This window comes from Aeromonas sp. s3 (assembly GCF_040907805.1).
GTDB lineage: Bacteria > Pseudomonadota > Gammaproteobacteria > Enterobacterales > Aeromonadaceae > Aeromonas > Aeromonas dhakensis.
Map to the genome: position 1 here is coordinate 363632 of NZ_JBFOCQ010000028.1, position 55874 is coordinate 419505.

Below are 55874 nucleotides of genomic sequence, written 5' to 3' on the forward strand. Positions count from 1 at the left end.
AGGGCAAGCCTTTCTATGATGGTCTGGTCAGCTTCATGACCTCCGGCCCCGTCATGATCCAGGTGCTGGAAGGCGAAGAAGCCATCCGTCGTCACCGTGAAATCATGGGCGCCACCAACCCGAAAGAGGCCCTGGCCGGCACCCTGCGCGCCTGCTACGCCGAGAGCATCGATCGCAACGCCGTGCACGGCTCCGATGCGCCGGCCTCTGCCGCTCGTGAAATCGCCTACTTCTTCTCTGACGCCGAGATCTGCCCGCGCGGTTGATTTTCGTCAGCAGAATCTCAAGGGAGCCTCGGCTCCCTTTTGTTTTTTGGTCATTCGGTCAATATCCCCTTATTCTCCAGGTGGAAAGCCGGACCCATAATTTGTACAATGCCGCCCCCTGACGTAGGTCAGCCGATAATTTATGAAGTGTGTGAGCTGAGGCCCTTGATGAGCGAAACAAAAACCAACCTGCTGGATCTCGATCGGGATGCCATGCGTGCCTTCTTCGTCGAACTGGGCGAGAAGCCGTTCCGGGCAGATCAGGTAATGAAGTGGATTTATCACTTTGGTTGTGATGATTTCGATCAGATGAACAACGTCAACAAGGTGCTGCGCGAGCGTCTCAAGGAGATCGCCGAGATCCGGGCGCCGGAAGTGAGCCGCGAACAGCGCTCCTCCGACGGTACCATCAAGTGGGCGCTGCAGGTTGGCGGCCAGGAGGTGGAGACCGTCTACATCCCCGAGGACGATCGGGCGACCCTGTGTGTCTCTTCCCAGGTGGGCTGCGCCCTGGAGTGCAAGTTCTGCTCCACCGCCCAGCAGGGCTTCAACCGCAACCTGAAAGTCTCCGAGATCATCGGTCAGGTGTGGCGCGCCGCCAAGATCGTCGGCGGCAAGCGTCCCATCACCAACGTGGTGATGATGGGCATGGGCGAGCCGCTGCTCAACCTCGCCAACGTGGTGCCGGCCATGCGCCTGATGATGGATGACTACGGCTACGGCATCTCCAAGCGCCGGGTCACCATCTCCACCTCCGGCGTGGTGCCAGCACTGGACATGCTGGGCGACCAGATCGACGTGGCGCTGGCCATCTCCCTGCACGCTCCCAACGACAAACTGCGCTCCGAGATCATGCCGATCAACGACAAGTACAACATCGAAGCCTTCCTGGCCGGTGTGCGTCGCTACCTCGGCAAGTCCAACGCCAACGGCGGCCGGGTCACGGTGGAGTATGTGCTGCTCGATCACATCAATGACGACATGCAGCATGCCCACGAACTGGCCAAGGTGCTCAAGGACACCCCGAGCAAGATCAACCTGATCCCGTTCAACCCCTTCCCGGGCAACCCTTACGGCAAGCCGAGCAACAGTCGCATCGACCGTTTCTCCAAGGTACTGATGGAGTACGGCTTCACCGTCATCGTCCGCAAGACCCGTGGTGACGACATCGATGCCGCCTGCGGTCAGCTGGTGGGGGAGGTGATCGATCGCACCAAGCGCACCATGAAAAATCGGATGCAACAGGATGGGATTTCCGTCAAAATGGTTTAACTTGCTAAGCCATTGTATAGTCAGGGAATGGATACACGTACATTGATCGTAGTGGCAGCGCTCTGTGCGCTGCCAGGCTGTGTTACCGAGACCACTTACGCTGGCCAGAATTCCACCCAGCGTGAGGTCGGTCCCGACCTCAAGGCGGCAGCCCAGACCCGTCTGGATTTGGGCATCCAGTATCTGCAGCAGGGCAACGCCGAGCAGGCCAAGTTCAACCTTGATCGCGCCCTCCAGTACGATGCCGCCAATCCTCAGGTTTACATCGGTTTTGCCTACTTCTACCAGCAGGTGCAAGATTACAAGGCAGCCGAAGCCAGTTACCAGAAAGCCCTTGCCGTGGATCCGTCCAATGCTGACGCGATGAACAACTATGGCGCCTTCCTTTGCAATCGCGGTCGTTTCGACGAGGCGGAGAAAGCCTTCCTGCAGGCCGTCAGCCAGCCGAACTACATCAAGATCGCCGATACCTATGAAAACGCGGCACTTTGCGCCGCGCAAAATCGCAGAAATGATAAAGCAAGCGAGTACTATCGCTTGGCCTTGGGGTATAATCCCCGCAATCCAAGGTTATTGCTGGACATGGCGGAGCTTTCCATGAAAGATGGCAAGCTGCCTGATGTGCAGGCCTATCTCGCCCGTTTTGCCGATGTATCGGACGAGAACGAGAACAGTCTCTGGTTGAGATTGCGGCTGGCGCAGGCCATGGACAAACCGGCACTACTTCACCAATTCGGGACTGAGCTGGTAAGGCAATATCCCACTTCGCAACAAGCCAAGCGTTACTTAGCCAATGACTACTGAACAGCCACACGATTTCCAAGACGACTCCCAGGCAGTTGGCCCAGGCCAGCTGCTGCGCAACGCCCGTGAACAGCTCGGCTGGACGCGAGAACAGGTTGCGTCCCGCATTCACCTTCGTCTGACCCTGATTGCCGCGATCGAATCGGATACGTATGACAAACATACCTCCCATACCTTCATCCGCGGCTATCTGCGTACCTATGCCAAGCTGGTCGGTATTCCGGAAGAGACCATCCTCGCCGCTTATGACAAGCTGGGCCTGACGCCGCCCGACAACATCGACATGCAGAGCTTCTCCCGCCGCTCCCGTCAGCAGGCCAACGACAGCCGCCTCAAGGTTGTCACCTGGCTGGTGATCCTGGTGCTGATCGCCCTCTCCGTCGTCTGGTGGTGGCAGAGCACGGCGCGTCGCTCCGCCGGTGACGAGGCCCTGGCCGCGACCGAAATGGGCGCAGCCCGCAACACCAATACTCCGAGCGCCACTCCGGCCGTCGATGTTGCCGAGCCGGTACTGGCTCCTGCCGCTTCCGCCGCCGCAGACGCTGCCGTAGCCCCCGTGGTGAGCGATGCCGCTGCAACCACTCTGCCGGCGGATGCCAGCAGCGCCGTGGCGACCACCACTGCCGAGACATCTGCCGCTGCCGCCACGCAACCGGCTGACGACACTGCCGCGAGCGAGCCTGCCAAGGTGCCCCAGCTCAAGATGAGCTTCACCGCCGACTGCTGGCTGGACGTCAAGGATGCCAATGGCAAGACCCTGTTCAGCGGCCTCAAGAAGGCCAATGACGAACTGGTACTGGAAGGACCCGAGCCGCTCAAATTCATCATTGGTGCGCCCATGGCCATCAATATCGAATACAAGGGCAAGTCCATCGACATGAGCCGTTACAACAACGGCCGGACTGCTCGCCTCTCACTGCCGCAGGAGTAATCTGTCCGCCATGTCCGCTCACGAATCTCCCATCATTCGTCGTAAATCCAGGCAGATCATGGTCGGCAACGTACCGGTCGGGGGCGATGCCCCCATCACGGTACAGACCATGACCAACACCAAGACCACGGACGTGGCCGCCACCGTCGAGCAGATCCAGCGGATCGAGCGGGTCGGTGCCGACATAGTCCGGGTCTCAGTCCCCACCATGGAGGCGGCGGAAGCGTTCAAGCTCATCAAGCAGCAGACCCGCATCCCCATCGTGGCCGACATCCACTTCGACTACCGCATCGCCCTGAAAGTGGCCGAATACGGCGCCGATTGCCTGCGCATCAACCCGGGCAACATCGGCAACGAGGAGCGGGTGCGCGCCGTGGTGGACTGTGCCCGCCACTACAACATCCCGATCCGCATCGGCGTCAACGGCGGCTCGCTGGAGCGGGACATCCAGGAAAAATATGGCGAACCCACCCCCGAGGCGCTGCTCGAGTCGGCCATGCGCCACGTGGATTATCTGGATCGCCTGAACTTCGACAATTTCAAGGTGAGCGTCAAGGCTTCCGACGTCTTCCTGGCGGTCGGCGCCTATCGCCTGCTGGCCAAGCAGATCGAGCAGCCGCTGCATCTGGGCATCACAGAAGCGGGTGGTTTTCGCGCCGGCGCGGTGAAGTCTGCCATCGGTCTGGGCATGCTGCTGAGCGAAGGCATCGGCGACACCCTGCGCATCTCGCTGGCGGCCGATCCGGTGGAAGAGATCAAGGTGGGCTTTGACATCCTCAAGTCCCTGCGCATCCGTTCCCGCGGCATCAACTTCATCGCCTGTCCCTCCTGCTCCCGCCAGGAGTTCGACGTCATCGGCACCGTCAATGCGCTGGAAGAGCGGCTCGAAGACATCATCACTCCGATGGATGTCTCCATCATCGGCTGCGTGGTGAACGGTCCGGGGGAGGCGCTGGTCTCCGATCTGGGCCTCGCCGGTGCGGCCAACAAGAGCGCCTTCTACGAAGGGGGCCAGCGGGTCGACCGGCTCGACAACAAGGACCTCATTCCGACCCTGGAGCGCCGCATTCGCGCCCGGGCCGCCATGCTGGATCCGGCCAACCAGATCCAGGTGGACGAGGGTTGAGCAACCAAGGGCCACTCAGGGTGGCCCTGTCTTTAGGTTGCTGATTTTACATCCCGCATTGGAATACCCTGATTTTACCTCGGGGTCGAAAATCCCTATAATGCGGCCAAATTTTACCTCTTTTTCTCGAGTATCAACGTGGCAAAACAGATCCAAGCTATTCGCGGTATGAATGATTGCCTGCCGGAGCAGAGCCCGGTATGGCAGAAAGTAGAACAGATCCTGCGCCAGGTCGTGGCCAGCTATGGCTACAGCGAAGTGCGCATGCCGATTGTCGAGCAGACCCATCTGTTCAAGCGCGCCATCGGTGAAGTGACCGACGTGGTCGAAAAAGAGATGTACACCTTTGAAGACCGCAACGGCGACAGCCTGAGCCTGCGTCCGGAAGGGACCGCCAGCTGCGTGCGTGCCGGTATCGAGCACGGTCTGCTTTACAACCAGGAACGCCGGATGTGGTACATGGGCCCCATGTTCCGTCACGAGCGCCCCCAGAAGGGCCGTTATCGCCAGTTCCACCAGTTCGGGGTCGAGTTGTTTGGCATCAACGGGCCGGACATCGATGCCGAGCTCATCATGCTGACTCACCGCCTGTGGCGTCTGTTCGGCATCAGCGAACACGTGACCCTGCAGCTCAACACCCTCGGTCAGAGTGCCGAGCGTGCCGCCTACCGCGATGCGCTGGTGGCCTACCTGGAGCAGTACAAGGATCAGCTGGACGAAGAGAGCCAGCGTCGCATGTACAGCAACCCGCTGCGGGTGCTCGACTCCAAGGACGAGAAGGTACAAGCCATTCTGGTGGGCGCACCGCGTCTGTTCGATCACCTGGGCGAAGAGAGCCTGGCCCACTTCGAGGGGCTCAAGCGCCTGCTCGAGTCTGCCGGCATCAAGTACGAGGTGAACGAGCGTCTGGTGCGCGGCCTCGACTACTACAACCTCACCGTGTTCGAGTGGGTCACCAACAGCCTGGGTGCCCAGGGCACCGTCTGTGCCGGTGGCCGCTACGACGGCCTGGTGGAGCAGCTGGGCGGTCAGCCGACCCCGGCGGTGGGCTTTGCCATGGGCATGGAGCGTCTGGTGCTGATGCTGGAAACCCTCGAACTCAATGCCGACATCCGCCCGGCGGTGGATGTCTATCTCTGCATGGTGGGTGAGGGCACTGAACAGGCCGGTTTCCAGCTGGCCGAGCGGCTGCGCGATGCCCTGCCTGACTTGCGCCTGATGAGCCACTGCGGCGGCGGCAACTTCAAGAAACAACTCAAGCGTGCCGACAAGAGCGGCGCGGCCATTGCCCTGATCCTTGGCGAGACCGAGGTGCAAAACGGGGAGATCACCATCAAATATCTGCGTGGCCAGGCCGAGCAACAGACCGTCACGGTCGACGCCGCCATTGCCCTGCTGGCAGCGAAAGGAGAGTAAGCTGTGGAAGTTTATACCACCGAAGAACAACAGGTTGAGGTCATCAAGAACTGGTGGAAAGAGAACGGAACCTCGGTGATCGCAGGAACTGTTATCGGTCTGGTTGGACTCTTTGGCTGGCGCTACTACAACGAGCATCAGCAGACCACCCAGGAAGCCGCCTCCCAGGCTTACAACGAGATGAGCGCCCAGCTGGCCAAGGGTGACGCGGCCGGCTTCGAGCAGGCACAAAGCTTCATCAGCGCCCACAAGGGCGACTCCTACGCCGAGCTGGCGGCGCTGCAACTGGCGGCGGCCGCGGTCAAGGCGGACAAGCTGGATCTGGCTGCCGAGCAGCTGACCCAGGTGGCTACCAGCGGTGACGAGAGCATTCGTCCCATCGCTGCTCTGCGTCTGGCCCGGGTGCTGAACGATCAGGGCAAGGCCGATGAAGCGCTGGCCCAGCTTGGCAAGATCAACAACGACGCCTTCAAGGCCCAGGTGGCCGAAGTGCGCGGCGACATCCTGCAAAAGCAGGGCAAGAGCGAAGAGGCTCGCGATGCCTATCAGGCGGCGGCCGATGCCGGCGGTCTGCAGAGCAGCGCCGAGCTCAAGCTGAAGATGGACGATCTGGCGTTGCCAGCGGTGACCACGGGTGAGGCTCCGGATGCGTAATCTGTTCAAGATGGTGGCGTTGGGGGCTGCGGTCTCCTTCGCCCTGCAGGGTTGCTCCCTGTTCAGTTCGGAAGAGGATCTCAACCCCATGGCTCCGCTGCCCAAGGTCGAGTCCGCGTTCACCGCCGATACCGCCTGGTCCTCCTCGGTGGGTGACGGCATCGGTGACTTCTACTCCCAGCTCAAGCCGGTGGTGGAAGAGGAGCGCATCTATGCGGCGGCCCGCGACGGTGACGTCACCGCCTTTGACCGCGAAAGCGGCAAGGAGCTGTGGAGCGTCGATCTGGCGGATCTGCCGATCAACGCCGACAAGCGCAGCGCCCGCCTCTCCGGTGGCCTGGTTTCCCGCTACGGCAAGCTGTTCCTGGGCTCCGAGAACGGGGTGGTCTACGCCCTGAACGAAGAGAACGGGGAAGTGCTGTGGCAGACCACGGTACCGGGTGAAGTGGTGGCGAGCCCCGCCGTCGAGGATGGCCGGGTGGTGGTACTGACCACCTCGGGTCGCCTGGTGGCGCTTGATACCGACGAGGGCAAGCTGCAGTGGACCCTGGCGGAAGAGCAGCCGCCGCTGACCCTGCGCAGCGCCGGTGCCCCCATCATCACCAACGGCGCCGTGCTGTACGGCCGCGCCGATGGCAAGGTGGGCATCGCCCTGCTGAGCAACGGCCAGCCGGTGCGCCAGTCCAAGGTGGCCGACCCGCGCGGCGCCACCGAGCTCGACCGCATGGTGGACGTGGATGCCACGCCGCTCATCGCCGGCGATGAGCTCTATGCCATCGCGTATAATGGCCAGTTGATGGCGCGCAAGCTGATGAGCGGAGACGAAGTGTGGAAGCGCAAGTATTCCGGCTACCGCGACATGGCGGTGACCGGCAATGCCATCGTGCTGACCGACAGCCGCAGCCATCTGTTTGCGGTCGACCGTCGCAACGGTCTCGAGCTGTGGTCCAACACCCAGCTGGAAAACCGCACCGTGACCGCCCCCGTCATCATGGGTGACTATGTGGTGGTCGGCGATGTGGAAGGTTACCTGTATTGGCTGGATCGGACCGACGGGTCCATCAAGGCCATGCAGCAGCTCGACAGCAGTGGTCTGTACGCCGCCCCCCTGGTGGACGGTGACACCCTGTATGTGCAGAGCCGTGGCGGCAAGCTGTACGCTGTCAAGCGTCCCTGATCGCCCGATAATGTGAATATCCGGCTCCTGGTCTTCGGACCCGGAGCCTTTGTCGTCTTGAGAATGAGGCTTTTATGACTCCTGTAGTAGCCCTGGTGGGCCGCCCCAACGTGGGGAAATCCACCCTGTTTAACCGCCTGACCCGTACCCGGGACGCCCTGGTGGCCGACTTCCCCGGTCTGACCCGGGATCGCAAATATGGCCAGGCGAAGCTGGGCGAGCTGGAATTTATCGTGGTGGATACCGGTGGTATCGACGGCACCGAAGAGGGGATCGAGCTGAAGATGGCCGAGCAGTCCCTGCTGGCCATCGAAGAGGCCGATGTGGTGCTGTTCATGGTGGATGCCCGCGCCGGTCTGACCGCGGCGGATCAGGCCATCGCCGAGCACCTGCGCAAGACCCACAAGAAGGTGTTTCTGGTGGCCAACAAGACCGACGGCATCGACGGCGACTCCGCCGTCTCCGAGTTCTACGGTCTGGCCCTGGGCGAGGTCTACCAGATGGCGGCCGCCCACGGTCGCGGCGTATTGAGCCTGCTCGAGCTGGCACTGGCCCCCCATCTGGAGACCCTGGTCGAAGCCGCCGGCGAAGAAGCCGAGCTGGATGAAGAAGAGGAAGACTTCGACGAAGAGGCCCTGCTGCGCATGGTGGCTGCCGGTGAACTCGACACCAAGGAGGACACAAAGGAGACCCCGTTCGCCGACCTGCCAATCAAGTTCGCCATCGTCGGTCGTCCCAACGTCGGCAAGTCGACCCTGACCAACCGCATGCTGGGTGAAGATCGGGTCATCGTCTATGACATGCCGGGCACCACCCGCGACTCCGTCTACATCCCGATGGAACGCGACGAGCAGAAGTACGTCATCATCGACACCGCCGGCGTGCGTCGTCGCGGCAAGGTGCACGAGACGGTGGAGAAGTTCTCCGTCATCAAGACCCTCAAGGCGATTGAAGATGCCAACGTCTGCCTGCTGGTGATCGACGCCCAGGAGACCATCACCGATCAGGATCTCAGCATCCTCGGTTTCGTGCTCAACACCGGCCGCTCCGTGGTGCTGGTAGTGAACAAGTGGGACGGTCTGGATCAGAAGGTGAAAGAGGACGTCAAGAACGAGCTCGATCGTCGTCTGGGCTTCATCGACTTCGCCCGCGTGCACTTCATCTCCGCCCTGCACGGCAGCGGCGTCGGCCACCTGTTCGAATCCATCCAGGAGGCCTACCAGTCCGCCACCCGCCGTACCAGCACCGCCATGCTGACCCGCATCATGCAGATGGCGCAGGAAGACCACCAGCCGCCCATGGTGAACGGTCGCCGGGTCAAGCTGAAGTACGCCCACGCCGGTGGCTACAACCCGCCGCGCATCGTGATCCACGGCAACCAGCTCAACGACCTGCCGGACTCCTACAAGCGCTACCTCATCAACTACTTCCGCAAGTCGTTGAAGATCATGGGGACGCCGGTTCGAGTCGAGTTCCAGGAGTCGGTCAACCCGTTCGAGGGCAAGAAGAACACCCTGACCCTGAGCCAGGAGCGCCAGCGCAAGCGCCTGCTCAAGGCCAAAGCCAAGAAATAAGGCCCAGCGGCTGCCCTCACCGGCAGCCGCTTTTCTAGTGGTCTATTGAAGGGGAGGGGAATGTGCAGTGGGGTCGCCCAGTACACATTCACTTTGCAAGGAGTCAACCATGAGTCAACTTGTCTGCCCTGCCTGCCAGGGCGAGCTGGACAGCCGCAGCCGCGAGACTACCTGTGGTCAGTGCCAGGCCCGTTACCAGATCCGGGCGCTCTGCCCGACCTGCCGGCAGGAGCTGGAGCGGCTCAAGGCCTGCGGCGCGGTGGATTACTTCTGCAACCACTGCAACAGCCTGGTGTCGAAGCGGGCAGTGCTCTTCGAGGTGAGCCCGCTGACGGAAAATTGAGGCAATAAAAAACCCGGCTAATGCCGGGTTTATGCTGTGTGCTCTGCTATCAGCAAGGTGAAGGAGCGGTTTCGGCGCCATATCTTGCGTTTGATCTCGTTGAGCTTGAGCTTGCGTCTGGGGCTCCAGCCGCACCTTGTCTTCTTGACCAGTGTCGTTCTTCTGCGAGCTCGCATCTTGGTCTCCTCCCATGGGGTGGCCATCCCGGCCTTGGGTGATGATGGGAGCCTATCTGAAAGTGCTGTCATCCGAGTGCAAGTGGATGAAATGGCGCGATAAAAACAGATTCGGATAGGCTCCGGTGTGGTCGGATGGTAACAGAGAAACCACCCGAAAAACAAACCTGTCAACAGGGATCAGCGCAGGGTGATCTGCTTGACCACTTCGGCAATGACGGTGGGACGTTCGGCGCTGGTCGGCTCGCTGCTGTCATCCTCATCCAGCTCTTCGCGGCGATGGGCCTTCTGCTGCTCGTTGTCGAGCCAGAGCAGGCTCTGGTAGTACTGGCGCACGTTGTTGACGTAGTTGCGCGCCTCGCCGCCGCGGGCATAGCCGTAGCGCACCTTGCGGTGCCAGCGCGACTGCTGCAGCAGCGGCAGCACTTCTTTTACGTCGCTCCAGGCGTCCGGATTCTTGCCGAGCTCCTTGGTCAGGCGGCGGGCATCCATCATGTGGCCGTAGCCGATGTTGTAGGCGGTGAGGGCAAACCACACCTTCTCGTCATCGGGCACCGAGGCGGGCACCTTCGCCATCATCTGCTCGAGATAACGGGCGCCCCCCTTGATGCTCTCCTCCGGGTGCAGCCGGTTGTTGACCCCCATCGCCTTGGCGGTGGGCTCGGTCAGCATCATCATGCCACGCACCCCTGTGTAGGAGCGGGCCTCCGGATCCCAGTGGGACTCCTGATAGCTGATGGCGGCCAGCAGGCGCCAGTCCACCAGGTTGGCGTGGGTCTTGAACAGATCCTGGTACTTGGGCAGCAGACTCTTGGCCCGCTGCAGGAAGGTGCGGGTGTCGACGAAGTCGAAATTCTGCACGTGGCCAAAGTACTTCTCGTCGAGCTTGGCGATGGCGCCATCCATGAAGCGCTGGCCGAAGAAGTCGATGATGCTGGCGTAGAGGCTGTCGTCCGGCAGCTTGGTCATGGCCCAGGCCACGGTCTGGTTCTTGGCCAGCGTCATCCCCTCGGTGAGTTCGGGGTAGTAGCGCTGGGTACGGGCCAGCACGGTATCCTGCACTACCGTGTAGTCAATCTTGCCGTCGGCCACCTGCTTGAGCAGCTCCTCCACGTCGGCGTCCCGGTTGGTGCTCCACTTGAGGTTGGGGTGCTGCTTGGCCAGCTCCTTGAGCAGATCCTCCCCGGTGGAGCCGGCAGGCACCACTATGTTGCCCTTGAGATCGCCGATGTCCCTGGGCTTGGGGGAGCCGTTGCGATAGACCAGCTTGGGCGAGACCTGGTAGAAGCCGGGGCCGAAGCGAAACAGCTGGCGCCGCTCCGGGGTGATGACGATGGCGGCCGCGGCCAGATCGAGCTTGCCCTTCTTGAGCAGGTCCACCAGCTCGGCGGTGGAGTAGACAGGCACTATGGTCAGCTTGACCCCCAGCCAGTCGGCATAGCTTTTCGCCAGCTCGTAATCGAACCCCTGGGCGGTGTCGTCACGCTGGTAATAAGAGGTGGGGCCGTAGATGGTGCCAACCCGGATCTCGCCCCGCTGGCGGATCTGCTCCAGCTGGCTGGAGGGGGTGTAGAAGTCGCAACCGACCAGGGTCAGCAGCAACATCAGCCCGATAAACAGTCGAAAAATGCAGCGCAAGTAGGTGAGTACCCTTGTTGAAAAAATCGGCATTTGTCAAAAAAGAGGCACCTTTATACCAGAGAGTGTGGACCGAGTCACACTTGGCAAAACAAGAAAAACGTTTGTCCGCCGTCGGCCTGATCCCTATAATACGCGCGTCTCAATTCCCCCCCACTTCAACACTTGGTGAGAAAGGTCATATGGATATCTTGCGTGGTGCCCCCGCACTGTCTGAGTTTCGTGTCCAAAAACTGCTGCAACGCTTCGCGCAGATGAAACAGGAGAGAGGAGTAGAGATAGAGGATGTCTATGCCGAATATGTGCACTTCGCCGAGCTCTCGAGCCCGCTGTCGCCCCCGGAGCGAGCGACCTTGGGCCAGCTCCTGCGCTACGGCCCGACCATCCCCGAACACACCCCCAGCGGTCAGCTGTTTCTCGTTACCCCCCGCCCCGGCACTATCTCCCCCTGGTCTTCCAAAGCAACCGACATCGCCCACAACTGCGGCCTGAATCAGGTCAAGCGGCTCGAGCGCGGCATCGCCTATTACGTGCAGGCCAAGGGTGAGCTGAGCGCTGCCCAGCGCGCCGACGTGGCCGCCGTGCTGCACGACCGCATGATGGAGACGGTGTTTGGCGAGATGAACGAGGCCGCCGCCCTGTTTGCCCATCTGGAGCCGCGCCCCTTCACCCAGGTGGACGTGCTGGCCGGTGGCCGCGCCGCCCTGGCCGAGGCCAACGTGGCACTGGGTCTGGCGCTGGCCGACGACGAAATCGACTACCTGGTGGAGAACTTCAGCCGGCTGGGTCGCAATCCCAACGACATCGAGCTCTACATGTTTGCCCAGGCAAACTCCGAGCACTGCCGCCACAAGATCTTCAACGCCGACTGGACCATCGACGGTGAGCAACAGCCCAAGTCGCTGTTCAAGATGATCAAGAACACCTTCGAGCAGACGCCGGATCATGTCCTGTCTGCCTATAAAGACAACGCTGCGGTGATGGAAGGGAGCCAGGGTGGCCGCTTCTTCCCGAGCCCCGCCAACGGCGAATACCAGTACCACCAGGAGCAGGTCGACATCCTGATGAAGGTGGAGACCCACAACCACCCAACCGCCATCTCCCCCTTCCCGGGCGCCGCCACCGGCTCCGGCGGCGAAATCCGCGACGAGGGTGCGACAGGCCGTGGCGCCAAGCCCAAGGCGGGCCTGGTTGGTTTCTCCGTCTCCAACCTGCGCATCCCCGGTTTCGAGCAGCCCTGGGAGCAGGATTTCGGCAAGCCGAGCCGCATCGTCAGCGCCTTTGACATCATGCAGGAGGGGCCGCTTGGCGGCGCCGCCTTCAACAACGAGTTCGGCCGTCCGGCCATTCTCGGTTACTTCCGTACCTTCGAAGAGGAGGTACCGAGCCACAATGGCGTCGAGGTGCGTGGCTACCACAAACCCATCATGCTGGCGGGCGGCATCGGCAACATCCGCAGCGAGCACGTCCAGAAAGGGGAGATCCCGGTCGGGGCTGCCCTCATCGTGCTGGGCGGCCCGGCCATGAACATCGGTCTGGGCGGCGGCGCCGCATCCTCCATGGCCTCCGGTCAGTCGGCAGAAGATCTCGACTTTGCCTCGGTGCAGCGTGACAACCCCGAGATGGAGCGCCGCTGCCAGGAGGTGATCGATCGCTGCTGGCAGTTGGGGGACGACAACCCCATCGTCTTCATTCACGACGTGGGCGCCGGTGGCCTCTCCAACGCCATGCCTGAGCTGGTGAGCGACGGCGATCGCGGCGGTCGCTTCGATTTGCGTGCCATCCCGAACGACGAGCCGGGCATGAGCCCGCTGGAGATCTGGTGCAACGAATCCCAGGAGCGCTACGTACTGGCGGTGGCCAAAGAGAAGCTGCCGCTGTTCAAGGCGCTGTGCGAGCGTGAGCGTGCACCCTATGCCGTCATCGGCAGCGCCACCGAAGAGAAACACCTGACCCTCTCCGACCAGCACTTTGACAACCATCCCATCGATCTGCCGCTGGACGTGCTGCTGGGCAAGACCCCCAAGATGCACCGCGACGTAGCGAGTCTGCCGGCCCAGGGCAAGGCACTGCAACTGGATGGCATCACCCTCGGCGACGCCGCCGAGCGGGTATTGCGTCTGCCGACCGTGGCGGAGAAATCCTTCCTCATCACCATCGGCGATCGCAGCGTGACCGGTCTGGTCAACCGCGACCAGATGGTCGGCCCCTGGCAGATCCCGGTGGCCGATTGCGCCGTCACCGCCGCCACCTACGACAGCTACCACGGTGAAGCCATGTCCATGGGCGAGCGCACCCCGGTGGCGCTGCTCTCTCATGCGGCTTCCGCTCGTATGGCGGTAGCCGAGGCCCTGACCAACCTGGCGCCGGCCCACATCGGATCGCTCAAGCGGGTCAAGCTCTCCGCCAACTGGATGGCCGCAGCCGGTCACCCGGGCGAAGATGCCGGTCTCTACGAGGCGGTCAAGGCGGTGGGCGAGGAGCTCTGCCCGGCCCTTGGCATCACCATCCCGGTGGGCAAGGACTCCATGTCCATGAAGACCCGCTGGCAGCAGGATGGCAAGGAGCAGAGCGTCACCTCGCCGCTCTCCCTCTTGATCTCTGCCTTTGCCCGGGTCGAAGACGTGCGCAACACCGTCACCCCGCAACTGCGCAGCGATCTCGGTGAAACCGACCTTATCCTCATCGACCTTGGCAACGGCAAGCAGCGCCTCGGCGCCTCCGCCCTGGCCCAGGTCTATCGCCAGCTGGGCGACAAGGCGCCGGATCTGGACAACCCGATCCAGCTCAAGGGCTTCTTCAACGCCATCCAGGTGCTGGTGGCCGATCGCAAGCTGATTGCCTACCACGATCGCTCCGATGGTGGCCTCTTCGTCACCCTGGTGGAGATGGCCTTCGCCGGTCACTGCGGCCTCGACCTGCAACTGGATCGCATCGGCGGCGAGCTGTTGCCGGCCCTGTTCAACGAGGAGCTGGGGGCCGTCATCCAGGTGCGTCGTGAAGACAAGGAAGCGGTGATGACCCTGCTGGCCGGTCACGGTCTGGCGGCCTGCTCCCACGTGCTCGGCACGGTGCGCGAGGGGGATCTCATCACCCTGCAGCGGGCTGGTCAGGAGGTCTATCGCGCCAGCCGCACTGCCCTGCGTACCATCTGGGGCGAGACCAGCTGGCAGATGCAGCGTCTGCGCGACAACCCAGAGTGCGCGGATCAGGAGCATGCCGCCCGTCAGGACGCAGCCGATCCAGGCCTGCAGGCCAGGCTCAGCTACAACCCGGCCGAGGACGTGGCGGCACCCTATATTGCCCGCGGGGTCTCCCCCCGTCTGGCGGTGCTGCGCGAGCAGGGGGTCAACTCCCACGTGGAGATGGCGGCGGCGTTTGACCGCGCCGGCTTCACCGCCGTCGACGTGCATATGAGCGATATCCTCGAAGGCCGTATCAAGCTGGAGCAGTTCCAGACCCTGGTGGCCTGCGGTGGCTTCTCCTACGGCGACGTGCTGGGGGCGGGCGAAGGCTGGGCCAAGTCCATCCTGTTCAACGAGGGGGCCCGCGAGCAGTTCCAGCGCTTCTTCGAGCGCGGCGATACGCTCTCCTTGGGTGTCTGCAACGGCTGTCAGATGATGTCCAACCTGCGCGAGCTGATCCCGGGCGCCGATCTCTGGCCGCGCTTCGTGCGCAACCGCTCCGAGCGCTTCGAGGCCCGCTTCAGCCTGGTGGAAGTACAGGACTCCCCGTCCGCCTTCTTCGCCGGCATGGCGGGTTCCATGATGCCCATCGCCGTCTCCCACGGGGAGGGGCGAGTGGAGGTGCGTGATGCCGCTCACCTGGCGTCGTTGCAAGCCAGTGGCCTGGTGGGGCTGCGTTTTGTGGATAACCGCGGTCAGGTGACCGAGCAGTACCCGGCCAACCCGAACGGCTCGCCGGACGGCATCACCGCCGTGACCACCACGGATGGTCGCGCCACCATCATGATGCCGCACCCGGAGCGGGTGTTCCGCACCGTGGCCAACTCCTGGCACCCGGACAACTGGGGTGAGGATGGCGCCTGGATGCGGATGTTCCGCAATGCCCGGGTTCGTCTGGGCTAAGCCTGCGATGCAAACAAAAACCGGCCCTTGTGGCCGGTTTTTTTATGGCGGCGTTCCCGCTAGGGGCGGCCATGACCCAGTTCGTGGGGGATGAAGTCACCGCGATCGAGAATGCGCAGGCAGGCATCCACGACGGCCTCATCCAGTCGGGTGCCGCGCAGCTGGATGATATGGGCCCTGGCCTGGGGAATGCCGAGGGCGGCGCGGTAGGGGCGATCGGAGGACATGGACTCCACTATGTCGGCCACCGTGAGGATGCGGGCCTCCAGCAGGATCTGCTCGCCCTTGAGCCCGGCCGGGTAGCCGGAGCCGTCGATGTACTCGTGGTGCTGGTGGATCATCTGGGCGATGGGCCAGGGCAGGGCGATGTCCTTGAGCACCTGATAACCGGCGCCCGGGTGCTCCTTGACCAGGTTGAACTCCTGGGGCGTGAGCCGCCCCGGCTTGGTGAGGATGTCGACCGGCACCTGGATCTTGCCGATGTCGTGCACCATGGCCCCCAGATAGAGTCCCCGCAACCGCTTCTCATCGAGCTGCAGCTCGCGACCGATGGCCAGCGCCAGGGTGGCGACGTGCTTCTGGTGGCCGGCGGTGTAGGGATCGCGCTGCTCCAGCACGGCGGCTATGGCACCGAGGGCATCTTCCAGCGCCAGCTCCAGCTGACGGGCATGCAGCATCTTGTCGCGCTGGGCGGTGAGGTAGGCTTGCTGGGTGCTGCGGGCTTGCAGGCCATAGGCAAGGTAGTCCGCCAGCTGGCTGAAGAGGTGCACCTCCTCGTCGGTGAAGGGGCGGGCCTGCTCGCTGTGAATGAGCAGGCCGCCGTGCCCGCCGGTGTGCCACTGCAGCGGCAACAGCAGGCGGGCGCGCAGGGTGGCCGAATGATGTACCAGCTCGCAGGGGAGCGCCTCGTTGCACGGCATCTCTGTGCTGATGGCCTGGTGCAGGGCGGGATCCCGGGTCAGCCACTCGTCGCTGGCAAACCAGGTTGCGTTGCCCGCCTGCGCCAGCACCTGCAGGGTGTGCTGGTCACTCTTTTCCTGCAGCACGGTGACGAGGGGGAAACGGCCGTCGAAGGTGATGGCGTCGCAGATCTCCTGCAGCAGCGTCTGCTCGTCGTCCGGCCTGAGCATGGCGTGATGGGCACGGCCGATGGCCTCCAGGGTCCAGGTGTACTGTTGCAGCCGCTCCTGCTGCTGCTTCTTCTCGGTGATGTCATCGAAGAAGACCCCGACGCCGACCACCTGACCCAGCTCGTCGAACAGGGGAAACTTGGTGGTGCTGAGCCAGCGGGCCTCACCTCCCTTGAGATAAGGCTCCTCGTGGCGCTGGGTGGTGCCGCTGGTCATGACCTTCAGATCGTCATCCCGATAGCGCTGGGCCAGCTCGGCCGGGAAGAAGTCTGCATCGCACTTGCCGACCAGTTCGGCCGGGGTGAGGGTGAGATCGTCTGCCAGCAGCCGGTTGCAGGCGATGAAGAGGGAGCGGGTATCCTTGAGCAGCACCCGGTAGGGCAGCTGATCCATCACCTGGCCAAGCAGGGCGGCCGTGGGCTGCGGGGTAAAGGGCGGTGCGGGTCTTGAACTCATCGTCATCCAGCCTCGGTCAAAGGGGGGAGAAGCGGTAGCCCGCCTGCCAGACGGCGAAGCAGGCGCTGACCACCTGTTCGTCGTAGTGGACACCGGCATAGCGGGTCAGCTCGGCGAAGGCATCGGTGAAGGAGAGGGCCCGCCGAAACGGACGGTGGGCGGTCATGGCCGCCAGGGAGTCGGCCACCCGGATGATGCGCGCCTCCAGGCAGATGGCATCCCCCTGCAATCCCTGCGGATAGCCGCTGCCGTCCATGTTCTCATGGTGCTGCTGCACTATGGTGGCGATGGGCCAGGGGAAGTCTATCTGCTGCAAAATTTCACAGCCCGCCTGCGGGTGCAGCTTGATGAGCTCGAACTCCACCTCCCGCAATTCGCGGGGGCGGGTGAGGATCTCCGCCGGGATCTGCAGCAGACCGATGTTGTGCACCATGGCGGCGAGGCCCAGTCCATCCAGCCGATCCTGCGCGAGTTGCAGATGCTGGCCGATGGCCAGCGCCAGATCGTGCACGCGCCGCTCGTGGCCCGCGGTGCTGGGATCCTTGTGGGCGATGGCGGAGGAGAGCGCCGCTATGGTCTGGAACAGCAGGGTACGTTGCTGCTGCTCGCTCTCCTTGATGTGGGTGATGTCGACCAGCGCGCCTATGATGCCGGCCACCTCGCCCTGATGGTCGTAGAAGAGATCCTTGAAGTTGAGCACCTGATAGCGGCGGCCCTCCCGGTCAAACAGGGTGTGCTCGAAATATTGCGGCTGCCTGCTGCGCAGCACTTCCAGGTCGCGCTGGGTGTATTCGTCGGCCATCTCGGGGGGGAGGAGCTCGTCCACCCGCTTGCCCTGCAGCTCGGCCTTGCTGATGCCGGTGATCTGGGTGAAGGTCGGGTTGCAGCTGATGAAACGCCCCTCGACATCCTTGTAAAACACCGGGATGGGGATTGCCCTTAACAGGGATTCGTTGAAGCGCTGCATGTCGACCAGCTCCGCCTGCTGGCGCAGGGCCAGCTGCTCGCTGTCCCGGCACAGCTGGATGGCGCGGGCCAGGTTGCCGAGGATGGGGCTGAACAGGTGACAGAGCCGCTCCCCCTGCTGCTCCGGGTTGGGGGAGAGCAGCAGCATCAGATAGCCCCCCTCGATCCGCAGCCGGTAGGCAAAGGGGTAGGGGCGTGCAGCGGGCAGCGGCAGCGGGGCGCGCAGGATGCACTGCTCGCCGTCGCCGACCCAGTGGGGCAGCGCGAGCGGCTCTCCCTGATGGCTGACCAGTTGCTCATCCCCGATCGCCTTGATGATCTTGTACTCACCCTGTGGCAACTGCTGCAGCGCCAGCCCGACCGGGCAGGCACAGTGAAACAGAAAACGCTGCAGCACCTTGGTCAGCAGGGCGTCCAGAGTGACCTCGCGGCCGATGCAGAGGGCAAGATCGCAGACGATGGCCATGGCGTGGTCGTTGTTCATCGCCGTCCCTCCCCGTTGCAGAGAATGGCGCCGTTGTGAAACAGCGGATACTCCCCCGGTCGCAGGCTGCCAATCTCGCCAAGGGAGAGGGCGCCCACCAGCTCGTGGGCACCGCTGTGGCTGAAGAGGGTCTTCAGCTCCAGCGTGCTCTGCTCGCCGAAGTGCTGCTGACGGCCGGCGCAGTAGTAGATCTCGAGGCGCTCGGGGGCGCCGTGCCGGCTCAGCTTTTCGGCCAGCTCGATGGCGTGGGCGGTCGGGCTCTGCGGCGCCTTGAGCAGGGTGAGGATGCTGTGATCCGGCACCTCCCCGACGCAGAGCAGGGCCCCCTCGTCGGTGACGGCGACCGGGATGCGCACGATGACGTCGCCGTTGGCCCGCAGCAGCCCGAGCGGCAGGTGGACGCCGTACTGGTAGAACTGATCCGGCGTGAGGCGCTGTTGGAACTGTTGCTGGACCAGAGACTGGTAGCGACTGAAGGCCGGCTCCCAGTCGATGAAGGCAATCTTGTTGCCCTCGCTGCTGGTGGCCAGCATGGGCTGGGCGGTGAGCTGATAGCCGTGCTTGAGCAGCGGGTAGCTGTGGTGGGGCAGCAGGGTGCAGCAGACCGCCTGCGCCAGCAATCTGTGATTGTCGAACAGGCAGGGCATGGGGCGGAATTGGCCGCTGCCGGCATTGACGCCGGCATAATTGACCCTGTCAGCGAGATGCAGATAGATCCCCTCGAGGAGGGAGGCGATGTTGGGGATCATGGCATCAAAGGTCAGAAAGAGGGTCGGTACGCCCGCGGCCTCTGGCCACTGCGCAAGCTGGGGGAGTAGCGCATCGCAAAGGGTGCTGACTTGCAGGTCTGTGCTGGCGGCGGGATCGAGCGGGATGAGCAGAGGAGCGTGGGAGGCCGGGCGCGGCAGCAGCCAGGCACCGCGCTCATGAAAGCCGTGGCGGCTGATGAGGCGGGGAAAGAGGGCGCCGCTGAGTTGAATTTCGAGCCGCCTGCACTGCTGCTGCAGCTCGGCCACGTGCCCGGCATCCTGCTCGGCCAGCAAGAGATCGAGCCGCTCCCCGCGATAGGGTTGCAGTGCATCGGCCAGTGGTTGCGCATCGAATGAAAGAAAAGCGGGCTGCATCATCCCTCGGAACTCCTTTCCTGCCAATGGCCAATATATCAGCAAGGCGGGCGAGGTGGATACCCGGTCGTGTCCGGCAAGCAGCCATAAGCCGTTATAAAGGCAGATAAATTTGAGACAGCTGGTCAGGCATCCTGCGCTTTGGGCAGATAAAAAAACCGGCCACTTGGGCCGGTTTTTGGGGTGGAGTGAAATCAGTGCAGCACCACGTTCTGGAAGCCCTGCACCAGGCTGATGACCGGCTGGGGATAGAGACCCAGTGCCACCACCAGCGCGGCGGAGAGCAGCACCACCAGACCACCGGAGGTGATGGCCCAGTCCCCCTTGGCGTCGCGCAGCTGCATGCCGGGCTCGCGCAGGTAGAGGGTGACCATGACCCGCAGATAGTAGTAGAGACCCAGGGCACTGCCGAGCACGATGGCGCCGGAGAGCCACCACAGCTTCGCATCGACGGTCACCCCGATCAGGTAGAACTTGCCGATGAAGCCGAGCGTCATGGGGATACCGGCCAGCGAGAGCATCATCACGGTCAGCACGGCGGTCAGGTAGGGACGACGCCAGAACAGGCCGCGGTAGCTGTGCAGGGAGTCCGCATCCTTGCCGCGATAGGGGCTGGACATCATGCTGATGACGCCGAAGGCCCCCAGGCTGGTGAACAGATACATCAGCAGATAGACGCCGGCCGCTTCCACCGGCATCTGGCCGAGACGGCTCGCCACGATCACCGCCAGCAGGTAACCGAAGTGGGAGATGGAGGAGTAACCCATCATCCGCTTGATGTTGGTCTGCAGCAGAGCCAGCAGGTTGCCGATGACGATGGAAACCACCGCCATGGCGGCCAGCAGCCAGTGGATCATGGGATCCGCGGCAGCGGGCACCGCCAGGTAGAAGCGCAGCAGCACGCAGAACACCGCGATCTTGCTGACGGTGGCGAGGAAGGTGGCCACCGGGGCCGGCGCCCCTTCGTACACGTCCGGAGTCCAGAGGTGGAACGGCGCCAGGGATAGCTTGAAGGCAAAGCCGACCAGCATCAGACCCAGACCGCCCATCAGCAGCGGGTGGTGGGCCGGGGTGGTGGCCAGGGTCAGCCCCAGATCGCTGAAGCTCAGGCTGCCGGCCTGGGCATAGAGCAGTGCCATGCCGAACAGCAGGAAGGCGGTGGCGGCGGCGGAGAGCACCATGTACTTGATACTGGCCTCCAGCGAGTGGCGCTCGCGATAGGCGTAGCCCACCAGACCGAACATCGGCAGGGTCAGCATCTCGATCCCGATGAACAGGGAGGCGAGGTGACGGGAGCCCGCCAGCACCAGGCCACCGGCGGTGGCGATCAGCAGCAGCAGGTAGAACTCTTCCCGGTTGTCCGGATAGCCTTTGAGCCAGGAGCGGCCGAAGGTACAGGTGGCCAGGGCGCCGATGAGCACCAGGCCCATGTAGAAGACGGCGTAGCCATCGATCTGCAGCAGCGGGGTGACCCCCTGATCGCCTTGTGCCATCACGATGGGCAGGGAGAAGAGCGCCAGGTTGAGGCCGGCGATGGTGACCACGAAGGCGGTGTCATCGCACCGTTTCCAGGCGATGGCCAGCATCAGGGCCACCATGGCCCCGGTTGTCAGCAACAGGGGCAGCAGGGCCAGCAGTTGCGAAGCGGTGAAGGTCATTGCAGTGCTCCTGTAAGGGACAAGGAAGGCAACAGGGCCAGCGGTTTAACAGCGGTCACTCTCATTGCAATGCTCCTGCGAAGGGCAGGGCGTACCAGTGCAGCACGCTCAGCAGGCTGTTGCCTGCGGTGTCGAGCACAGGTTGGGGATAGACACCGAGCAGCACCAAAAGACCGGCGATGGTCATCATCATCACCAGCTCGCGGCTGTCGAGCCCCTTGAGGACGCTCTCGTCCTTGGGAGTACCGAAGCAGGCGCGCTGCAGCATGATGAGGGAGTAGACCGAGGCCAGCACCAGCCCGAAGGTGGCGATGATGGTGAGTACGGGGGCAACCTGGAAGCTGCCGATGAGGATCAGGAACTCGCCGACGAAGTTGCCGGTGCCCGGCATCCCCAGAGAGGCGACCGAGAAGAACAACATCACGCCGGGCAGGTAGCGCAGGCGACCCCACAGCCCGCCCATCAGGCGCAGGTCCCGGGTGTGCAGACGCTCGTAGAGCTGACCGCACAGGATGAAGAGGCCGGCGGCGGAGAGACCGTGGGCGATCATCTGTACCACGGCCCCTTGCAGGGCCAGTTCGCTGCCCGAATAGATGGCGATCATCACGAAGCCCATGTGGGAGATGCTGGTGTAGGCCACCAGCCGTTTGATGTCGGTCTGGGCGAACGCCACGATGGCGCCGTAGACGATGCCGATGAGGCCCAGCACCATGGCGTAGGGGGCAAATTCGGCGGACGCCTCGGGGAAGAGCGGCAAGGCGAAGCGCAGCAGACCGTAGGCGGCGGTTTTGAGCAGGATCCCTGCCAAGTCAACGGAACCCGCGGTCGGCGCCTGGCTGTGGGCATCCGGCAGCCAGCCGTGCAGCGGCACCAGCGGCATCTTGACCGCGAAGGCGATGAAGAAGCCCAGCATCAGCAGCCACTGCACCCCCTCGCTCATGGGGGTGTTCAACAAGTCCTGATAGTTGAAGGTGAACACGCCGGTGGCGGCGTGGTGAGTCAGCACCAGGCCCAGGATGGCGACCAGCATGATGAGGCCGCTGACCTGGGTGTAGATGAAGAACTTGGTGGCGGCGTTGATCCTGGATTTGCCGTCGGTGACCGAGTGGCCCCACAGCGCAATCAGGAAGTACATCGGTACCAGCATCATCTCCCAGAAGAAGAAGAAGAGGAACAGGTCCAGCGCCATGAAGACGCCGAGCACGCCACCCAAAATCCACAGCAGATTGAGGTGGAAGAAGCCGATGCGCTGCACTATCTCCTTCCAGGAACAGAGGATGGCCAGCACGCCGATGAAGCAGGTGAGGATCACCATCAGCAGCGACAAGCCATCCACCGCCAGGTGCAGTGAGATTCCGAAGCGGGGGATCCAGGGCAGTTGCAGTTCGGCGGCCCAGACGGGTACGCCGCCCTGGGCTGACAGGGTGAAATCGCCGCTCCACCAGATGGCGCAGGAGAGCAGCAGGCAGGCGCTCATCGACAGCAGGGCGACCCAGCGTACGAAGTACTCGCCGAATCGCTCGGTCTGCCAACAGAGCAGACCGCCGATGAAGGGTATTAACAAGATCCAGAGTAAGGTCACGATATCAGCTCTCGTCTATGTTCTAGTCACTGTGCAGGCCCGTGGGCTTGCTGCGAGTTCAGGGGCTGCATCACGGGATCAGCCGAGCAGCAGCAGGGCCAGGATCAGGGCGGCGCCCATCCCCATGGAGGCTGCATACCAGCGCAACTTGCCGGAAACGGTCCAGGCCAGCAGCTGGTGGCCGCTCTGGGCCAGCCAGGCCGGCAGGTTCATCATCCAGTCCAGCGGATCCTTGCCGAGCAACCGGGTCGCCAGCAGATACGGCTTGACCCACAGCTGATCGTAAAGCCAGTCAAAGCCCCAGGCGTTGAACCAGAGGGAGCTGAGCAACTTGCCCGGCGCGCTGTTGGCTATGCTGCTGGCCAGGCGGCGCTCACCCAGGAACAGGAAGGCTGCCAGGGCGATGCCGGCGATGGCGATGACGGCGGAGGTGATCTCCAACGCGTGGCGCCCCTCTTCGATGTGATCCCCTGGACCTGCTGGCAGTACCCCCGCCAGCGGCGGCACGATGAGGGCGCCGATGCCGGTGGAGAGCACCAGCAGCACCAGCAGTGGCAGCTGGTGGGCCAGACCGTGACCGGCGTGAGCCTCGGTCTTCGCCTTGCCGTGGAAGGCGATGAAGATGAGGCGGAAGGTGTAGAGGGAGGTGAGGAAGGCACCGCCAAGGCCAGCCCACAGCAGGGCGCTCTGGCCGCTGGCCTGCACCTGCCACAGGATGGCGTCTTTACTGTAGAAACCTGCGGTCACCAGCGGCAGCGCGGCCAGGGCCGAGCCCCCTACCAGGAAGCAGGCATAGACCAGCGGCAGGCTCTTGCGCAAGCCCCCCATCTTGAAGATGTTCTGCTCGTGGTGGGTGGCGACGATCACGGCACCGGCGGAGAGGAACAACAGCGCCTTGAAGAAGGCGTGGGTCATCAGGTGGAAGATGGCCCCTTCCCAGGCACCAACGCCGAGGGCCAGGAACATGTAGCCGATCTGGCTCATGGTGGAGTAGGCCAGGATCCGCTTGATGTCGGTTTGCACCAGGGCCGCAAAGCCCGCCAGCACCAGGGTAATGGCCCCGACCAGCGCCACCAGATGCAGGATCTCGGGGGCTAGCAGGAACAGACCGTGGGTGCGGGCGATGAGATAGACACCGGCGGTCACCATGGTGGCCGCGTGGATCAGTGCCGAGACCGGGGTCGGGCCCGCCATGGCATCCGCCAGCCAGGTCTGCAGCGGCAGCTGGGCCGATTTGCCGACGGCGCCGCCGAGCAGCATCAGGCAGGCCAGCGACAGGGCGGGGGAGCCTTCGGCAAACAGGGTGGGGGCGCGCACCAGCAGCTCATGGATGTTGAGGGTGCCGAGCTCGCGATAGAGGATGAACAGGCCGATGGCGAGGAAGACGTCGCCGACCCGGGTCACCACGAACGCCTTGAGGGCGGCGGCGCCGTTGTTGCGATCCTTGTAATAGAAGCCGATCAGCAGGTAGCTGCACAGCCCCACCCCTTCCCAGCCCAGATACACGAACAGCAGGTCATCGGCCAGCACCAGGAACAGCATACTGGCGATGAAGAGGTTGGTGTAGGTGAAGAAGCGGGAATAACCCTCTTCCCCGCGCATGTACCAGGAGGCGAACAGGTGGATGAAGAAGCCCACCCCGGTCACCACGCCCAGCATGGTCAGCGACAGGCCGTCCAGTGCCAGGCGGAAGCTGGGGCTGAAGCTGCCCACCGAGATCCACTGCCACAGGGTCTGGGTATAGACGCCGCCCGCCGGCATGGTGTTGAGAAAATCGATGCCGACCCACAGGGTAGTGAGGGCCGACAACCCTATGCTGCCGACGCCGATGAGCGCCGAGGTGCGCTCGCCGAAACGACCGAGGGAGAAGGCCAGCACCAGCCATCCCAGCAGCGGAAACAGAAAAGTCAGGTATAGGAGGCTCATCCGCGCATCTCGCTCACAGTGTCCACGTTGAGGGTGTGGTAACGACGATAGAGCAGCAGTAACAGGGCGAGGCCGATACTGGCCTCCGCTGCCGCCAGAGAAATCACCAGTATGTACATGATCTGGCCATCGGCCTGGGCCCAGCGGCTGCCAGCCACCACGAATGCCAGTGCCGAGGCGTTCATCATGATCTCGATACTCATGAGGATAAACAGCAAGTTGCGGCGGATCAGCAGGCCGCACAGGCCGATGCAGAACAGCACGGCGGCGAGCAGCAGTCCGTGCTCCATGGGGATGTCATTCATTGCTGACCTCCTTCTTGTGATGGACGGGCCGGGGTGCGGGGCACCGAGAGTACCTCGCCGCTCTTGTCTTCGCGGCCAAGGTGATAGGCGGTGACCAGACCCGCCAGCAGCAGGATGGAGGCGAGCTCCACCGCCAGCACGTAAGGACCGAACAGGGCGATGCCGACCGCTTTGGCACTGACGTCGGTCAGACCGAGTTCACCGCCGGTGACCCCGAGAATGCCGTAGGCCAGAAAGCCGAGCAGAATGAGCGAAAGCAGGCCCGGGCCCACCCAGGTGGTGGGAGTGAGCCAGTGCTTCTCCTGATCCTGGGCCGAGCCCAGGTTCAGCATCATCACCACGAACACGAACAGCACCATGATGGCGCCCGCATAGACGATCACTTGCAGGGCGCCCGCGAAGGCGGCGCCCAGGCAGAAGAAGATCATGGCCACGGCGATGAGGGAGATGATGAGATTGAGCAGCGCGTGCATCGGATTGCTGGTGCTGATCACCCGCAGCGTGCTGTAAATGGCGACCAGGGCCGCGGCATAGAATGCCAGTTCCATGATTGACTCCTCAGGGCAGCAGGCTCTTGACATCGATGGGCTTGGCTTCGTTCTCGGCATCCCCTTTCGGCTTGCCGTCGATGGCCATCCCGCTCATGCGATAGAAGTTGTAGTCCGGGTACTTGCCGGGGCCGCTGATCAGCAGATCCTCCTTCTCGTACACCAGGTCCTGGCGGCGGTACTCGCCCATCTCGAAATCCGGCGTCAGCTGGATGGCGGTGGTGGGGCAGGCCTCTTCGCACAGGCCGCAGAAGATGCAGCGGGAGAAGTTGATGCGAAAGAACTCCGGATACCAGCGACCATCTTCCCGTTCGGATTTTTGCAGCGAGATGCAGCCGACCGGGCAGGCCACCGCACACAGGTTGCAGGCCACGCAGCGCTCGTCGCCGTCCGGGTCGCGAGTCAGCACGATGCGGCCGCGATAGCGAGGCGCCGCATAGACGGCCTGCTCCGGGTAGTTGAGGGTCTCGCGGGGGCGCCAGGCATGGGAGAACACCATGCCCAGGCTGCGTAACTGGGTGCCGACACCCTTGATGATGTTAATAATTTTCATAGTCGTGCCTCACTGCACATTCATCAGCACCACAGCCCGTAGCGGCTGCATCCCGAGCGGGATGCAGGGCGGCGGGCAAGCAGACGTTCCAGCCAAACGGCATCACAATTTTTCTGTCCATTGCGGCCTCACTGCGCATTCATCAGCACCACGGCGCCGGTGACCAACATGTTGAGCAGGGTCAGCGGCAGGCAGACTTTCCAGCCAAACGACATCACCTGGTCAAAGCGCGGGCGGGGCAGAGAGGCTCGCAGCAGGATGAAGAACACCATGAAGCAGGCGGTCTTCAGGGCAAACCAGATGAAGGGCGGCAGCCAGGGGCCGTGCCAGCCACCGAAGAACAGGGTCACGATGAGCGAAGAGATCAGCACGATGCCGATGTACTCACCCACGAAGAAGAGACCCCACTTCATGCCCGCATACTCGATGTGATAACCGTCAGCGAGCTCCTGCTCGGCTTCCGGCTGGTCAAACGGATGGCGGTGGGTGACGGCGACGCCAGCAAACAGGAAGGTGATGAAGCCCAGGAACTGGGGGATGATGTTCCACAGTCCTGCCTGGGCTTCCACGATATCCCGCAGGTTGAAGCTGCCGGTCTGGATGACGATGCCCATCAAGGAGAGGCCGAGGAACACCTCGTAGGAGAGGGTCTGGGCCGAGGCGCGCAGGCTGCCGAGCAAGGAGTACTTGTTGTTGCTCGACCAGCCGGCGAACAGCACGGCATAGACTGCCAGCCCCGCGATGGCCAGGATGTAGAGCAGTCCCACGTTGAGATCGGCCACGCCCCAGGTGGGGGTGATCGGCACCACCGCAAACGCCAGAATGAAGGCGGTAAAGGCGATGATGGGGGCCAGCACGAAGATCCGGCGATCGGCGAAGGGCGGGATCCAGTCCTCTTTGAAGAACATCTTGATCATGTCGGCCGCCAGCTGCAGCAGGCCGAAGGGGCCTACCCGGTTGGGGCCGTAACGATCCTGCCACAGCGCCAGCAAACGGCGCTCGATGAAGCTCATGAAGGCGCCGGCCCCCACGATCCCCACCAGCACGATCAATGCCTTGCCGATCTCCAGCAACAGATCGATCAGAGAGTCGCTCATGCGATGGCCTCCTGCAGGTTGGCGAGATATTGCTGGTGCAGGGCGGTCGGCAGACCGTTGACACCAAGCGGCAGACCCACCAGACCGGCAGCCAGATGCTCGCTCAGACGCAGGGTCAACCTCCAGTGGTGGCCACCCCAGGAGAAGGCGACCTGGCTGCCGGCATTAAGGGAGAGACGGTTGGCGTCGGCCGGGTTCAGCACCAGTACGGGCTCGCTCATGCGGGCCTGGATGACCGGGCTTCTGGCAGAGAGCTCTTCGCCGCCAAACAGCTGGTCATAGCTCACCACCTGCAGCGCCTCTTTGGCGCTGAACGGGGCGGGAATGGTGTCGAACCAGCCGAGGCTCTCCTCGCCCGCTTCCAGCAGACGGCGACCGGGATCCCCGGCGCGCAGGTTGCCACCCACCTCGTCCTGGAACTTGTTCCAGGCGGAGGGGGAGTTCCAGCCCGGCGCCCAGGCGAATGGCACCTGTTGCAGCGGCTGGCGGGCACCGGCGTAGCCTTCCATGGAGAAGTTGAAGGGCGAGTCGGGATCCTGGGCGACTCTCGGCTCGCTCACGTTCTGATCCGCCAGCATGGAGGTGCGGCCACTGTAGCGGTGCGGCTCGCGGGCGAGCTTCATGCCGCGGATGCGCAGACCGGCGTTGGGCGCGGCCTCGCGCATGCTGGTCAGCAGCGGGGCGCTGGCGGCGCAGGCACTGCTCACCTCGTCGAAGGTGTTCCAGCGCAGCGGTTTGCGATCCAGTGCCCCTTGCAGGGCGGCCAGCCAGCGCCAGCTCTCGCGCACCTGGATGTCGGCGTCGTAGAAGGCGGGGGCATAAACCTGGAAGAAGCGCTGGGCGCGGCCTTCCATGTTGATGAGGGTACCGTCTGCCTCGGCGAAACTGGCGGCAGGCAGCACCAGGTCCGCCTTCTGGGCGGTGCCGGTGTCCTGATGGTCGACCACCAGCAGGTGCTGCAGACGGTCGATGGCGGCATCGACGCGGCTGCGCGGTGCGCGGCGGTAGAGATCGTTCTCGAGCATCACCAGCGCGAGCTTCTCTTCTCTTTCGATACGCTCGAGGGCGCCTTCCAGCGGGGCGGCATTGCCGGCCAGCATGGCCAGCCCCAGGCTGTTGGTCTCCTGGGCGACCAGGGCGAGCTCCACGGCCTGGCCACGGCCCTTGAGGGCGCGGGCGATGTTACTGGCCGCCTCAAGCAGCGCCTGGCTGCGGGCACCGGTGCCGGCGATGATGAGCGGCTTCCTGGCGTTGCCGAGCAGCGCGGCCCAGCTGGCGGCCAGGGCCTGCTGTTCGGGGGCGAGATCGGTCAGGGCAGGGGCGCTGCCATCAAGAAGATGGGCGATGGCGAAGCCGAGGCGCGCCTGATCCGCGTGGGGGGCGTGCAGGGTGCCGCTCGCCACGTCGTCCAGTCGGGTGGTGTCGAGACTGGTGATCAGCAGCGGGTAGCGCTCGTTCTGGGCCAGGGTCTGCACCGCGGCGACCTGCCACAGATCCACCTTCAACTTGCGGGCGATTTCACGGCCCTTGCCCTTGACTGCCTGACGCAGGGCCAGAGCGATGCGGGCGGCGGTCTGGGTGACATCTTCGCCGAGCACCAACACGGCATCGGCCTCTTCCATGTCACGCAGGCTGGGGGTGCGTACGCCGCCGTGCTGCAGGATCTGCAGCATCTTCTGCAGGCACTCCCATTCGCTTTGCTCGACGCCGCTGTAGAAGTTGGCGGCGCCCACCAGTTCGCGCAGGGCGAAGTTGCTCTCAAGCGATGCCCGGGGGGAGCCGATGCCGATGACGCCGGCGGCGGTGCGCAGGGCATCGGCGGCCCGGTTCAGGGCACCGTCCACCGTGATGGCCAGCCTGTCACTGCCATCCTGCAGCAGGGGCTGGCGCGGGCGGTCGGTCAGATTGACGTGGCCGTAGCCGAAGCGGCCGCGGTCGCACAGGAAGTAGTGGTTCAGGGCGCCGTGATAGCGGTTCTCGATGCGGCGCAGCTCGCCATAACGCTCACCCGGGCTGATGTTGCAGCCGACCGAGCACCCCTGGCAGATGCTGGGGGCGAACTGCATGTCCCACTTGCGGTTGTAGCGCTCGGAGTGGGTCTTGTCGGTGAAGACGCCGGTGGGGCAGACCTCCACCAGGTTGCCGGAGAACTCGCTCTCCAGGGTGCCATCCTCGACCCGGCCAAAGTAGACGTTGTCGTGGGCGCCGTAGACCCCGAGATCCTCGCCGCCGGCGTAATCCTTGTAGTAACGGACGCAGCGATAGCAGGCGATGCAGCGGTTCATCTCGTGGTTGATGAAGGGGCCCAGATCCTGATTCTGGTGGGTGCGTTTGGTGAAGCGGTAGCGCCGGCTGTTGTGGCCGGTCATCACCGTCATGTCCTGCAGGTGGCAGGCGCCACCCTCTTCGCACACCGGGCAGTCGTGGGGATGGTTGGTCATCTGCCACTCCACTACCGTCTTGCGAAACTCCTTCGCCTCCTCATCCTCGATGGAGATATAGGTGCCATCGGTGGAGGGGGTCATGCAGGACATGACCAGGCGGCCGCGCTTGTCGTCGGCATTCTGATACTGCTTCACCGCACACTGGCGGCAGGCGCCGACGCTACCGAGCGCCGGGTGCCAGCAAAAATAGGGGACGTCCAGCCCAAGGGAGAGACAGGCTTGCAGCAGGTTATCTGCCCCGTCTACCTCGAACTCTTTACCGTCTACATGAATGGTGGCCATACAACTTCCCTGACTTCAATGAGATAAATTCTGTGGCTCGCGCCGGTTCAGCGGGCGCACTGTGCGCCTTACCAGCGCTCGCCCAGCAGGTTGGGCTGGATACCCTTGAGCTGCTTGTGGCTATCCTGCGGCGCCCTGACGCCGGCCTCGAATTCGGAGCGGAAATACTTCATCGCACTGCCCAGCGGCTCGATGGCGCCAGGGGCATGGGCGCAGAAGGTCTTGCCCGGGCCGAGGAAGCTGACCAGCTGCTCCAGGGTGGCGAGATCCCCAGGCTGACCCTCGCCTCGCTCCAGCGCGCGCAGCAGCTTGACGCTCCAGGGCAGGCCGTCGCGGCAGGGAGTGCACCAGCCGCAGGACTCGCGGGCGAAGAACTCTTCCATGTTGCGCAGCAGGGAGACCATGTTGATGCTGTCATCCACCGCCATGGCAAGGCCCGTGCCCATCCGGGTGCCAACCTTGCCGATGCCGCCGGCATACATCTGGGCATCCAGGTGTTCGGGCAGCAGGAAGCCGGTACCGGCCCCGCCCGGTTGCCAGGCTTTCAGGCGATAGCCGGGCTTCATGCCGCCGGCGTAGTTCTCGAACAGCTCGCGGGCGGTGATGCCAAACGGCAGCTCCCACAGGCCGGGGTTGTTGACCTTGCCGGAGAAGCCCATCAGCTTGGTGCCGTGATCTTCCGAACCCGGCAGCGCCAGCCCCTGATACCAGGCCACACCGTTGCCGATGATGGCGGGGACGTTGCACAGGGTCTCGACGTTGTTGACGCAGGTCGGCTTGCCCCAGACGCCGGAAACAGCGGGGAAGGGGGGTTTGGCGCGCGGGTTGGCGCGCCGCCCTTCCAGGGAGTTGATGAGCGCCGTCTCTTCGCCGCAGATGTAACGGCCGGCGCCGGTGTGGACGAACAGCTCGAAGTCAAAGCCCGAGCCCAGGATGTTCTTGCCAAGGAGCCCGGCGGCCTTGGCCTCTTCTACCGCCCGGCGCAGGTTGGTGGCGGCATCGACGTACTCGCCGCGCAGGAAGATGTAGCCACGGTAGGCCTTGAGAGCCTTGGCCGAGATGATCATCCCCTCGATCAGCAGGTGAGGCAGTTGCTCCATCAACAGCCGATCCTTGTAGGTGTTCGGCTCCATCTCGTCGGCGTTGCAGAGCAGGTAACGGATGTTCATGCTCTCGTCTTTGGGCATCAGGCCCCACTTCACGCCGGTGGAGAAGCCGGCGCCGCCGCGGCCCTTGAGGCCGGCATCCTTGACGGTGCCGACGATTTCATCAGGGCTCATCTGGCTCAGTGCCTTGCGGGCCGCATCGTAACCCTGCTTGCTCTGGTATTCATCCAGCCAGACCGGCTGGCCGTCGTCGCGCAGCCGCCAGGTGAGGGGATGGGTCTCGGCGGCGCGGGCGATGCGGTTGGCGGTACCAAGGGATGCCAGACTCATGGGTAAGCCTCCAGGGTCTTGAGCAGGCTGACGGCGTCGAGCCCACCGTAGGTGTCATCGTCGATCATCAGGGCCGGCCCCTTGTCGCAGTTGCCGAGGCAGCAGACCGGCAGCAGGGTGAAGCGGCCGTCGGCGGAGGTCTGGCCGGGGGCCAGGTTCATCACCTCTTTCAGGCCGGCCAGCAGTTGCTCATGGCCGTTGATGTAGCAGACCATGCTGTCGCAGACGCGGATGATGTGGCGACCGACCGGCTGGCGGAAGATCTGGCTGTAGAAGGTGGCGACCCCCTCCACGTCGCTGGCGGGGATACCGAGCTCGGCGGCGATGGCGTGGATGGCACCGTCAGGAACCCAGCCGCGGGCCTGCTGCACTATCTTGAGCGCTTCGATACTGGCGGCACGGGGATCTTCATAGTGGTGTTTCTCATGCTCGATGGCATCGCGTTCTGCCTGGCTCAGGACGAAATCGTTCCCCTTGCCCTGGCATGAACTCTGTCCCTGCGGGGACGGATTGTGTTGGCACTGACATTGCTGGCTCATGGCATAACCTTTTGTGGCTTGTTCTTGTTGTCGTGTAACGGCGCTTGGTAACAGCCGTTACTCAACGGTCCACATCCGACATAACGAAATCGATACTGCCCAGATAGACGATGAGGTCCGACACCATCTGGCCACGGATCACCGAGGGGATCTGTTGCAGGTGAGCAAAGCTCGGGGTGCGGATCCGGGTCCGGTAGCTCATGGTGGAGCCGTCGCTGGTCAGGTAATAACTGTTAATCCCCTTGGTCGCCTCGATCATCTGGAAGGATTCGGCGGCCGGCATGACCGGGCCCCACGACACTTGCAGGAAGTGGGTGATCAGGGTCTCGATGTCCTGCAGGGTGCGCTCTTTGGGCGGCGGCGTGGTGAGCGGGTGATCCGCCTTGAACGGCCCCTCCGGCATGTTCTTCATGCACTGCTCTATGATGCGCATGCTCTGGCGCATCTCCTCGATGCGCACCAGGGCGCGATCGTAGGCATCGCCGTTGGAGCCGACCGGTACCTCGAATTCGAACTGATCGTAGCCGGAGTAGGGGCGCCACTTGCGCACGTCGAAGTTGAGCCCCGTGGCCCGCAGACCGCCGCCCGTGGTGCCCCAGGCCAGCGCCTGTTCGGTGGTGTAGGCGGCGACGCCTATGGTGCGGCCACGCAGTATGCTGTTGCGCATGGCGGCCTTCTCATAGTCCATCAGCCGCTTGGGCAGCCAGCTCAGCAGGTTGTCCTGCACCAGTCGCTGCCAGCCGACGGGCAGATCGTGGGCCACGCCGCCGATGCGGAACCAGGCCGGATGCATGCGGGCGCCAGTGATGGCTTCGATGATGGTGTAAATCCGCTGCCGGTCGGTGAAGGTGAAGAAGACCGGGGTCATGGCGCCCACGTCCTGGATATAGGTACCGATAAACAGCAGGTGACTCTGGATGCGGAACAGCTCAGCCAGCATCACCCGGATCATGTCGACCCGCTGTGGCACCTTGATGCCGGCCAGCTTCTCGACCGCCAGCACGTAGGGCAGGTTGTTCATCACGCCCCCCAGGTACTCGACCCGGTCGGTGTACGGGATGTAGCTGTGCCAGGACTGGCGCTCGCCCATCTTCTCGGCACCGCGGTGGTGATAGCCGATGTCGGGCACGCAGTCGCGGATCTCCTCGCCATCGAGCTGCAGTACCAGGCGGAAGGCACCGTGGGCGGAGGGGTGGTTGGGGCCCAGGTTCAAGAACATGTAGTCCTCGTTCTCGTTGCCCCGGCTCATGCCCCACTCTTCCGGTTTGAACATCAGGTTGCCCTGCTCCATGTCCTGCTTGGCGGCATCGAGCATGAAGGGATCAAATTCGGTGGCGCGCGCCGGATAATCCTTGCGCAACGGGTGACCCTGCCAGCTCTTGGGCATCATGATGCGGGTCAGGTGCGGGTGACCGTCGAAGTTGATGCCCATCAGATCCCACACTTCCCGTTCATACCAGTTGGCGTTGGGGAAGTGACGGCTGACGGTGGGCAGCGTCAGATCCCCCTCCTTGAGCGGCACCTTCAACATCAGGTCGGCGTTGCGATCGATGGAGATGAGGTGATAGAAGACGGTGAAGTCGCTGTCGGGCAGATCGTGACGATGGCTGCGCATCCGCTCGTCGGTGGCGCTCAAGTCAAACAGCATCACGAACGGGGAGGGCAGCTTTTTAAGGAACCCCATCACGTCCAGCAGCAGCTCGCGGGAGAGCCAGACCACCGGCACGCCGGTGCGGGTATTCTGGATGGTGAAGCGTTCGGCACCGAAATGGGCAAACAGCTCGCCGACTACCTGAGCGTCTTTGTGATCACTCGGTTGCCACTGGGCCATGGCGTAGTTGCTGGGAAATTCTCGAGTCAGTTTCATGGTCAGATCTCATCCGGCGTGCGCAGGTTGGTGACGTTGATCCGCTCGCCACGCTTGCGGTCCTTCTCGGCAGGCATCTGGGGGCGATAGATGCCCTGATCGCCCACCACCCAGGAGAGCGGACGGCGCTCCTTGCCGATGGAGTCCTGCAGCAGCATCAAGGCCTGCAGGAATGCCTCGGGACGGGGCGGGCAGCCCGGAATGTAGACGTCGACCGGCAGGAACTTGTCGACGCCCTGAACGACCGAGTAGATGTCATACATGCCGCCCGAGTTGGCGCAGGCCCCCATGGAGATGACCCACTTGGGTTCGAGCAGCTGTTCGTACAGACGCTGGATGACCGGGGCCATTTTGATGAAGGGGGTCCCTGCGATCACCATGAAATCGGCCTGGCGCGGTGAGGCCCGGATGACTTCGGCACCGAAGCGGGCCACGTCGTGAGGAGAGGTGAAGGCGGTACACATCTCCACGTAGCAGCAGGAGATGCCGAAGTTGTAGGGCCAGAGGGAGTTCTTGCGGCCCCAGTTGACCGTGTCCTGCAGCACCTCTTCTAGGCGCCCGATCATGATGCCGCGTGAGGCCTCTTGAGCCAGGGGATCCTCGACGGTCTGGCGCTGTTCCTGGGGGTAGCGCTCAACCGGCGCATCCGGGTCAATCCGGGTCAGGGTGTACTTCATGGTGCAACCTCAAAGGGATAATCAGTAATTCAGTCTGGCTTCTTGTCGGTCAGGACGCGTTTTTTCGGTGCCCAGTCGAGGGCGCCAATGCGCCACAGGTAGATGAGGCCTACCAGCAGCAAGGAGATGAAGATGGCGGCCTCGATGAAGCCGACCCAGCCGCTCTCCCGAACGGAGACGGACCAGGCAAAGAGATAGAGCGCCTCCACGTCGAAGATGACGAAGAACATGGCAACCAGATAGAACTTGGCGGAGAAGCGCAGACGGGCATTGCCCACGGAGTCCACGCCTGATTCGAAGGGCTTGTTCTTGGCTCGGCCGTAGGCGCGGCCTCCCAGCAGGGCTGCCAGGCCGATCATGATCAGGCAGATACAGATGGCCCCAACTACATAGACAGCAAAAGCCCAATGCTGGACAGCAATATCAGCAAACATAGGAGTTTTCCCTAACCAAATTAATCACGAGACTTAACAAGGATGTTACGTATTATGCCACTTCGATACTGATTTACATGTCATTTCAGGGGATTAATTATTAATCAGCGGGAGGAAAATCGTATTTTGCAAGCGGGGTCAATGTTCCTATTTGAGAATCATTTTCACTCGCTTTTGTAATGGGGGGAAAATCGCAGGGCAGTTCGAAAAATAAACTAATCGAGAAAAACGAGACCCCGCCGGGCGGGGTCTGCTGGATCAGGGTTTGAGGACGGGGAGGGACTCTTCGGCGGCCTTGCCCTGGGAGAGGGTGATCTCGACCCGGCGGTTGGCCTGCCGGTGTTCCGGGGTGTCGTTGGGATAGCGGGGCTGGGCATCAGCCACCCCCTGTGCGATGACTCGGGAGGCATCGAGCTTGGGATTGGTGAGCAGGGTGTGCACGATGGAGGCCGAACGCAGCACCGACAGCTCCCAGTTGCTGCGATAGAGTTCCACCGGCGCCTGGGTGTTGTCGGTGTGACCTGTGACCACCACCTTGCCCGGGATATCCGCCAGAATGCCGGAGATCTTGTTGACCAGCGGAATGAACTGGGGCTGCAGGAAGGCGGAATCGGCCGGGAACAGCGCCTTCTCACCGATGCGGATCACCAGCTGGCTGCCGAGCTGCTCTACCTCCAGATCCTTGGATTCGATCTGCGCCTTGAGCTGCTGCTCCAGCTTCTTCTTGGTGACCTGCACCCACTCCTGTTCCTGGGTCTTGTGGGGCCAGGACTCCGTCGCGCTCGGCTTCTCCGCGGCGCCTATGGTCTCGTTGAAGGGATCCGAGGCCGCCGCGGGGGCATCTTTCTCCAGCACCGTCTCCTTCTCGGGGCTGCTCGGGGTGGTCTTGGATTCCGGCTCAAGAATGCCGGTTCCCCCTTGCATGACCGGTGAACCGGCGGGAGGAGAGATCAGGCCTATTTTACCCAGCGACTCGATGAAGCCTTGGATCAGCACCCGGGTTTCAGACTGCTTGGCCATCGCGAAGGAGTAGAGCACCACGAACAGGGCGAACAGCAGGGTCATGAAGTCGGCATAGGAGACCAGCCAGCGTTCATGGTTCTCCGGTGCCTCAGCCTTTTTCTTTTTTGCCACCGTGGCCTCCTAAGTAGGGTTCGAGGGTGACTTGCAGACGTTGTTGGGATTCGCCGTCCACGATGCAGAGGATGCCGGTCAGGGTCATCTCCTTGTAGTGGCGGATCTGATGGGCAAAGGCCTTGTAGCGGTTGCCGAAGGGCAGGAAGATGAGGTTGGCGGCCGAAACCCCGTAGATGGTGGCGATGAAGGCCACCGCAATGGCGCCCCCCAGCTTGTCCGGGGCATCCAGCAGGCCCATGGCGTGAATGAGGCCAAATACCGCCCCCACGATCCCCATGGTCGGGCAATAACCCCCCATGGCCTCATAGAACTTGACGGTCTGCTCGAGATCTTCCTGCTCGAACTCGATCTCGTTCTCCAGCACCTCGTGGATCTTGGTCTTCTCGTAGCCGTCGACCATCATCTGCACCCCCTTTTGCAGGAAGGGGTCCTTGATGTCGTCGATCATCCCTTCTAGGGCCAGCATGCCGCTGCGTCTGGCGTTGCCCGCCAGGTTCTCCAGCAGTTCGGCCTGCTCCTGCATGTCGAGTTTGAGAGGGGTCAGCAACCACTTGAAACGCTTGAGGGTGCTGCCGACGACGGAGAAGGGGAACTGGGTCAGAGCGGCACCGACAGTACCACCGATCACGATGAGGAAGGCGGGCAGATCGAGCAGGGCGCTGGGGTGGCCGCCCTCGATCATGTTGCCGCCCAGAATGGCGATCAATGCCAGAACCAGGCCGATTAAGCTCATTTATTACACATCCCTGAAGATTGATAATGGCTAGTGTAGCTACTTAAGTATCAGTTTTTCAAAATGATATCCAATCGGTGAGCAATAACGCGCGTCAGCGTCAGCTGCCACCTGGGAGAGGTGTTTTCCGGATGGAAAGGGGTGTGCCACCAAGGTGGACGTTGCTGCCAGCAGAGGGAATTTGGCGGTGCTGTGGTCTTGCGTTTGAGGCACTTGGCTGCAGAGGCTAGCTGGCGGCGGAACGTCACTATCAGCCATCAGGTTGGCCGTTCAAATGGGCGATGAGATCGGTGCGCCATGGAGTGGATCATTGCCAGCAGGACTGCCTGGAGGATAGATAGTGGCTGCTGGCCTGCTCTACGCTGGGTGAGAGGGCCGCTTTCGTCAGAGTCTGAAAGCAAAAAACCGACTATCAGGTCGGTTCTTTAACATTTGGCGGTGAGGGAGGGATTCGAACCCTCGATACGTTGCCGTATACACACTTTCCAGGCGTGCTCCTTCAGCCACTCGGACACCTCACCAAATTTTGGTCTGTTGTTTAACGTGCTCAGCCAGCACCTCGTTCGTTGCGCCGTTGCGCTGGAACGGGGCGTAATTTAGGGGAAAGGGCTGCCGGGGTCAACCACTTTTCCCCTTATTTTTCATAATCTTTATCGAATGCTTATCCCTTGAACAGAATGCCGGTTTTTTAATCCTGTTCAGGGCTTGTCGAGGATGATCAGGCTGTCCGGCAGCTCGTTCTGGTCCCGGGTGGCGGGGAAGGCGTCGGTCAGAATGGCGCTGGTCCGCTCGATGCACTCGAGGAAACCCTGTTCCACCTCCTTGTTGCGCACCCGGCGGGTGAAGTCATCGATGATCTCCTGCCACTGGGCGTTGTCGATGTGCTGGGCGATGCCGTCATCCACCAGGATCTCCACGTAGTGCTCGGCCACCGAGACGAAGATCAGCACCCCGAGCCGATCCCGGGTGCGGTGCAGCCCTTGCTCGACAAACTGCAGGCGTGCCATCAGGGCTGCCCTGTGCTGGCGCACCTGTTTCGGGATCAGGTACATCTTGATAGGGGTCCAGTGGAACAGGATGCTCAACACCAGCCAGACCGACCACTGCACCAGCAGGATCTCGTACCAGCCGAGCCAGAAGCCGAGCTCGAACACCAGCAGGGGTGTCAGCATGGCCAGCAGGGCCGCCCACAGGGTGGGGATGTAGCGATAGCCGTCGCTGGCGGGGGCCAGCACGGTCACCAGCTCGGCATCGGTTGCCTGTTCCGCCTGTTTGACCCTGGCCTGCAACGTGTGAAAGAACTGTTTCGAAATCATGTGTCGTCTCTTAATCCCTGTTACCAACCACCGGAAGCGCCGCCGCCACCAAAACTGCCGCCCCCTCCGCTGAAACCACCGCCACCACCAAAGCCGCCGCCGGAGCGACCGGCACCGAAGCCACCGGCGAGGTAAGCTGCACGACGCCGGCCACCTCGACCACCGCCGCCGCCACCGCCACGCAGGTTGTGCAGCACGATCATCACAATCACCATCAGGATGAACAGCCAGGGGCCGCCCAGCTTGTCCTTGCTGGCGTTGTCTACCGGTTTGTACTCGCCCGCCAGCGCCTGCATGATCGCCTGGCTGCCAGCCACCACCCCGGCCACCATGTCGCCGCGCTTGAACGCGGGCAGGATCCGGGTCTGGATGATGTTGGCGGCGATGGCGTCGGGCAGGGCCCCTTCCAGTCCGTAGCCCACTTCGATGCGCACCTTGCGCTCATCCTGGGCGATCAAGAGCAGTACGCCGTTGTCTTTGCCTTTCTGACCGATCCCCCAGTGGCGGCCGAGCTGATAGCCGTACTCTTCGATGGTATCACCCGCCAGCGTGTCGATGGAGACCACCACCAGCTGGATACCGCTGCGCTTCTCGAACGCCGCCAGCTGCTGGGTGAGCTGGTGGGCCTGCTTGCGGGACATCAGGTTGGCCTCGTCCACCACCCGTCCGCTCAGGGCGGGGAAGGTGGGGGCGGCGGACACCACCGCCGTCCACAACAGCAGGCAGGGCAGCAGGGCACGGATCACGTGGTTCATTGGAAGCTGACCTTGGGCGCCTCATCGGCACCGGGCTTGGCGCTGAACGTGGGTTTGGCCTCCAGATCCGAGTAGAGCAGCTTGGACCAGATGACACCCGGGAAGGTGCGGATCTCGGTATTGAATTGGCGTACCGCCTCTATGTAATCGCGCCGGGCCACCGAGATGCGGTTCTCGGTGCCTTCCAGCTGGGCCTGCAGGGTGAGGAACTGCTGATCGGCCTTGAGCTCGGGATAGCGTTCGACCACCACCATCAAGCGGGAGAGGGCGCCGGAGAGCTGGTTCTGGGCCGCTTCAAACTCCTTGAGCTGGGCAGGATCGCTCACCTGCAGGCTGCCGACCCGGGCTCTGGCATCGGTCACCGCCTTGAGGGTCTCCTGCTCGTGGCTGGCGTAGCCCTTGACGGTGGCCACCAGATTGGGGACCAGATCGGCGCGGCGCTGATACTGGTTCTCGACCTGGCCCCAGCTCGCCTTGACCTGCTCATCCAGGGTGGGAATGTTGTTCATGCCGCAACCGGTCAGGCCCAGCAGCAGCGTCAGGGTCAACAGGGCGCGGGTTGCCCGTTGCCAGAGTGAAGTGCCCATCTTGTTGTTCTCCATTGATATTTTTTACAGATAACGGTTCACCATACCAGCTTGTGGTCAACCGCCACAACGGGCGGGCAGCCTGGGTTTGTGATAAGCCATCGAAACCTTGGGCAACTGCGGCTTGTCCTTGAGCCAGGAGGCCAGCTCGGCACCGCAGCCGTTGCCGGGCGGGATCGGGGCCTGGGGTTGGCAATCCGGGCTGTCGGCCGGGCAGCGCAGGCGCACATGAAAGTGGCTGAAGTGGCCGACCCAGGGACGCAGCTTGCCGACCCAGGGCTCATCGGCCGCCCGTTTGCATACCTCGGCCTTGAGCACAGGGTTGATGAAGATGCGGGCCACCTCGGGCTTGCTGGCCGCCAGGCGCAGCAGATTGAGCTGCTGAGGGCCGAAGCGTCCGGGCAGTACCCGGTAGCTGGGTTCGTCGATCAGCGCCCACTCCTTGGGGGCATCCTGCTCCCAGCGAGAGATGGGCTGGTTGGCCATGCGAAACCAGATGTCGGCATCGAGGCCGGTCTGATGGCTGCGATGGCCGGAGGTGAACGGGCCGCCGCGGGCCATGGCGAGATCGGCAATGTAGAGATCCGGCATGCCGGCCATGCGGGTCTGGTTAGCCAGGGTGGTGAGGTAGGCGATGAGTTCGGGGTGGCCGTAGTAGCGCAGTCGTTTGGTGCGGATCACCTGATAGCCGGGGCCGCTCAGCGGCAGCGCCACTCCATTTTTGAGGCAGCCGGCGGCGTAGCCGCCAATGGCCTCGGCCTGGCGGGGGTGAGGTTCGGCAAGAAAGGCACTGGCCATGAAGAGCAGGGTGGTGGCAAGCATGAGACTCCCGACAAGCGTGCAAATGGACTCAGATGGAGGGAATCATATCAAGAGTGCGGCGAAGCCGTCATCCAGCTGGCGGCACGGGTTGCATCCTGCGGGGCGGCTCGCGCACAATGCGCGACAAAAATGGCGCGCCCAAGCGTCTATGGACAAGGAGAGATGAATGAAGGTCAGTGAGCTGGTGAACAAAACGGGGCTGGTCTGGCTGATGCCCCCCGCCCGCCGTTTCTATCCGGTGATGGCGGTTTTGCTGCTGGCGAGCCTGCTCACCGTGCTGGCCGCCATCGGTCTGGGTTACCCACAGATGGGGCTGCTGCCCTGGGTCGGGCTGGTGTTCGGCGGTATCGTGCTGCTGATGATGGTGCTGCCTCGCAGCTGGCAGCGCTGGCGGCTGGCGGAGCTGGCCTGGGACGAGACCCACCTCTATCTGCTCAATGGCAGCAACGATCAGGCGCTGGCGCTGCCCAGGGCAGCATTGGTCGGGGTCGAGCGGGATCGCAAGGTGGGCCACGATGGTCAGTGGCTGGCCTTCAGCCTGGATCTGGCGCTCGATGAAGAGCAACTGGCCGCCGCCATCGCGCTGATGGGGCTCGGCCGCGAGGGAACCCACGCCGTGGCACCCGGTATCTATCGTTTCGGCTTTAAGCGGGCCTGGCATGGCCGGCGTACGCTGCAGGGGCTGCTGGACGCCCTGCTCCCCATATGAGCTGACTATTTTCTCGACAATCCTTGCCAAAGCTCAGATACTGCCAGTGACTCGAATTGATCTTGTCCGCTCTGTTCGCCCAACAGATCAATGAGTTGAGTAAACGGAGCGGGGAAGTGCCCGGACACGACGTCCCGGCAGGTCCGGCATGGGGGGTGTGCCCTTACCTTTGTGTTGGTGATTGGATAGAGAAGGCACCTTGAATCGAGAGTGGATGGCATGAAGATTTACGTAGGTAATCTGTCGTACCGGATGACGGCCGACGAACTGAAAAGCGTGTTCAGCCAATTTGGGCAGGTAGACAAGGTCGATATCATCATCGATCGCGATACCGGTCAGTCCAAGGGGTTTGGCTTCATTGAAATGCCTGTCAATGGCGAGGCCGAAAAAGCCATCGCCGGTTTGCATGGCACCGAGATTGGTGGCCGTACCATTACGGTCAACCAGGCCAAACCGAAGACAGATGCACCACGTGGTCGCCCCCAGCGTCATCGCTGAGCTGCCTCGATAACGCAAAACGGCATGGGTTTCCCCATGCCGTTTTTGTTTGCGCCTCTGGCCGGTTCGTCAGGGCACGTCGTAGCCGAGCGCCGCCTTGCGGATGCGGAACCACTGCTGACGGCTGAGGACTATGGACTGGGAGGCCACGGCGGCGGCGATCCGCTCCCGCTTGCCGGAGCCTATCAGCGGCAGTGGCTGGCTTGGCAGCATCATGACCCAGGCATAGACCACCTGCTCGATCTGCTCGGCGCCCACCTCATGGCGGATCTGCTCGAGCTCGGCGCGCAGCGGGGCATATTCGGGGGCCTGGAACAGGCGTCCCCCCCCGAGGCAGGACCAGGCCATCGGCTTGATGCGCAGCTGCTGGCACTGATCCAGGGTGCCGTCCAGGGTGGTGCTCTGATTGAGCGGCGAGATCTCCAGCTGGTTGGTCACCAGCGGGAAGGGCAGGCGTGACTGCAGCAGCTCGAACTGACGGGCAGTGAAGTTGGAGACGCCGGCATGCTTGATCTTGCCCGCCTGCTTGAGGGTGATGAAGGCGTCGGCCACCTCGTCGGCATCCATCAGGGGATCCGGGCGGTGGATCAGCAGCAGATCCAGGTGATCGGTGCCGAGCTTTTGCAGAGAGGCCTCGGCGCTGGCGATGATGTGCGCCTTGCCGGTGTTGTAGTGATTCAGCGCGTGCTCCGGCTTGGCGGTGAGGGCGATGCCGCACTTGCTGACGATCTCCATCCGGTTGCGCAGGGAGGGGTCAAGGCGCAGCGCCTCGCCGAAGGCCTGCTCGCACTGGTAGCCGCCATAGATGTCGGCGTGATCGATGGTGGTGACCCCCAGATCCAGGTGGTACTTCATCAGATCCAGCAGGGCGCTCGGGGAGAGCTGCCACTCCATCAGGCGCCAGTAGCCCATGATGAGACGGGAGAAGGTCGGGCCTTCGGGGTGGAGGGGGAGGCGAGATACGGACATGGAGGCTCCTTGGCTCATAAGGGTAAAAAGATGCTGCCCGCATCTTGGTCTCTTCTGGTTGGCAAGGCAATAATGCGGCTTTTGTTAATTCGAACTTTGGTTCTGAGGGAGAGGAAATGGACGGTTTTGCCGAACGCTTGCAGAGCTTGATCGGAACGGGCAGCGTCAGCGCCTTTGCCCGCAAGGTGGGGTTGAGCGAGGCTCTGATCCGTAAATATCTGAAGGGGGCTGAACCCGGGCTTGGCAAGGCGAACCAGATTGCCATGGCCGCCAACTGCTCGCTGGAGTGGCTCGCCACCGGCTGTGGCTACCTCTATCGGCAGGCGGAGGTGGTGGATCGGGAAGCCCTGGAGGCGGCCGGCAGCCTGTTGCAGGAGCAGAAGCCCGGATTGTCGCTGCCGGAAGCAGACGCGCAGGTGATCCTGCTCGCCTATTACCAGTTCTTGCGCAGCCACAAGCAGGCTGACGGGTTTCTCGATCTGGCGCGGGCCCGCGAATTTGGCAGGCACCTGCATGAGGCATAAGCCCGGATGGGGATGGCCCGGCTACGGCCGGGGATTATTCTGATACCCTCTAAACAGATGAGGGCAGCGGGGAGAGGGCGATGGGCTATCTGATCTTGGGCAGCGGCGGCTTGGGCACGGCACTGGCACATGAGTTGTCCGCTCGCGGCGAGGAGCTGGTGCTGGCTGGCCGGCAACTGCCAAAAGGGGTGGATCCCGCCTGTTATTTTCCGTTGCAGGAGGTGGACGCACTCTCCTTCGATGCCCTGTTCACCCTCTATGACACGACTGCGTTGCCGAGCGTGGTGATCAATACCATAGGTCTGCTGCACGACATCAACTTCATGCCGGAGCGGCGAGTGGAGGAGGTCAACCCCAGGTGGCTGTGCGACAGCCTGCTGGCCAATGCCTGGCCGCATCTGGCTCTGGCCGCCTGCCTGAGCCGGCGCATGACGCCGGACACCCAGCTCTGGCTCTGCACTCTCTCCGATCTGGCCGGCAGCCTCGGCGCCAACGAGACGGGCAGCCGTTACAGCTACCGGATGAGCAAGGCGGCGCTCAACATGGGGGCGAAAACGCTGGCCCACGAGTGGCGCGAACGTTTTCCCACCGCCGGGGTGATCACCGTCCATCCCGGGCTGATGGATACCCCCATGAATCAACCCTTCCTGCATGAGCTGGCGACCGAGACCCTGCAGGATCCGGCGCTGGTGGCGCCGCGTCTGCTTGATCTTCTCAACCAGCTGTCGCCGGCCCAGTCCGGCAGCTTCCTCGACCTGCAGGGCCAGCCGCTGCCCTGGTAAGCCGTCACCGGCTTCACATTCCGGAAACGGCCCGCTTGCCAAGCCAGCCATGGCTGGCTAACGTCATGCTCCAGCTTCAGGAGGGATGTCATGCGCTATATCGATTTACGAAGTGATACGGTCACCCAGCCCACGGATGCCATGCGCCAGAGCATGCTGCATGCCGAGGTGGGGGATGATGTCTACGGGGAAGATCCCGGCGTCAATGCACTGGAGGCCCGCGGGGCCGAGCTGCTGGGCAAGGAGGCCGCGCTGTTTGTTCCCTCCGGCACCATGTCCAACCTGCTGGCGGTGATGAGCCATTGTCAGCGCGGGGAGGGGGCCATCGTGGGTCAAGGGGCCCACATCTATCGTTATGAAGCCCAGGGGAGCGCCGTGCTGGGCTCGGTCGCACTGCAGGCGGTGCCCATGCAGGCTGACGGTTCGCTGGCGGTGGCCGATGTGGCCGCGGCTATCGCCCCTGACGATGCCCATTTTGTGCAGACCCGGCTGGTCTGCCTCGAAAACACCCACAATGGCAAGGTGCTGCCACTTCACTACCTGCAGGCGATGCGCGAGTTTGTTGACGAACGTGGGCTACAGCTGCATCTGGACGGGGCGCGTCTGTTCAACGCCGCCGTGGCGAGCGGTCACGGGGTACACGAACTGGCCGCTCCCTTTGACAGCATCTCCATCTGCCTCTCCAAGGGGCTGGGGGCACCGGTGGGGTCGCTGCTGGTGGGCTCTCGCGCCTTCATCGCCCGCGCCAGACGGCTGCGCAAGATGCTGGGGGGCGGCATGCGACAGGCGGGGATCCTGGCCCAGGCTGGTCTGTTTGCCCTCGAACAGCACGTCACCCGCCTGGCGGACGATCACCGCCGGGCCAGACGTCTGGCCGAGGGGTTGGCTGCCTTGCCCGGCATCACCCTGGACCTGGCCCAGGTGCAGACCAACATGGTCTTCCTGCAGCTGGCAAAAGAGCAGAGCGGCCCCCTGCTTGCCTTCATGAAGGAGCGGGGGATCCTCTTCTCCGGTTACGGCGAGATGCGGCTGGTGACCCATCTGCAGATCACCGATGACGACATCGACGAGGTGATCGACGCCTTCACCGAGTACCTCGGGGCCCGCTGAGCGCCTCACCACAAAACAGGGCGCCAAGGCGCCCTGTTTTCATTGTGCTGCAAAGTGTCTTCATGCCTGGCGCTGGCCGCTCATCAGCATGGCCTCGTCGGTGGCGTCGTAGATCATCACGGCGATGTGGGTTACCTGACCGCCGAAGTCGGCCAGCGGCACCAGGGTCAGGTTCTGGAACATGTGGGGCGCTGAGCCCGTGATGGGGCGGTAGTTGGAGAAGCGCAGCAGATAGGGTTTCTGCTCCCAGGTGCTGAAGGCGCGGTTGTTGAGCTTGAACACCATGTTGGCTTTGCGTTCGAACCAGGCGCGATCCACGTCGGGGAAGAGGTCGAACAGCACGCCATCGCGCACCTCACCGGCCAGCCGGCCGCTGTGGCTCTCCATGAAGCCGTTCCACACCTGCACCCTGTACTCCTTGTCGAGCACGACCAGCCCCACGTCCAGGTTCTGGACTATGTTCATCAGCCAATGAAATTCACGGATTTCCATGGTCACTCCTAGAGCATGTGCATGATTTTGTTGTTCATGGTGGCGATGGAATCTTCGGTAAACAGCAGCAGCAGATCGCACTGCACCGCATAATCCTGGACCCGGTAGTTGATCTCGATGGCCAGCGTGCGGCGCCAGCGACTCTTGTTAGTGTTGATGAGCTCGTTGATGGGTCTGTGCTGGCCGAGCACCACGGGGTGACCCTGACTGAAGGGGGTATCGAGCTGGCTGGCGTAGCCGCGCAGGAAGGCGCCGATCAGCACGTTGGCGGTGTCCATCAAGAGCTCCAGCTCGGCGTTGCGATCCAGCGTGCCCTGATGGTTCATCAGCCGGGCCAGATCCTTGAAGCTGGAGTCGTGAAACAGGATCAGCGCCTCGCCGGCGATGCCCGCGCCGATGAAGCCCTGGCAGACGGCGGAGAGGGTGTCCGAGTCGGCGGCGGCCGAGAGGGCCATGTGCAGTTCGGATACCTCCAGCACGTTGACGTTGGGGATGGGCAGCACCACGAAGGCGTTGAGCAGGCGGGCCAGCAGGTCGGCGGCCTGACCCATGGAGACATTGGCGAGCTCCTGATAGGCATCGCGCACTTCGGGGCTGATCTTGATGCCGGTATCGACGCTGCCGGCATCGACCTGCGCCTGAGCTGCGGGGCTGGCGGCTTCCGGTACGGCGCTGCCCTTGGCCTGCCACAGATCATGCTGCTTCAACAGGGCGCTGAGGGTCTCCGGGGCGGCCGGTTTCTTGATGAAGTCGAGCGCCCCCAGCCCCATCACCCGCTGATAGGCTTCCGGCTGGATGTCGCCGGAGACCACGATCACCTTGTTGCGCAGCCCTTCGCGCTTGAGGGTCTCCAGTACGCCGTAGCCGTCCATCTCCGGCATGGTCAGATCCAGAAAGATCAGATCCCCATGCCCCATCAGGACCTGCTCTATCCCTTCCAGCCCGTTGGCGGCGTAGTGGAGCGTCACGTCCCAGTCGGCGGGGAGGGCGCGGGCCAGCTGTTTACGGGCGAATCCTGAGTCATCACATATCAATACATTCATAGTGTTAGGCCGGCCTGGTCAACGAGGATTGCTATAAGTGTGGCCCGCCAACGGTCAGATGCAATGAGACAGGCTGGTCGCCGGTGAAAATTGGTTGTCCCACTGCAGGCTCCGGTAGCGCGCTGAATATTTTTCAACAAAATCAGCGAACATCTTAACACGCAACGGGGCAAACTGAGGCTGGCAACGCAACATGTAGAAGGGGCGGTTGCCGGTTTTCCAGTCGGGCAGCACCGCGACCAGCTGCTCATCCTGCAGGAAGGGGTGTACGTAGTGGAGCGGGGCGTTGACGATCCCCAGGTGCCGTCTGGCCGCGCGAACGGCGGCCTGGGTCTGGTTGACGGTGAGCCTGGCGGCCCGCTTGATCTGCACCGTCTGCTCCTCCCGGTCGGTCAGTTGCCAGTGCTGATGGGGCCAGCAGTAGATGAGCGCATGCTCCTCCAGCTGGCCCGGATGGGCGGGGGTGCCCATCTTCTCCAGATAGAGGGGGGAGGCAAACAGGCCGTATTCGATGTGACCGAGGCAGAGCGCATTGGGCAGAGACTGGGGGAGCTCGCCGTTGAAAAACACCAGATCCCTATCGTTGTCGAACAGGTGTTGATGATCGTTGGTCTGGGTGATGTCGAACTGCACCTCGGGGTAGCGCAGGCCAAAGTCCGCCAGCATGTCGACCAGGATGGTGTTGGAGAGGGCGATGGGGGCTGCCAGGCGGATCACGCCGTTGAGGTCGGCCTCTTTGCCCTGGATCTCGCCAGTGGCCTGCTCGATTTCACCGAGCGGGGTGCACAGGCGCTCGTAGTAGCGCAGTCCTTCATCGGTCAGGCGGAGTTTGCGGGTGGATCTGTGTAGCAAGGAGCAGCCGAGCTGCTCTTCCAGCTGAGAAATACGTCGACTGATGGTGCCGGTGGGCATGCCCAGTGCAGCGGCCGCGTGGGAGAAGCCTCCCTCTTGTACCACCTTGACGAACAGATAGAACTCTTCGATGTACTTCATAAGCGGTGTTCTGGGTGTAACAAGGCAGTGACCTTAAGAAGTGCGGCCAGCCTTGGCAAGCTCAATCCGGCGTTTAATTGATCTGGATTAGATTCGACTCCCGCTGATACTGGTGCAAAAGCCGGACAAATTCGGCCGGATCCCGGTCCAGGCTGTTGTCCGGCACCAGCAGATCGTAGCCGAGCAGATCGCGCAGTCGGGTCATGCGGTTGGCCAGCATGGCGATCACCCCCTCATAGCGTTGACCGGAGGGGGAGCGAAAGTGACTCTCTTCCAGCAAGCCTTCCCCCTGAAAGGGGTCGCCGCAGCCCCCGCCGATGCATTCGGGTTGCTCACTGCGCAGTGCCTGCAACAGGACGCCACGCTGCTCGGTCAGCAGGCGCACTGCCAATCTGGGTGTGATCAATGTCAAAAAATCGTCGTAATCTTTGATCTTCAAACCTATGTAGGGCAGGGGGACCAGATCCCAGCCCAGATGAATGCGTGGCTGGTCGATTCGCTGAATATTTCTCCATTTCAGGATCCAACCGCCGTATTTGTGGTGATATTGCAGACAATCGTGACAGAGCGACAGGCTGAAATGGGGCTCGACCAGCTTCAATGAGCCGATAAAGATCATCATCAGACCCGCCAACAGGCCGGAGACTGGGGGGATTAGTGGTTGTTCACCGAGTAAAAAAAGTATAAAAATCATAGCAATGCTTACTATGATGCCCAACAATACCAACGTGAGTCCGTTTTTCCTGACCATGGGTTTCACATGTAGCGTTTTCATATGAAGTCAGCCCCTTGCGCATGCTTGTTTCCATTATGGGCTGGATCCGATTTTGTACCAGCATCGGTTGCCCGGGAGGGCTCTCCGCCGCTGGGTTTCCCTGTGATCACATACCATGAATCACCATATTAGATGAATACGCTAGACGAACGGTTATTGAACGGGATGGATGTGTTGCATACCCCAATCTGGGTGTATGACATCCGGCATCACCATATCTATTGGGCCAATCGCGCCGCCTTGAACGTGTGGGAAGCGAGCTCGCTGGACGAACTGCAGTCGCGCGATTTCTCGGCCGACATGGCACAGGCCATCGATCTGCTGTTGCAGCGCTACCTCGGGGACTTTCAGCAGGGGCGCAGCTACAGCGAGTGGTGGACCCTCTCCCCAAAAGGGGTCAAGAAACAGGTTTATCTGCGCCTCTCCGGCATCCAGCTGGCGGGGCGGCTGATGATGATGACCGAGGCGGTCATCGATGCCGACACCCTCTATCAGGAGTCCTCCCTCGCCACTGGCGATACCCTGGCTTGCCTGTTTGACAACCTGGGCCGGCTCGAGAGCGGCAATCACCACTTCGAGATGTGTTTCGGTGATGAGGTACATCACCTCTCCCAGCTCTTCTCCGGCAATGACGACGCCTTCTATCAGAAGCTCTCCCGGCTCGATGAAGTGGTGGCCGAGGGGGAGTGCCGCACCCTCAAGGGGATGCGCTGGTTTCAGTACCAGTTTCGTCACATCCAGCAGGGGGCCCAGATCCTGCTCACCATGCGTGACATCACCGACCGCAAGCTGGAGGAGCTGGAACATCGCCACCTGGCCTGGCACGACTCGCTGACCGGACTGCTCAACCGTTATGGGCTGATGAAATCGCTGGAAGCCTACTGCGGGCTGGGCGGGCGCTTCGCCCTGGTGTTCATGGACCTGGACAACTTCAAGCTGGTCAACGACAACTACGGCCACAAGGCCGGTGACCGGCTGCTGGAGCGCGTCGCCGGCCGGCTCAAGCAGATCTGTCCGCGGGACGTGGAGCTGGCCCGGCTCGGTGGCGACGAATTTACCGCGCTGGTGCCGCTCAGCCACTCCAGCGATCGGGCGCAGGAGGTGGCCGATCTCATGCTCTCCCAGATGACCAAGCCGTTGCAGCTGAGCGGAGTGCCCGAGGTGACTATCGGCGGCAGCATCGGCATCGCCATCTATCCGGATGATGCGGACGACGGCGACAACCTCATCACCCGCGCCGACATGGCCATGTATCAGGCCAAGCAGATGGGGCGACTGCGCTGGCAGCGTTTCACCCCCAGCATGCAGCAGACCCTGCATCGCAAGCTGACCCTGAAGCAGTTCCTAGCCAAGGCCATCGGGCGGGGGGAGCTCAGCCTCTGCTACCAGCCCCAGGTGGATGTGGCAAAAGGCAGGTTGCTCGGGTACGAGGCGCTGCTGCGCTGGCATAATCCCGTATTGGGCCATGTCTCGCCGGTGGAGTTCATCCCGCTGGCGGAAGAGATGGGGCTCATTCGCGAGATAGGTGGCTGGGTGCTGTCGACGGCACTGGCCCAGATGGCCCACTGGCAGAAGGAGTGGCGGGTGAGCGTGCCGGTGTCGGTCAATCTCTCCGGCTTTCAGCTCTCGTCCTCCCTGCCGGAGCTGGTGGCCCAGCAGCTCAAAGAGTTTGGCGTGGATGCCGGCCTGCTCACGCTGGAGTTGACCGAGACGGTATTGATGCTGGACATGAAGGGGTGCATCGAGATCCTCGATGGCCTGAGCGAGCAAGGGATCAAGATTGCCATCGACGATTTCGGTACCGGCTACTCGTCGCTGGCCTACCTCAACCGGCTTCCCATCGACACCATCAAGCTGGATCGCTCCTTCGTGGTGGGGCTCAACCTGCCGGTGATCCGGGCCACCGTCGCCATGGCCACCAGCCTGGGCCTTGGCATCATGGCCGAAGGGGTGGAGGACGAACACGAACTGGCCGCCCTGCGCACCCAGGGCTGCCACGTGTTTCAGGGATTCTTGTTCAGCAAGCCGATGTCGGTGGCGCAGGTGGAAGAGAGCGGCTTCGTGGTCAGCTGCAAGGCGGGCAACTATCCGCTGGCCGGTTAGCCGGTCGTGCTGTGACGCGAGCGCGGGGGGCCTTGGGCCCCCCGCTGTTTTTGGGTAGAGTGTGGGCTTCTTCATATGGAGGCAACATGAACCCGACTCTCGACCTTATTCTTGCCCATCGCTCCATTCGTCAATTTACCGCCGAGCCCATCAGTGAAGCCCAGCTCGATCAGATCCTGAGTGCGGCCCAGGCCGCCTCCAGCTCCAGCTTTCTGCAGGCCAACAGCATCATTCGGGTGACCGACAAGGCCCTGCGCAGCCAGCTTGCCGAACTGGCGGGGCATCAGGCCTATGTGGCCCAGGCGGCCGAGTTCCTGCTCTTTTGCGCCGATTATCATCGCCACTGCGAGGTGGTACCGGATGCCCAGACCGGCTTTGTCGAGCAGCTGCTGATCGGCGCCATCGACGGTGCCCTGATGGCCCAGAATGCCCTGCTGGCAGCCCAATCCATGGGGCTTGGCGGTGTCTACATCGGCGGGATCCGCAACAACCCGGCAGCGGTGAGCGAGGCGGTGGGTTTGCCGCATCAGGTGATCCCGCTGTTCGGCCTCTGTCTCGGCCATCCTGCTCAGGCGCCTGAGCAAAAACCCCGCTTGCCCCGCGCTCTGGTTGTGCATGAAAACCGCTATCAGGCCGAACTGGATCGGGAGCTGCTTGCCAGCTATGACCGGCAGATCGAGGCTTATTACCAGTCCCGCAGCAGCAACAACAAGCAGCAGAGCTGGAGCGGCCAGATCCGGGGCATTCTTGGCAAGGAGGCGCGGCCCTTCATGCAGGATTTCCTGCGATCCCGGGGCTTCAGCCTCAAGTAATGAGCCCGATGGGCGATACTAAGGGGTAATGGCGGTGTCGCCAGCGCCGCGTGATCCCGGTTTTCCCCCGTTTTTACGGCCACCTTGCGGCATAAATCGGGGGCAAGCCTTGCGGTGCGGACTACCTTAACTAGGTAAGCTGTTGTAGGATCACGCAATTGAATTGGGACAGGAGTTTGGACTTCCTATGATTTTAACCTTGGTATTGCTGTCTATTGGCGCACTCCTGTTTCTGGTCATCGCCTATAACGTGATGCAGCAATATAAGCAGAAGGCAGAGGCCGACAAGCGTCACGCCATCGCCCGCTACAAGTCGGTGGTGGATGAAACCGAAGAGATGCTGCTCAACGTCAACCTGGTGCCCTTCTCCAAGAACATAGTGCTGCTGTTGCAGCACAGGATCCTCGATGCCTATCGCGCCATCGCTCTGGTGATGCCCAATGCCCAGATCAAGCAGCGCATTGTCGACGTGCAGACCCAGATCAAGAACGTGCAGGAGAACTACAGCAGCCAGGATGAGGGGCATTTCAAGACCCCCGAATCGGATCGTCAGGCCATCCAGATGTTGCAGCTGGTCAAGAAGATGCGGGCCGTGCTGCGGGTCGAGCACAACAAGGGCAAGATAGATCCGCAGGGCTTTGCCCAGGAGGATCGCCGCCTCGAGCTGATGCAGCTCAAGGTCAACATCGCCAACCTGGTGAAGCGGGCCATGGATGCCCAGATCCAGGGGCAATACGGCACCTGTCGGCAGCTCTACACCAAGGGGCTCTCCGCCCTGGCCAGCGTCGCGGATAAAGATCCCTACCTGATGGCGCGGGAAGAGGACATGCGCCAGGGGCTGGCCGGCCTCGACGCCCATCTGCAGGAGCACAGCGAAAAAGAGCTGCAAAACATCAAGGACAAAGAGGCGGACGAACTGGACGTCTTGTTCCAACCCAAGAAGAAATGGTGATCATGTCACATCCACTCGATACCACACTGGGGCCGATGGCCCCATTTGTTTGCCAGCTGTTGACCGAGCTGGACGCACTTGCCATCCATCCCGCCGCCATCGAGGTCGACCACCTCTGCTATCGGGCCGCCACCCTGGTGGAGTACCAGACCCTGAAGGGGATGCTGGCAACCCATGGCGACCTGCTGGTGGAGGGGATGATCGGCGGACGGCCCATCGCCACCTACCGCCTGCATCAACCAGTGCCCCATGCCCACGGCAGCGTGCCCTGCATCGAGCTGGCGGCGCCCAAACCCGGTCGCAGCCATCAGGCCGGGCTGGAACATATCGAGCTGGTGGTGCCTTCGCTGGATGCCTTGCTGGCAGCCCATCCCGAGGTGGCCTTCAAGACCGGCAACCTGAATGATGAACGCAATCCCGATGTGGCGGTGATGCTGGCCTCTGGGCAGATCAAATTCCATCTGCGCACCTTGGCCGAGGTGATCGAAGAAGAGGTGGCGAGCGGCGCCGTGGTGCCGGTGCCTGCCGGCTACTACGACCAGGCTTGATGAGACGGGGCCGCTTGACTGGTCCCGTCTGGTATCAGGAATGGCGTCAGGGATGACAGATGCGGGGGCGGGCGGGGCGTCCCTTCAAGTGACCGAGCCAGAGGCTCAATCCCGCCGTGATCACCAGTACCAGCTCGATGCCGAGCACCAATCCCCCGAGTCCTCCCTGCTCCCAGAAGGGGTGCAGATAAAGTCCCCCCAGACTGGCCCCCAGATAGTAACCCACCAGATAGAGCGATGAGGCGAGCGCCCGGTTGTGCTCCACGTGCTGGCCGACCCAGGCGCTGGCACAGGCGTGGGCCAGGAAAAAGCCGAAACTCGAGATGAGCAGACCCGACAGGATGGCCCCGAGCGAGCCGCACAGCAGCAGGGCACTGCCGAGCGCCATCAGGGCTATGCCGATCAGCAGCAGACGCTGTGCCCCCCAGCGATGGGCGCAGCGCCCGCTGAGGGAGGAGGCCACCGTCCCCGACAGATAGGTCAGAAACAACATACCGAGCCACTGGGTCGGCAAGGAGAAGGGGGGGCTGGCCAGCAGGAAGGTGAGGTAGCTGAATTGGTTCAGAAACACCATGAAGTTGAGGCCGCCGATGAGGTAGGCCCCCACCAGCAGCGGATTGCCGAGGTGGCTGGTGATGGCCTGGCGAAACTGGCCCGGCTTGGCGATGACGGGCACGAAGCGGGTCTGGGCCGGCAGCAGCCAGATGACGAGGGGCAGCAGCGCCAGGCTGATGAGGCCGATGCCGAGAAAGGTGTGTTGCCAGTCGCCAAACCAGCCGGCCAGCAGGCCGCCGACCACTCGACCGGCGATGCCACCCAGCGAGTTGGCGGCGATGTAGACACCGACGGCGGAGAGCAGGGCCCGCTTGCTGAACTCTTCCCCCATGTAGGCGATGGCTGTGGCGGGTAGCCCCGCCAGCAGCACACCCTGCAGGATCCGCAGCAGCAACAGCTGTTCAAACTGGCTGACCAGGCTGATGAGCAGGGAGATCAGGATGGCGCCGGCCAGGCTCCACAACATGATCCGGCGCCGGCCAAAGCGATCCGCCAGCCGGGCGCAGACGAGCAGCGAGACGGCGAGCCCTGCGGTGCAGCCGGCCAGAGTCCAGCCGGCCGACAGCGAGCTGACGGAAAATACCTCTGCCAGCAGCGGCAGCAGGGGGTGGGTCTGATAGAGATTGAGAAACACCAGGAAGGAGCCCAGGCTGAGGGCCAGGGTGGCGCGGATCCATTCACGACTACCGATTTCGATCATATGCAATTGTCCTGACAGCTTTGCTGCAGGTTAGTGCGCGTTAGAACATAAATATAATATATTTAAGTTATTCATCTGATAAACCAAATTGATATGGATCTCAAACAGCTCACCTATCTGCTGGCGGTGCGGGATGCCGGCTCCTTTACCAAGGCGGCCAACGGGCTGCACGTGGCGCAGCCCGCCATCAGCATGGCCATCGCCAAGCTGGAGCAGCAGCTCGAGCTGCGTCTGTTCGACCGTCAGGATCGCAACGTGCGGCTCACCCCGGAAGGGGAGGTGCTCTGCCGCCATGCCGAGCGCCTGCTGCGCCAGATGCACCAGGCCGAGGCCGAGATGGCCGAGCTCAAGGGGCTGGAGCGCGGTGAGGTGCGCATCGGCATCCCCTACATGATGGGCTCCTATTACTTTCCGCCGATCCTGATGGCCTTCAAGCATCGCTACCCCGGCCTCAAGATCCGGGTGGAGGAGGCGGGCACTCGCGAGTTGTTGAGCCGCATGGTGGACGGCTCGCTGGATCTCGCCATCCTCATCACCAGCGATCTGCCGCCAGCGCTGGAAGGGGCCCAGCTGCTGCGTGAAGAGATGCTGATGGTGGTGGGGGAAGAGCATCCGCTGCGTCAGGCCAGGAGTGTGTCGCTGAGCGAGTTCTTCAGCCAGGAGCTGGCGATGTTTCGCCGCGGTTTCTATCACCGCGAGCACATGGAAGCGCTGGCTCAGGGACTGGGCTGCGAGCCCGACATCGCCTTTGAGAGCAACCTCATCCCGCTGCTCAAGGCGGTGGTGAAGCAGGGCTTTGCGGTGACCACCTTCTTGCGGATGGCGCTGGACGAAGAGCCGGCCCTGACCGGGATCCCGTTCGCACCCCCGATCTTTCTCGATCTCTGCGTGGCGTGGCGGCGGGGGGATCCGCTCTCCATGGCCAACCGGGCCTTGCGGGATTTTCTGCTGGCGCAGGCACAGCCATAAATGGCCAAGAAGGAAAGGCTATCAGGCAAAAGTTTGTTAGTATTAGTTCAAGTCGCCTTTAGAGCCTAACATCATGAAACTCCAACAATTGCGTTATATCGTTGAGGTTGCCAACCACAGACTGAACGTGTCGGCAACGGCAGAGAGTCTCTACACCTCTCAGCCAGGGATCAGCAAGCAGGTGCGCATGCTGGAAGATGAGCTGGGGATCCAGATTTTCGAGCGCAGCGGCAAACACCTGACCCAGATCACCCCGGCTGGACGGGACGTGATCAAGATTGCCAACGAGATCCTGGGTAAGGTGGAGAGCATCAAGTCGGTGGCGAGTCAGCACACTCATCCCGAACAGGGCACGCTCCATATCGCGACGACCCACACCCAGGCCCGTTATGCACTGCCTGACGTGATAAAAGGCTTCATCAAGCGCTTTCCCAAGGTCTCCCTGCACATGCATCAGGGCACGCCGACCCAGATCAGCGAAGCCGTGGTCAAGGGACAGGCGGACTTTGCCATCGCCACCGAGGCGCTGCACCTGTACGAAGATCTCATCATGCTGCCCTGCTATCACTGGAACCGCAGCGTGATCGTGCCCAAGGGCCACCCGTTGACCCAGGTCGGCAAGCTCTCCATCGCCGACATCGCCCGCTTCCCGCTGGTGACCTATGTGTTCGGCTTTACCGGCCGCTCCGAGCTCGATACTGCCTTCAACCGGGCCGGTTTCGAGCCCAACATCGTCTTCACTGCCACCGATGCCGACGTGATCAAGACCTATGTCCGGCTGGGGGTGGGGATCGGCGTGATGGCGACCATGGCGCTGGATCCCCAGGTCGATACCGATCTGGTGGCTCTCGATGCCAGCCACCTGTTTGCCCACAGCACCACCAAGATCGGCTTTCGCAAGGGCTCCTTCCTGCGCACCTACATGTATGACTTCATGACCCGCTTTGCCCCCCATCTGACCCGGGACGTGGTGGAGCGTGCCATTGCCCTGCGCTCCAGCGATGACGTGGATGCCAT

Annotated in this window: 52 protein-coding genes and 1 tRNA gene (2 of these 53 running past the window's edge); 23 read left to right on the top strand and 30 right to left on the bottom strand. The window is 62.7% G+C overall.

Annotated elements, in window-relative coordinates:
* From ndk to AB5Y98_RS16775, 11 genes are all read left to right on the top strand, one after another.
* On the top strand, nt 1-266 hold the 3' portion of the coding sequence (gene ndk / locus AB5Y98_RS16725) for a nucleoside-diphosphate kinase (protein ID WP_005299787.1). The gene continues 163 nt to the left of window position 1, outside the view; 266 of the gene's 429 nt are visible here — the last part of the coding sequence; its start codon lies beyond the left edge, outside the window; its stop codon occupies nt 264-266.
* A gap of 168 nt (nt 267-434) precedes the next feature.
* On the top strand, nt 435-1538 hold the full coding sequence (locus tag AB5Y98_RS16730) for a bifunctional tRNA (adenosine(37)-C2)-methyltransferase TrmG/ribosomal RNA large subunit methyltransferase RlmN (RefSeq protein WP_005299790.1): 1104 nt from the start codon (nt 435-437) through the stop codon (nt 1536-1538).
* A 12-nt stretch (nt 1539-1550) separates the two neighbouring features.
* Nucleotides 1551-2342, top strand: a complete 792-nt coding sequence (gene tapF / locus AB5Y98_RS16735; protein WP_017765910.1) for a PilW family type IVa pilus biogenesis/stability lipoprotein TapF — start codon at nt 1551-1553, stop codon at nt 2340-2342.
* Nucleotides 2332-3273, top strand: a complete 942-nt coding sequence (rodZ, locus tag AB5Y98_RS16740; RefSeq protein ID WP_201892094.1) for a cytoskeleton protein RodZ — start codon at nt 2332-2334, stop codon at nt 3271-3273. Before tapF ends, rodZ begins: the two co-directional genes overlap by 11 nt.
* A gap of 10 nt (nt 3274-3283) precedes the next feature.
* A complete protein-coding gene (ispG, locus tag AB5Y98_RS16745) occupies nt 3284-4399 on the top strand; it encodes a flavodoxin-dependent (E)-4-hydroxy-3-methylbut-2-enyl-diphosphate synthase (RefSeq protein WP_010634291.1) in 1116 nt (371 codons plus the stop codon).
* A 138-nt stretch (nt 4400-4537) separates the two neighbouring features.
* Nucleotides 4538-5815 carry a histidine--tRNA ligase gene (hisS, locus tag AB5Y98_RS16750; RefSeq protein WP_244365104.1) on the top strand — a complete coding sequence of 426 codons (1278 nt, stop codon included), beginning with the start codon at nt 4538-4540 and terminating at the stop codon, nt 5813-5815.
* A 3-nt stretch (nt 5816-5818) separates the two neighbouring features.
* Complete coding sequence (locus AB5Y98_RS16755; RefSeq protein WP_010634289.1) at nt 5819-6469, top strand: tetratricopeptide repeat protein; 651 nt, start codon at nt 5819-5821, stop codon at nt 6467-6469.
* Nucleotides 6462-7646 (top strand): outer membrane protein assembly factor BamB, encoded by a 1185-nt coding sequence (gene bamB, locus AB5Y98_RS16760; protein WP_010634288.1) that lies wholly within the window; start codon nt 6462-6464, stop codon nt 7644-7646. The genes AB5Y98_RS16755 and bamB overlap by 8 nt, the downstream gene beginning before the upstream one ends.
* A 74-nt stretch (nt 7647-7720) precedes the next feature.
* Complete coding sequence (gene der, locus AB5Y98_RS16765) at nt 7721-9220, top strand: ribosome biogenesis GTPase Der (protein WP_005299803.1); 1500 nt, start codon at nt 7721-7723, stop codon at nt 9218-9220.
* Nucleotides 9221-9329: 109 nt separating this feature from the next.
* A complete protein-coding gene (locus tag AB5Y98_RS16770) occupies nt 9330-9563 on the top strand; it encodes a zinc ribbon domain-containing protein (protein ID WP_010634287.1) in 234 nt (77 codons plus the stop codon).
* Nucleotides 9564-9653: 90 nt separating this feature from the next.
* The gene (locus AB5Y98_RS16775; RefSeq protein WP_024941378.1) at nt 9654-9842 is read left to right on the top strand and encodes a hypothetical protein; all 189 of its coding nucleotides are present in this window, start codon (nt 9654-9656) and stop codon (nt 9840-9842) included.
* Between the two features lie 77 nt (nt 9843-9919).
* On the opposite strand, the gene mltF is transcribed toward AB5Y98_RS16775, so the two are convergent.
* Nucleotides 9920-11410, bottom strand: a complete 1491-nt coding sequence (mltF, locus tag AB5Y98_RS16780; RefSeq protein WP_017765902.1) for a membrane-bound lytic murein transglycosylase MltF — start codon at nt 11408-11410, stop codon at nt 9920-9922.
* Nucleotides 11411-11559: 149 nt separating this feature from the next.
* On the opposite strand from mltF, the gene purL reads away from it, so the two are divergent.
* The gene (purL, locus tag AB5Y98_RS16785) at nt 11560-15465 is read left to right on the top strand and encodes a phosphoribosylformylglycinamidine synthase (protein WP_368232303.1); all 3906 of its coding nucleotides are present in this window, start codon (nt 11560-11562) and stop codon (nt 15463-15465) included.
* A 59-nt stretch (nt 15466-15524) separates the two neighbouring features.
* Here the strand turns inward: purL and AB5Y98_RS16790 are convergent, their stop codons facing one another.
* From AB5Y98_RS16790 to mepA, 23 genes are all read right to left on the bottom strand, one after another.
* A complete protein-coding gene (locus AB5Y98_RS16790; protein ID WP_368232304.1) occupies nt 15525-17051 on the bottom strand; it encodes an HD domain-containing phosphohydrolase in 1527 nt (508 codons plus the stop codon).
* 16 nt (nt 17052-17067) lie between these two features.
* Nucleotides 17068-18501: an HD domain-containing phosphohydrolase gene (locus AB5Y98_RS16795; RefSeq protein ID WP_368232305.1), complete on the bottom strand. Its 1434-nt coding sequence runs from the start codon at nt 18499-18501 to the stop codon at nt 17068-17070.
* Complete coding sequence (locus tag AB5Y98_RS16800; RefSeq protein WP_368232306.1) at nt 18498-19628, bottom strand: FIST signal transduction protein; 1131 nt, start codon at nt 19626-19628, stop codon at nt 18498-18500. Before AB5Y98_RS16800 ends, AB5Y98_RS16795 begins: the two co-directional genes overlap by 4 nt.
* Nucleotides 19629-19819: 191 nt before the next feature.
* Entirely contained in the window at nt 19820-21283 is a 1464-nt protein-coding gene (gene nuoN, locus AB5Y98_RS16805; RefSeq protein ID WP_017410206.1) for an NADH-quinone oxidoreductase subunit NuoN, read from the bottom strand.
* Between the two features lie 61 nt (nt 21284-21344).
* Nucleotides 21345-22865, bottom strand: coding sequence for an NADH-quinone oxidoreductase subunit M (nuoM, locus tag AB5Y98_RS16810; protein ID WP_024941384.1), 1521 nt, complete (start codon nt 22863-22865; stop codon nt 21345-21347).
* 78 nt (nt 22866-22943) lie between these two features.
* Complete coding sequence (gene nuoL / locus AB5Y98_RS16815; RefSeq protein WP_368232307.1) at nt 22944-24791, bottom strand: NADH-quinone oxidoreductase subunit L; 1848 nt, start codon at nt 24789-24791, stop codon at nt 22944-22946.
* Nucleotides 24788-25096, bottom strand: coding sequence for an NADH-quinone oxidoreductase subunit NuoK (gene nuoK / locus AB5Y98_RS16820; protein WP_368232308.1), 309 nt, complete (start codon nt 25094-25096; stop codon nt 24788-24790). Before nuoK ends, nuoL begins: the two co-directional genes overlap by 4 nt.
* Nucleotides 25093-25644, bottom strand: a complete 552-nt coding sequence (nuoJ, locus tag AB5Y98_RS16825; protein WP_010634277.1) for an NADH-quinone oxidoreductase subunit J — start codon at nt 25642-25644, stop codon at nt 25093-25095. The genes nuoK and nuoJ overlap by 4 nt, the downstream gene beginning before the upstream one ends.
* A 10-nt stretch (nt 25645-25654) precedes the next feature.
* Nucleotides 25655-26197: an NADH-quinone oxidoreductase subunit NuoI gene (gene nuoI, locus AB5Y98_RS16830; RefSeq protein ID WP_005299827.1), complete on the bottom strand. Its 543-nt coding sequence runs from the start codon at nt 26195-26197 to the stop codon at nt 25655-25657.
* Nucleotides 26198-26325: 128 nt separating this feature from the next.
* On the bottom strand, nt 26326-27294 hold the full coding sequence (nuoH, locus tag AB5Y98_RS16835; RefSeq protein WP_005299829.1) for an NADH-quinone oxidoreductase subunit NuoH: 969 nt from the start codon (nt 27292-27294) through the stop codon (nt 26326-26328).
* The gene (nuoG, locus tag AB5Y98_RS16840) at nt 27291-30020 is read right to left on the bottom strand and encodes an NADH-quinone oxidoreductase subunit NuoG (protein ID WP_368232309.1); all 2730 of its coding nucleotides are present in this window, start codon (nt 30018-30020) and stop codon (nt 27291-27293) included. The genes nuoH and nuoG overlap by 4 nt, the downstream gene beginning before the upstream one ends.
* Before the next feature lie 68 nt (nt 30021-30088).
* Nucleotides 30089-31456, bottom strand: a complete 1368-nt coding sequence (gene nuoF / locus AB5Y98_RS16845; protein ID WP_368232310.1) for an NADH-quinone oxidoreductase subunit NuoF — start codon at nt 31454-31456, stop codon at nt 30089-30091.
* A complete protein-coding gene (gene nuoE / locus AB5Y98_RS16850) occupies nt 31453-31995 on the bottom strand; it encodes an NADH-quinone oxidoreductase subunit NuoE (protein WP_005299836.1) in 543 nt (180 codons plus the stop codon). The genes nuoF and nuoE overlap by 4 nt, the downstream gene beginning before the upstream one ends.
* 61 nt (nt 31996-32056) lie before the next feature.
* Nucleotides 32057-33862, bottom strand: coding sequence for an NADH-quinone oxidoreductase subunit C/D (gene nuoC, locus AB5Y98_RS16855; RefSeq protein ID WP_099358379.1), 1806 nt, complete (start codon nt 33860-33862; stop codon nt 32057-32059).
* A 2-nt stretch (nt 33863-33864) separates the two neighbouring features.
* Nucleotides 33865-34539 carry an NADH-quinone oxidoreductase subunit B family protein gene (locus tag AB5Y98_RS16860; RefSeq protein ID WP_005299840.1) on the bottom strand — a complete coding sequence of 225 codons (675 nt, stop codon included), beginning with the start codon at nt 34537-34539 and terminating at the stop codon, nt 33865-33867.
* 29 nt (nt 34540-34568) lie between these two features.
* Nucleotides 34569-34973: an NADH-quinone oxidoreductase subunit A gene (locus AB5Y98_RS16865; protein WP_010634271.1), complete on the bottom strand. Its 405-nt coding sequence runs from the start codon at nt 34971-34973 to the stop codon at nt 34569-34571.
* Nucleotides 34974-35231: 258 nt separating this feature from the next.
* A complete protein-coding gene (locus tag AB5Y98_RS16870) occupies nt 35232-36107 on the bottom strand; it encodes a flagellar motor protein MotB (protein WP_025201829.1) in 876 nt (291 codons plus the stop codon).
* Nucleotides 36085-36843: a flagellar motor protein gene (locus AB5Y98_RS16875; RefSeq protein WP_005299846.1), complete on the bottom strand. Its 759-nt coding sequence runs from the start codon at nt 36841-36843 to the stop codon at nt 36085-36087. The genes AB5Y98_RS16870 and AB5Y98_RS16875 overlap by 23 nt, the downstream gene beginning before the upstream one ends.
* A 433-nt stretch (nt 36844-37276) precedes the next feature.
* Nucleotides 37277-37364, bottom strand: a tRNA-Ser gene (locus tag AB5Y98_RS16880).
* 177 nt (nt 37365-37541) lie between these two features.
* A complete protein-coding gene (locus tag AB5Y98_RS16885) occupies nt 37542-38159 on the bottom strand; it encodes a TPM domain-containing protein (RefSeq protein ID WP_010634269.1) in 618 nt (205 codons plus the stop codon).
* A 20-nt stretch (nt 38160-38179) separates the two neighbouring features.
* On the bottom strand, nt 38180-38914 hold the full coding sequence (locus AB5Y98_RS16890) for a YgcG family protein (protein ID WP_024943458.1): 735 nt from the start codon (nt 38912-38914) through the stop codon (nt 38180-38182).
* A complete protein-coding gene (locus AB5Y98_RS16895; RefSeq protein WP_017784544.1) occupies nt 38911-39516 on the bottom strand; it encodes a LemA family protein in 606 nt (201 codons plus the stop codon). The genes AB5Y98_RS16890 and AB5Y98_RS16895 overlap by 4 nt, the downstream gene beginning before the upstream one ends.
* A 42-nt stretch (nt 39517-39558) precedes the next feature.
* Entirely contained in the window at nt 39559-40323 is a 765-nt protein-coding gene (gene mepA, locus AB5Y98_RS16900; RefSeq protein ID WP_010634266.1) for a penicillin-insensitive murein endopeptidase, read from the bottom strand.
* 166 nt (nt 40324-40489) lie between these two features.
* On the opposite strand from mepA, the gene AB5Y98_RS16905 reads away from it, so the two are divergent.
* Together AB5Y98_RS16905 and AB5Y98_RS16910 are read left to right on the top strand one after the other, a co-directional pair.
* The gene (locus tag AB5Y98_RS16905) at nt 40490-41032 is read left to right on the top strand and encodes a hypothetical protein (RefSeq protein WP_024943459.1); all 543 of its coding nucleotides are present in this window, start codon (nt 40490-40492) and stop codon (nt 41030-41032) included.
* A gap of 219 nt (nt 41033-41251) precedes the next feature.
* The gene (locus tag AB5Y98_RS16910) at nt 41252-41530 is read left to right on the top strand and encodes an RNA-binding protein (RefSeq protein WP_026141388.1); all 279 of its coding nucleotides are present in this window, start codon (nt 41252-41254) and stop codon (nt 41528-41530) included.
* Nucleotides 41531-41599: 69 nt separating this feature from the next.
* Here AB5Y98_RS16910 and AB5Y98_RS16915 read toward each other — a convergent pair whose 3' ends face one another.
* Nucleotides 41600-42499 (bottom strand): aldo/keto reductase family oxidoreductase, encoded by a 900-nt coding sequence (locus AB5Y98_RS16915; RefSeq protein WP_005299866.1) that lies wholly within the window; start codon nt 42497-42499, stop codon nt 41600-41602.
* Nucleotides 42500-42615: 116 nt separating this feature from the next.
* Between AB5Y98_RS16915 and AB5Y98_RS16920 the strand changes: the two genes are divergently transcribed.
* The 3 genes from AB5Y98_RS16920 to ltaE all read left to right on the top strand — a co-directional run bounded on the left by AB5Y98_RS16920 (nt 42616) and on the right by ltaE (nt 44915).
* Nucleotides 42616-43023, top strand: coding sequence for a helix-turn-helix transcriptional regulator (locus tag AB5Y98_RS16920; RefSeq protein ID WP_010634263.1), 408 nt, complete (start codon nt 42616-42618; stop codon nt 43021-43023).
* An 80-nt stretch (nt 43024-43103) separates the two neighbouring features.
* Entirely contained in the window at nt 43104-43805 is a 702-nt protein-coding gene (locus AB5Y98_RS16925) for a short-chain dehydrogenase (RefSeq protein ID WP_024943461.1), read from the top strand.
* 90 nt (nt 43806-43895) lie between these two features.
* Entirely contained in the window at nt 43896-44915 is a 1020-nt protein-coding gene (gene ltaE, locus AB5Y98_RS16930) for a low-specificity L-threonine aldolase (protein WP_123245982.1), read from the top strand.
* A 60-nt stretch (nt 44916-44975) separates the two neighbouring features.
* Here ltaE and AB5Y98_RS16935 read toward each other — a convergent pair whose 3' ends face one another.
* The 4 genes from AB5Y98_RS16935 to AB5Y98_RS16950 all read right to left on the bottom strand — a co-directional run bounded on the left by AB5Y98_RS16935 (nt 44976) and on the right by AB5Y98_RS16950 (nt 48218).
* The gene (locus AB5Y98_RS16935) at nt 44976-45407 is read right to left on the bottom strand and encodes a PAS domain-containing protein (RefSeq protein WP_005299876.1); all 432 of its coding nucleotides are present in this window, start codon (nt 45405-45407) and stop codon (nt 44976-44978) included.
* A gap of 8 nt (nt 45408-45415) precedes the next feature.
* Nucleotides 45416-46450, bottom strand: coding sequence for a response regulator (locus AB5Y98_RS16940; protein ID WP_139432469.1), 1035 nt, complete (start codon nt 46448-46450; stop codon nt 45416-45418).
* A 54-nt stretch (nt 46451-46504) separates the two neighbouring features.
* Nucleotides 46505-47443, bottom strand: a complete 939-nt coding sequence (locus AB5Y98_RS16945; protein ID WP_017787271.1) for a LysR family transcriptional regulator — start codon at nt 47441-47443, stop codon at nt 46505-46507.
* 73 nt (nt 47444-47516) lie between these two features.
* Nucleotides 47517-48218 (bottom strand): DUF2982 domain-containing protein, encoded by a 702-nt coding sequence (locus AB5Y98_RS16950; RefSeq protein WP_005299887.1) that lies wholly within the window; start codon nt 48216-48218, stop codon nt 47517-47519.
* Nucleotides 48219-48383: 165 nt separating this feature from the next.
* Between AB5Y98_RS16950 and AB5Y98_RS16955 the strand changes: the two genes are divergently transcribed.
* The 4 genes from AB5Y98_RS16955 (at nt 48384) to AB5Y98_RS16970 (ending at nt 52633) form a co-directional block, all read left to right on the top strand.
* On the top strand, nt 48384-50321 hold the full coding sequence (locus tag AB5Y98_RS16955) for a bifunctional diguanylate cyclase/phosphodiesterase (protein WP_010634259.1): 1938 nt from the start codon (nt 48384-48386) through the stop codon (nt 50319-50321).
* An 86-nt stretch (nt 50322-50407) separates the two neighbouring features.
* Nucleotides 50408-51133, top strand: a complete 726-nt coding sequence (gene nfsA, locus AB5Y98_RS16960) for an oxygen-insensitive NADPH nitroreductase (RefSeq protein WP_005299892.1) — start codon at nt 50408-50410, stop codon at nt 51131-51133.
* A 187-nt stretch (nt 51134-51320) separates the two neighbouring features.
* Nucleotides 51321-52085 carry a hypothetical protein gene (locus AB5Y98_RS16965; RefSeq protein WP_005299895.1) on the top strand — a complete coding sequence of 255 codons (765 nt, stop codon included), beginning with the start codon at nt 51321-51323 and terminating at the stop codon, nt 52083-52085.
* Nucleotides 52079-52633, top strand: coding sequence for a VOC family protein (locus AB5Y98_RS16970; RefSeq protein WP_164464949.1), 555 nt, complete (start codon nt 52079-52081; stop codon nt 52631-52633). Before AB5Y98_RS16965 ends, AB5Y98_RS16970 begins: the two co-directional genes overlap by 7 nt.
* Nucleotides 52634-52679: 46 nt before the next feature.
* Here the strand turns inward: AB5Y98_RS16970 and AB5Y98_RS16975 are convergent, their stop codons facing one another.
* Nucleotides 52680-53888: an MFS transporter gene (locus AB5Y98_RS16975; protein ID WP_123245984.1), complete on the bottom strand. Its 1209-nt coding sequence runs from the start codon at nt 53886-53888 to the stop codon at nt 52680-52682.
* Between the two features lie 93 nt (nt 53889-53981).
* Between AB5Y98_RS16975 and AB5Y98_RS16980 the strand changes: the two genes are divergently transcribed.
* Nucleotides 53982-54857: a LysR family transcriptional regulator gene (locus AB5Y98_RS16980; protein WP_010634255.1), complete on the top strand. Its 876-nt coding sequence runs from the start codon at nt 53982-53984 to the stop codon at nt 54855-54857.
* Between the two features lie 73 nt (nt 54858-54930).
* Nucleotides 54931-55874, top strand: the 5' portion of a protein-coding gene (gene cysB, locus AB5Y98_RS16985; RefSeq protein WP_010634254.1) for an HTH-type transcriptional regulator CysB. 31 nt of this gene lie beyond the right edge of the window; the window shows 944 of its 975 coding nt (coding positions 1-944); the start codon lies at nt 54931-54933; its stop codon lies off the right edge, out of view.

What these genes read in the sequence shown, in the direction of transcription:
- AB5Y98_RS16730 (WP_005299790.1), top strand. Translation starts at nt 435, where the DNA reads ATGAGCGAAACAAAAACCAACCTGCTGGATCTCGATCGGGATGCCATG.
- rodZ (WP_201892094.1), top strand. Translation starts at nt 2,332, where the DNA reads ATGACTACTGAACAGCCACACGATTTCCAAGACGACTCCCAGGCAGTT.
- ispG (WP_010634291.1), top strand. Translation starts at nt 3,284, where the DNA reads ATGTCCGCTCACGAATCTCCCATCATTCGTCGTAAATCCAGGCAGATC.
- bamB (WP_010634288.1), top strand. Translation starts at nt 6,462, where the DNA reads ATGCGTAATCTGTTCAAGATGGTGGCGTTGGGGGCTGCGGTCTCCTTC.
- der (WP_005299803.1), top strand. Translation starts at nt 7,721, where the DNA reads ATGACTCCTGTAGTAGCCCTGGTGGGCCGCCCCAACGTGGGGAAATCC.
- AB5Y98_RS16770 (WP_010634287.1), top strand. Translation starts at nt 9,330, where the DNA reads ATGAGTCAACTTGTCTGCCCTGCCTGCCAGGGCGAGCTGGACAGCCGC.
- mltF (WP_017765902.1), bottom strand. Translation starts at nt 11,410, where the DNA reads ATGCCGATTTTTTCAACAAGGGTACTCACCTACTTGCGCTGCATTTTT.
- purL (WP_368232303.1), top strand. Translation starts at nt 11,560, where the DNA reads ATGGATATCTTGCGTGGTGCCCCCGCACTGTCTGAGTTTCGTGTCCAA.
- AB5Y98_RS16790 (WP_368232304.1), bottom strand. Translation starts at nt 17,051, where the DNA reads ATGAGTTCAAGACCCGCACCGCCCTTTACCCCGCAGCCCACGGCCGCC.
- AB5Y98_RS16795 (WP_368232305.1), bottom strand. Translation starts at nt 18,501, where the DNA reads ATGAACAACGACCACGCCATGGCCATCGTCTGCGATCTTGCCCTCTGC.
- AB5Y98_RS16800 (WP_368232306.1), bottom strand. Translation starts at nt 19,628, where the DNA reads ATGATGCAGCCCGCTTTTCTTTCATTCGATGCGCAACCACTGGCCGAT.
- nuoN (WP_017410206.1), bottom strand. Translation starts at nt 21,283, where the DNA reads ATGACCTTCACCGCTTCGCAACTGCTGGCCCTGCTGCCCCTGTTGCTG.
- nuoL (WP_368232307.1), bottom strand. Translation starts at nt 24,791, where the DNA reads ATGAGCCTCCTATACCTGACTTTTCTGTTTCCGCTGCTGGGATGGCTG.
- nuoK (WP_368232308.1), bottom strand. Translation starts at nt 25,096, where the DNA reads ATGAATGACATCCCCATGGAGCACGGACTGCTGCTCGCCGCCGTGCTG.
- nuoJ (WP_010634277.1), bottom strand. Translation starts at nt 25,644, where the DNA reads ATGGAACTGGCATTCTATGCCGCGGCCCTGGTCGCCATTTACAGCACG.
- nuoI (WP_005299827.1), bottom strand. Translation starts at nt 26,197, where the DNA reads ATGAAAATTATTAACATCATCAAGGGTGTCGGCACCCAGTTACGCAGC.
- nuoH (WP_005299829.1), bottom strand. Translation starts at nt 27,294, where the DNA reads ATGAGCGACTCTCTGATCGATCTGTTGCTGGAGATCGGCAAGGCATTG.
- nuoG (WP_368232309.1), bottom strand. Translation starts at nt 30,020, where the DNA reads ATGGCCACCATTCATGTAGACGGTAAAGAGTTCGAGGTAGACGGGGCA.
- nuoF (WP_368232310.1), bottom strand. Translation starts at nt 31,456, where the DNA reads ATGAGTCTGGCATCCCTTGGTACCGCCAACCGCATCGCCCGCGCCGCC.
- nuoE (WP_005299836.1), bottom strand. Translation starts at nt 31,995, where the DNA reads ATGAGCCAGCAATGTCAGTGCCAACACAATCCGTCCCCGCAGGGACAG.
- nuoC (WP_099358379.1), bottom strand. Translation starts at nt 33,862, where the DNA reads ATGAAACTGACTCGAGAATTTCCCAGCAACTACGCCATGGCCCAGTGG.
- AB5Y98_RS16860 (WP_005299840.1), bottom strand. Translation starts at nt 34,539, where the DNA reads ATGAAGTACACCCTGACCCGGATTGACCCGGATGCGCCGGTTGAGCGC.
- AB5Y98_RS16865 (WP_010634271.1), bottom strand. Translation starts at nt 34,973, where the DNA reads ATGTTTGCTGATATTGCTGTCCAGCATTGGGCTTTTGCTGTCTATGTA.
- AB5Y98_RS16875 (WP_005299846.1), bottom strand. Translation starts at nt 36,843, where the DNA reads ATGAGCTTAATCGGCCTGGTTCTGGCATTGATCGCCATTCTGGGCGGC.
- AB5Y98_RS16885 (WP_010634269.1), bottom strand. Translation starts at nt 38,159, where the DNA reads ATGATTTCGAAACAGTTCTTTCACACGTTGCAGGCCAGGGTCAAACAG.
- AB5Y98_RS16890 (WP_024943458.1), bottom strand. Translation starts at nt 38,914, where the DNA reads ATGAACCACGTGATCCGTGCCCTGCTGCCCTGCCTGCTGTTGTGGACG.
- AB5Y98_RS16895 (WP_017784544.1), bottom strand. Translation starts at nt 39,516, where the DNA reads ATGGAGAACAACAAGATGGGCACTTCACTCTGGCAACGGGCAACCCGC.
- mepA (WP_010634266.1), bottom strand. Translation starts at nt 40,323, where the DNA reads ATGCTTGCCACCACCCTGCTCTTCATGGCCAGTGCCTTTCTTGCCGAA.
- AB5Y98_RS16905 (WP_024943459.1), top strand. Translation starts at nt 40,490, where the DNA reads ATGAAGGTCAGTGAGCTGGTGAACAAAACGGGGCTGGTCTGGCTGATG.
- AB5Y98_RS16910 (WP_026141388.1), top strand. Translation starts at nt 41,252, where the DNA reads ATGAAGATTTACGTAGGTAATCTGTCGTACCGGATGACGGCCGACGAA.
- AB5Y98_RS16915 (WP_005299866.1), bottom strand. Translation starts at nt 42,499, where the DNA reads ATGTCCGTATCTCGCCTCCCCCTCCACCCCGAAGGCCCGACCTTCTCC.
- AB5Y98_RS16920 (WP_010634263.1), top strand. Translation starts at nt 42,616, where the DNA reads ATGGACGGTTTTGCCGAACGCTTGCAGAGCTTGATCGGAACGGGCAGC.
- AB5Y98_RS16925 (WP_024943461.1), top strand. Translation starts at nt 43,104, where the DNA reads ATGGGCTATCTGATCTTGGGCAGCGGCGGCTTGGGCACGGCACTGGCA.
- ltaE (WP_123245982.1), top strand. Translation starts at nt 43,896, where the DNA reads ATGCGCTATATCGATTTACGAAGTGATACGGTCACCCAGCCCACGGAT.
- AB5Y98_RS16935 (WP_005299876.1), bottom strand. Translation starts at nt 45,407, where the DNA reads ATGGAAATCCGTGAATTTCATTGGCTGATGAACATAGTCCAGAACCTG.
- AB5Y98_RS16940 (WP_139432469.1), bottom strand. Translation starts at nt 46,450, where the DNA reads ATGAATGTATTGATATGTGATGACTCAGGATTCGCCCGTAAACAGCTG.
- AB5Y98_RS16945 (WP_017787271.1), bottom strand. Translation starts at nt 47,443, where the DNA reads ATGAAGTACATCGAAGAGTTCTATCTGTTCGTCAAGGTGGTACAAGAG.
- AB5Y98_RS16950 (WP_005299887.1), bottom strand. Translation starts at nt 48,218, where the DNA reads ATGAAAACGCTACATGTGAAACCCATGGTCAGGAAAAACGGACTCACG.
- AB5Y98_RS16955 (WP_010634259.1), top strand. Translation starts at nt 48,384, where the DNA reads ATGGATGTGTTGCATACCCCAATCTGGGTGTATGACATCCGGCATCAC.
- nfsA (WP_005299892.1), top strand. Translation starts at nt 50,408, where the DNA reads ATGAACCCGACTCTCGACCTTATTCTTGCCCATCGCTCCATTCGTCAA.
- AB5Y98_RS16965 (WP_005299895.1), top strand. Translation starts at nt 51,321, where the DNA reads ATGATTTTAACCTTGGTATTGCTGTCTATTGGCGCACTCCTGTTTCTG.
- AB5Y98_RS16970 (WP_164464949.1), top strand. Translation starts at nt 52,079, where the DNA reads ATGGTGATCATGTCACATCCACTCGATACCACACTGGGGCCGATGGCC.
- AB5Y98_RS16975 (WP_123245984.1), bottom strand. Translation starts at nt 53,888, where the DNA reads ATGATCGAAATCGGTAGTCGTGAATGGATCCGCGCCACCCTGGCCCTC.
- AB5Y98_RS16980 (WP_010634255.1), top strand. Translation starts at nt 53,982, where the DNA reads ATGGATCTCAAACAGCTCACCTATCTGCTGGCGGTGCGGGATGCCGGC.